Origin of the sequence: Hymenobacter sp. B1770 (genome assembly GCF_049896385.1) — a bacterium.
Taxonomy (GTDB): domain Bacteria; phylum Bacteroidota; class Bacteroidia; order Cytophagales; family Hymenobacteraceae; genus Hymenobacter.
Genome location: NZ_JAFCUF010000012.1, coordinates 1 through 57,671 on the forward strand (window position 1 = coordinate 1; position 57,671 = coordinate 57,671).

Consider the following 57,671-nt stretch of genomic DNA (forward strand, 5'->3'; position numbering starts at 1 on the left):
GAGAGTCGGTCGCCGCCAACCTTTTTTACAACCCCACGCCCCCCGCCCGCTCTCACCAGCCCGCGGGGGGCGTGCTGGTTTTAGAGGCGCGGCCAAAATCATGGTTGTGAATGAGCAGTAGAAAATTCTCTTCGTCTTTGGTATTGATTGATAATTATATTCCTAAAGTGGCAATTATTGTTTCGGGGCCTCTAGCTAGCCCCCGTCCCTTGATAGGAACGGGGTTTAATGTGGGCCCAACTGGAATTAAACCCTTTGTTATCTAAAGCTCTCTAAAACGGCCTTGAATGTGATTCAAGGCCGTTTTAGGTATGACATCGCCTCCGACATTCCTCTTTATTGTTTTAGAACCTGGTACTACAGCGGTATTAACCTGCAACTTGACTTCGTAACTAATTACTCTTGTGAAAGCTCAATAAGTTACCCAAAACCAGAACTGAAGAAGTAGTAGTCTTTGCCAGTACAGTCATTTAGAAAAATGCACTCGCCTGAGCTCAAAACAGCTTTGTCGTTTCTGAGTAAGAGAAGCACAGGTATAGTTGGCTGCAGGGCGAGCTCAGGCTATAGAGCACTGTGAGAATCCTATCGGTTTGAGCAAACAGGAGCAATTTAGTGACCAACGCGTAATGCAAGAGTTTTTCAACCTGATGTTAGCTCGACTGAAGTTGAAAATGGGGTAAGGGGCCTGCTGGCGATTCTGCTCTTCAATAGCAATAAATGGGGTAGGTTTCGTGAACTAGTGGGCCACTTTATGCAGCAGCGACACGGTCAAGAACGTTACTTGGAAGATGCACAGCGGCAGCACTAACCGGAGGTGGTAGTAACTCAGTCGGTGCAATCTAAATGAACGGGCTGGGCTCTATCGCGCGGATGTCGTTTCTTTTCCACATAGGAGGTGGGCACTTCGTTTTACCCGATACGAGCATATGGGTATATCGTCAAATCCATCCACTGGTCAGCTGATTCGAGAGACCAAGCCATTGACCAGACGTCTCATTGTTGCCTGCAATAATTGCAGGGCTCTCCTATTCAAATTTCTGAACAACACCCGTGCTAATATCCTACAACAAGATGTCAAAGGGCAGCACGGAGCCGATGCCGCGAAATTCTACATTTGTAGACAGCCCTATTTCTAAGGTTGTGTGAATGAGCCCCTGCCCTATCGGCCATTAATGCCCCTCTGGCGTGCATCGGAGAAAGAAGACGAACCTAACGGCACCACGAAGCAATTAATTAAGCCCTGCTGAACCTCAAGGCAATGAAAACAAGCTCTTTTCTTTCCTTGAATATTAAGTTATGTTGGGCCAGCCTGCTCATTGTTTCTGTACTGATTTATCATTCAGCCTCCGCGCAACAATTGCAGGCAGCAAACTTAAAATGTATATATCAAAATAGGCCCTTGGGCGTGCAGAGCCCCACTCCGGTTCTGAACTGGGAGCTAGATACCTACCGCCGCAACGTGGTGCAGACGGCCTATCGCATTCTGGTTGCCGACAGCCCGAAGCAGTTAAGCCAAAACAAGGGCAATGTCTGGGATTCGGGCAAGGTCATGGCTGGCGCTTCCATCCAAATAAGCTACGCCGGCCGGCCGCTGGAGCCGGCCAAAGCCTATTATTGGAAAGTAAAAATCTGGGACAACCAAGCCGCGGAATCGTCATGGTCGGCGCCGGCCGAGTGGCAAATGGGCCTGCTGGCACCACAGGACTGGCGTGGGGCCCAATGGATAGCCTACGAGCAACTCCCGACCGAGCGGGTGGCCGTATTACCCGTCGACGGCAAGAAAGATACCTATACTGAAAATAACGTGCTGCCGCTATTGCGGAAACAATTCACTGCGAAAAAGCGACTGGCCAAAGCATTTATCTTTATCAGCGGGCTCGGACACTTTGAGTTGCTGCTCAACGGGCAGAAGGTGGGCAGCCACTTCCTCGACCCGGGCTGGACCAAGTACGATAAGCAGGCCCAGTACGTCGCCTTTGACGTCACGCGCCTGCTCAAGCGTGGCCCGAACGCACTGGGCGTGCTGCTCGGCAACGGCTTCTACTACGTGCCACCGGTGAAGGAGCGCTACCGCAAACTCAAGGCAGCTTTCGGGTACCCAAAGCTGATTTGCCGCCTAGCACTTGAGTATGCCGACGGCTCGCGGGAGGACATCGTGAGCGACCCCACCTGGAAAACGGCGGCCGGGCCCATAGTCTTTTCCAGCATCTACGGCGGCGAGGACTACAATGCCACCCTCGAACAGGCCGGCTGGGCCACGGCAGGGTTCAACGACCAGCAATGGCGGCCCGTCATCGTGGTAGATGGTCCACCCGAACTGCTCTCCCAGCAGCAGGAGCCGCTCCAGACCTTTGATATTTTCAAGCCCCGAAGCATCAAGGTGGCCCAACCGGGAAAGTGGGTGTACGACTTCGGCCAGAACGCCTCGGGCATAGTGGAGCTGCAGGTGAAAGGGCGCCGGGGCGACACCGTGCGCATTGCGCCGGCTGAGCTGCTGGCAGCCGACCACACAATTACCCAGAAGAATATCGGGCGCGGGTACTACTTCACTTACGTGCTGAAAGGCAACGGAGTGGAAACCTGGTGCCCCCGCTTCAGTTACTACGGGTTCCGCTACGCGCAGGTAACCGGCGGAGTGCCCCAAGGTCAGCCTAATCCGACTGGACAGCCGGAAATCATCAGTCTCAAAGCGCTGCACACCCGCAACGCCGCAGCGCGTGTGGGCGCTTTCTCGTGCTCCAACGACTTGCTCAATCGTACCAATAAACTGATTGATTGGTCCATTAAGAGCAACCTGGCGAGTGTGTTTACCGACTGCCCGCACCGCGAGAAGCTGGGCTGGCTGGAAGAAACCCACCTGATGGGCAGCTCGATGCGTTACAACTACGACATTGCCACGCTGTGCCGCAAGACCCTGCTTGACATGCGCGCCTCGCAGCTCGCCGATGGGCTGGTGCCTGAAATCGCGCCAGAGTACGTGAAGTTTGAGTGGGGCGGCGACATGTTCCGCGACTCGCCTGAGTGGGGTAGCGCCAGCATTATTCTGCCCTGGTACCTCTACCAGTGGTACGGCGACCACCAGGCGCTGGTCGAGAACTACCCCATGATGCAGCGGTACGTGGCATACCTCGGCACCAAGGCCGAGGGCCACATCCTCAGCCAGGGGCTGGGCGACTGGTACGACCTCGGCCCCAAACCGCCGGGCGTGTCGCAGCTCACGCCCATGGGCGTGACGGGCACAGCTACCTACCACTACGACCTGGGCATCCTGGCGCAGGTGGCGCGCCTGCTGGGCAAGACCGACGAGGCCGTAGCCTACGAAAACCGGGCAATCGAAGTAAAAAAGGCTTTCAATGCCAAGTTCTTCAACACTACTACCAAGCAGTACGCCACCGGCAGTCAGGCCGCTAACGCCATGGCCGTGTACATGGACCTAGTGGCACCGGCCGACAAAGCAGCCGTGGTGGAAAACATTGTGCAGGACATTCGCAGCCGAAATAATAGCCTCACGGCTGGCGACATCGGCTACCGCTACCTGCTGCGGGTGCTCGAAGACGAAGGCCGCTCCGACGTCATTTTTGACATGAACAGCCGGGCCGACGTGCCAGGCTATGGCTACCAATTGGCCAAGGGCGCTACGGCGCTTACGGAATCGTGGGCGGCGCTGCCATCAGTGTCAAACAACCACCTGATGCTGGGACATCTAATGGAATGGCTTTACAGTGGGCTGGCGGGAATTCGGCCCGCTGAGGGGTCGGTGGCCTTCAACAAAATAGACATTCGGCCCGAGCCCGTGGGCGACGTGACCAGCGCCCAGGCCAGCTACCACTCGCCCTACGGGCTGATTGCCAGTGCCTGGAAAAAGACGGACAGCACCTTCGATTTGACGGTGACGATACCGGCCAATACCACTGCTACCATTTACCTGCCCGCCCCCGCGGACGCCCGCATCACCGAAGGCAACAAGCCGCTGGCGCAGCACCCAGAACTGCAGCTGCTGGGTAGCGAAGGTGATAATGCGCGCGTGAAGGCCGGCTCTGGCACCTACCATTTTGTGGTCAGCTTAAACTAGCTTTTTATGAAATTGAAACTCTCCTGCCTTTTATTACTCGCATGCTTGGGTTACGTGCCGGGGTGGGCACAAAAGGCCAAGCCGAAAGAAGTGCCGGCCGCCGTGATGCAAAAGGTGTACGAGGAAGTGAAAACTCCGCATAAGTACGGCCTGGTGCTTGTCACCGACGACAACAAGAAGAAGATGGACTGCCCGAGCGTGTTCCGCAAAAATGGGCAATGGTATATGACCTACATCATCTACGACGGGCGCGGCTACGAAACCTGGCTGGCCCAGAGCAAAGACCTGCTGAAGTGGGAAACCAAGGGCAAAATCATGGCTTTTACCGACACCACGGACTGGGACACCAACCAGAAAGCCGGCTACGTGGCCCTGCAGGACACCAAATGGGGCGGCAGCTACGAGTGGCAGCCCTACCAGGGCAAGTACTGGATGTCGTACTTCGGTGGCAACTCCCGGGGCTACGAGAAAGGCCTGCTGTCCATCGGCATGGCTTACACCGACAAGGACCCATCCTCCGTGCACCAGTGGCAGCGCCTGCCCCAGCCCCTGCTGAAAGCCACCGACCCGGACGTGCGCTGGTGGGAAAACCACACCATCTACAAAAGCTCCGTCATCTGGGACAAGACCAAGCTCACCGGCCACCCCTTCGTGATGTACTACAACGCCAACGGCGACAGCCTCAACGCCAAGCGTGGGGCCGAGCGCATCGGCATGGCCGTATCGGATGACATGACGCATTGGAAGCGCTACCTGCGCAATCCTGTGCTCAACCACCACACCGGCATCACGGGCGATGCCTATGTGCAGAAGATGGACAACGGCCTGTGGGTGATGTTCTACTTCGGCGCATTTTACCCCGGCGTGAAAGGTGCCGTGAACCGCTTCGCCTGCTCCTACGACCTCAAGAACTGGACCGACTGGACGGGCGCTAACCTCATTGAGCCCTCTGAGCCCTACGACGAGCTATTTGCCCACAAGTCCTTCGTGGTGAAGCACAAGGGCGTGGTATATCACTACTACTGCGCCGTTAACAAGCCCGACCAACGCGGCATCGCCGTGGCCACGTCCAAGGACTTAGGCAAGAGTGGCCTGACGTTCATCGCGCCACCGGTAAAAAAGCCCAAAACCAACACCCCTCCTGCTCCCAAAGCCTCATCCAACTAAGCACGCGCCGCCTGGCGAAGAAGCCAAGAAGGGCTAAGCCCCGCCGTAGAACTCTCCTTGATATGACCCGAATCTACTACCTCTGCCTGCTCATGCTGTTCGGCGCATCCGCGGTCGCGGAAGTGCCGCCCACGGGCCGGGTGGTTGCCGACTTCAACCCAGGCTGGAAGTTTTACCTCGGCGATAACGAGCAAGCCAAAGCGGCGCAGTTCAACGATGCCAGCTGGCGCAAGCTCTCGCTGCCGCACGACTGGAGCATCGAAGGCAAATTCGACGAGAAAAACCCGGCCAAACCCGAAGGTGGCGGCCTGCCCACCGGCATTGGTTGGTACCGCAAGACATTTACGCTGCCCGCTAGGAAGGGCCGGAGCGTGTTCATCGAGTTCGACGGCGTGTACCAGCACAGCGAAGTGTGGCTAAACGGCCACTCGCTGGGCAAGCGTCCCAACGGCTACATCTCCTTCCGCTACGAGTTGACGCGCTACCTGCAGCCGGCCGGCCAACCCAATGTGCTGGCGGTGCGTGTCGACAACTCGGCCCAGCCGAACTCTCGCTGGTACACAGGTTCGGGCATTTACCGCAACGTGCGGCTGGTGACCACGCTACCAGTGGCCGTAGACCACTGGGGCACGTTTGTAACCACCCCAAAAGTGAGTGCGCAAGCGGCCACCGTGAGCGTGCAAACTACCCTCCGCAACACCTCCGGCCAGCGCCAAACCGTGCGGCTGGTCACCAGCATTCTCGATGCCAGCGGCCGCAAGGTGGCCGAAACCACCGCGTCGGCGGTAGCGGTAACGGGCACCACAGCCAGCACTACGCAACAACTCAGCCTGCAGCACCCCGTTCTCTGGTCGCCGGCCAAGCCCTATCTCTACCGTGTGGTGACGGAGGTGCGGCGCGGCCCGACGCTGGAAGACCGCTACGAAACACCGCTGGGCGTGCGCAGCTTCCAGTTTGATGCCGCCAGCGGCTTCTCACTTAATGGTGCGCCACTGCGCATTCTGGGCGTGTGCCAGCACCACGATTTGGGCGCGTTGGGCGCGGCAGTGAACACCCGCGCCATGGAACGGCAGCTGGAACTGCTGAAGACCATGGGCTGCAACGCCATCCGGACGGCCCACAACCCACCAGCCACGGAGTTTCTGGATTTGTGCGATAAGATGGGCTTTCTGGTGATGGATGAGGCCTTTGACATGTGGCAGAAAAAGAAAAACGGCCAAGACTACCACCTCGATTTCAAACAGTGGCACCAGCGGGACTTAGAAGACCAGATTCGGCGCGACCGCAACCACCCGAGCGTGTTTATCTGGAGCATCGGCAACGAAATCCGGGAGCAGTTCGACAGTACCGGCGTGCGGCTCACGAAGGAACTGACTGCCACCGTGAAGCGCCTCGACCCGACCCGACCCGTAACGTCAGCTCTGACGGAGCAGGAGCCGGCCAAGAACTTCATCAGCCAAGCTGGTGTGCTCGATGTCTTAAGCTTCAATTACAAGCACGCGGATTACCCCGAACTACCCAAGCGCTTTCCCGGCCAGAAATTTCTGGCCACCGAAATCGCCGCGGCTTACGAAACGCGCGGGCACTACGACATGCCCTCCGACAGCCTACGCGTGTGGCCCAAGGACGGAAAAACCAAGCTGACTACCGGCAACTCCGACTTCACCGCTTCCAGCTACGACAACGCGGCCCCCTACTGGGGTACCACCCACGAAAAGGCCTGGCGCGCCGTCAAGAACAGCCCTTTTATCAGCGGAGCATTTGTCTGGTCAGGCTTTGACTATCTGGGTGAACCCCTGCCCTACCCCTGGCCCGCTCGCAGTTCCTACTTCGGCATTCTGGACCTAGCCGGCTTCCCCAAAGACATCTATTATATGTACCAGAGCGAGTGGACGGATAAGCCCGTGCTGCACCTGTTGCCGCACTGGAACTGGACTCCCGGCCAAACCGTGGACGTGTGGGCCTACTATAACAACGCCGACGAAGTGGAGCTGCTGCTCAATGGCAAGTCATTGGGTACGCGCAAGAAGCAGCCCGATGACCTGCATGTGATGTGGCGCGTGCCTTACACCCCCGGCACCCTGCAAGCGGTATCGCGCAAAGGCGGCCAAACCGTGCTGACGCGTACGATAAGAACCGCTGGCCCTGCCGCCAAAATCGAGCTTACAGCCGACCGTAACAAGCTGCGCGCCGACTCCAAAGACCTTTCCTTCGTCACCGTGCGCGTGCTGGACGCGGCCGGCAACCCGGTGCCCGACGCCGCCCACCTAGTACGCTTCTCAGTAAGCGGACCGGGCTTGATTGCCGGGGTAGACAACGGCTATCAAGCCAGCTTGGAGTCATTTAAAGCCGACTCGCGCAAGGCCTACAACGGGATGGCGCTAGCCATTATCCAGACCACCGCCAAGGCTGGCCAAATCACGCTTAACGCCACCGCCGACGGCCTCGCCCCAGCTACAGTGACGCTCACCAGCAACTAACTCCGCGCCATGCTTTTCCAACGTCCGCTTCATCATGTCAACAGTTTCTCACCAGCCGCTGCCGTGGCCCGGTGGCTGAAATCAGTGGCCGTAGCGGCATTGCTGGTAGTAGCTACCGGGGCTCACGCCCAGGAAGCCAGCGTGTATTTCTTCCCTGGTGTTTCAAACCTGCCCAAAGTCTACGCTGGCGAAGCCGATGGCTGGGAAATCCCGCAAATAACCGAGCTCAATCGGGAGCCGGCCCGCGCCACGGCCTATTCTTTTGCCAGTGAAAAAGACGCCCTGATTGGCAACCGCGACAAGACGCCGCGCCTGCTTTCACTTAATGGCTTGTGGGACTTCAGCTTTGCCTTGAAGCCAGCTGATGCGCCCAAGGATTTCTATAAAAGCCGGGTAAGGGGCTGGAAGCAGCTGGCTGTGCCGGCCAACTGGGAGATGAACGGCTACGACCAGCCCATCTACAAAAGCGCCAAGTACCCGTTTCGGCCCGTGAACCCGCCGTTTGTGCCGCAGGACTACAACGGCGTGGGCTCCTACCAGCGCACGTTCACGGTGCCCGCAGGCTGGCAGGCACAGAACGTGACTTTGCATTTCGGTGGCGTCAGCTCGGCGTTTAAGGTGTGGGTGAACGGTAAGTTCCTGGGCTACGGCGAGGACAGCTGCCTTCCGTCGGAGTTCAACGTGTCGCCGTATTTGCAGGCGGGCGAGAATATCGTATCGGTGCAGGTGATGCGCTGGTCCGATGGCTCCTACCTGGAAGACCAGGACCACTGGCGGCTGAGCGGCATCTTCCGCGAGGTGCTGCTGATGGCCGAGCCCAAGCTGCGCATTGCCGACTTTCACTGGCAGGCCAAGCTCGACAAGCAGTATAAAGACGCGGTGCTGAGCATCCGCCCGCGTTTGGAAAACCTGACGGGCAACAACGACATTTCCGGCTACCAGCTGCGCGCCCAGCTCTATGATAAGCAAGGGGCACCTGTACTGGCAAAACCGATGCAGCGTACGGCCGAATCCATCATCAACGAGCCCTACCCGCGGCTGGACAACGCCAAGTTCGGACTGTTGGAAACCACCATTCGCAACCCGGCCAAGTGGAGCGACGAAGCGCCTAACCTCTACACGCTGGTACTCACGCTCACCGACAAAGCCGGCACCGTGCTCGAAGCCAAGAGCTGCAAAGTGGGGTTTCGCACCATTGAGTTCTCCAAGGATAATGGCAAGCTGCTCATCAACGGCAAGCTCACCTACCTCTACGGCGTGAACCGGCACGACCACCATCCCACTAAGGGCATGGCCGTGTCGCGCGAGGACATCCGGGAAGATGTGCGTACACTCAAGCAGTTCAATTTCAACTGCATTCGCACCAGCCACTACCCCAACGACCCGTACTTCTACGACCTCTGCGACGAGTACGGTATCCTAGTTATCGACGAAGCCAACCTGGAGACTCACGGCTTGGGCTCCAAGCTCAGCAACGACCCCAGCTGGACGTCGGCCTACGTGGCGCGCAGCACGCGCATGGCCCTGCGCGACAAAAACCACCCCAGCATCATTTTCTGGAGCCTGGGCAATGAGTCGGGTCGCGGGCCTAACCACGCCGCTATGGCTGCCTGGCTGCACGATTTCGACATCACCCGGCCCATCCACTACGAGCCGGCCATGGGCGACCCGCACGTGGAAGGCTACATTGACCCTTCGGACCCGAACTACCCAAAAAATCACGCCTACCGAATCCAAACCACGCGGGACCAGGCTTATGTAGACATGGTGAGCCGCATGTACCCCGGCCTGTTCACGGCTGAGCTACTGGCGAATCAGCAGAACGGCGACAACCGGCCCATTTTCTTCTGCGAGTACGCCCACTCCATGGGCAACGCCACCGGCAACATGAAGGAGTTCTGGGACACTTGGCGGGCCACCAAGCGCATTATTGGCGGGTGCATTTGGGAATTCAAAGACCAAGGCCTGCTGAAAAAGGATTCCACCGGCACGGCCTTCTATGCCTACGGCGGCGACTTCGGCGAGAAGTATTACGACGACTTCACTATTAAGGGCATCGTGGCCTCGGATGGTCGGCCCCACGCCGCCCTCTACGAGTGCAAGCGGGTATACCAGCCGGCCGAATGCACCTTGGTAGACGCCACCAAAGGCCTGCTGAAAATCAGCAACCGACACGCTCTGAAATCTTTGCAGGACTACGCACTTACCCTCATCGTGCGGGCCGATGGCAAGGCAGTGACGACCAAGCAGCTGCCCCGCCTGGCCCTGGCGGCGGGCCGCGACACAGTTATCAGCCTTAAGTCGTTTCTCCCGAAAATGAAGCCGGGCACCGAGTACCTGGCCGATATTCACTTTACGCTGCCGCAAGCCAGCGCCTGGGCTGCAGCAGGCCACGAAGTAGCCACCAACCAGTTTGCCCTTACTGGGCTGGCGCAGCCGCAACGGGCGGCCGCCAAAGAGCCGGCCGTTGCAGTTCGTGACGAAGCAAAATTCTACGTACTCAGCGGCAAGGATTTTCAAGTCGCCATTGATAAAATCACCGGCGCGCTTACGTCCTACCGCTGGCGCGGCATCGAGCAGATGGCAGCCCCACTCCTGCCCCACTTCACCCGCCCGCTCACCGACAACGACCGCCGCGGCTGGAAAGCCGATAAGAAGCTGAAGGAATGGTTCGCAGCCGAGCCCAAGCTGCAAAGCCTGACCCTCAACCAGTCCAACCCCAGCCAACCCAGCCTCAACAGCGTCTACACCCTCATCGATGGCAAAACCACCGTGCGCGTAGTGTACACGCTCAACGGCGATGGCACGCTCAAGGTGGACTATGCTCTTACGCCGGGCGCCGGCCTGCCCAACATCCCAAAGGTGGGAATGCAAATGGGCATCCGGCGGGCCTACGACCGCATCAGCTACTACGGGCGCGGGCCGATGGAAAACTACATCGACCGCCGCTACGGGTTTGATGCAGGTATCTTCACGCAGCCACTGGCCGAATTTGCCGATTCCTACGTAGTGCCCATGGAGTACGCCAACCGCACCGATGTGCGCTGGATGCAGCTCACCGGCCCACAGAATACGGGCCTGCTGGTGGTAGCCGACAGCTTGCTTAGCATGAGCGCCTGGCCCCACACCGAGGCCAATATTCAGCAGGCCCGGCACACCAACAAGCTCAAGGACGCTGGATACCTGACCCTCAACATCGACCTAGTCCAGATGGGCGTGGGAGGCAATACCAGTTGGGACGCCCAAGCCGCCCCCATCGACCAGTACCAGCTGCCGGCTAAGCCCTACGCCTACAGCTTCTACCTGCGGCCTGTGGATGGCAAGAAAACCGACCCCAGCGCGCTGGCCCGTACTGTGAAGTTTGGTAAGAAAACCCCTTCCGTTACTCCGGCGGCGCCCGGCGGCAAAGTTGGCAAACTCTGATATGTTCACCTGTCCCACTCCTTCTCTTCTTTGGCGTCGCCTGCTCCTTAGCCTGGCGGGGATGGTAGCCATGACCGCGGCCCAGGCCCAGGCGCCGGTTCTTGACCTGCAAGCAGCCTTCCAGAACCCGCCCGAGGCGGCGAAGCCGTGGGTGTTCTGGTATTGGATGAACGCCGCCGTGACGGCCGAGGGCATCACCGCCGACCTTGAAGCCATGAAGGAGGCTGGCATTGGCGGGGCTTACCTAATGCCGATTAAGGGCGTGGAAAACCCGCCGGCCATCTCGCCACCTGCGGTTCAACTCTCGCCGCAATGGTGGAAGATGGTGCGCCACTCCATGCAGGAAGCCGACCGGCTGGGCCTTAAGCTAGCAATACACTTCAGCGACGGCTTTGCGCTGGGTGGCGGGCCGTGGATAACGCCGGAACTGTCGATGCAACACGTAGTATCAGCTCAAACCCAAGTGACGGGTAGCAAAAAGCTCCGCTTGGCGCTGCCCCAGCCACCCACGGTGCAGGGGTACTACCGCGACATTGCTGTGTACGCCTACCCCACGCCCAATGGCGGTGGAGTGACTACCTACAGCATTAAGCCCCAGATAAGCAGCAGCCTCAAAGGCGAAAACCTTGACCGACTGGCTACTGCAGGTAATAAGGCCGGTTTTAAGACTAGTGAGCCAGGATGGATTCAATACGCCTTCGACCAGCCCTTTACTTGCCGTTCCATCCGTATCAAATCCAGTGGCTATAACTACCAGGCCCACCGCCTGCGGGTAGAAGCGAGCAACGACGGCCGCACCTTCCGGGCCGTGGCGCGCTTGCAGCCGCCCCGCAGCGGCTGGCAGGACTCCAGTGCCGTAACGCACGCTCTGCCAGCCACCACGGCCCGGTTTTTCCGTTTTGCCTACGACCCCGCCGGCTCGGAACCCGGTGCCGAAGACCTGGACGCGGCCAAGTGGAAACAGTCATTGAAAGTGTCGGAAATTCAGCTTTCAAGCGAGGCCCGAATTCACCAGTTTGAGGGCAAAAACGGCGACGTATGGCGCGTGAGCGAGCGCACCACCGCGGCTCAGGTGCCCGATGTACAGTGCGTGCCGTTGGGGAAGGTTATTAACCTCAGCGACAAGCTAAACGCCAGCGGCCAGCTTAACTGGACGGCTCCGCCCGGCCGCTGGACCATCCTGCGCATGGGCCATACCTCCACCGGCCAGGTCAATACCACTGGCGGCGGGGGCCGCGGCCTGGAGTGCGATAAATTTAGCCCGGAAGCTGTCACACTGCAGTTTGACAAGTGGTTTGGCGAGGCCGTGCGGCAGGGCGGGCCAGAACTGGCCGCGCGCGTACTCAAGGTCTTTCACGTCGACAGCTGGGAGTGCGGCTCGCAGAACTGGTCGAAGAATTTTGCGGTTGAGTTTCAACAGCGGCGCGGCTACGACCTGCTGCCTTATCTGCCGGTGCTGGCCGGCGTGCCGCTGCAAAGTGCCGATGTTTCGGAGCGGGTGCTGTTCGATGTGCGCACAACCATCGCGGAGCTGGTCAACGACAAGTTTTACGGGACGCTGAAGGAGCTAGCACACGCCCAAGGCTGCTCGTTTTCGGCCGAAGCCATCGCGCCGACCATGGTGAGTGATGGCCTCCTGCACTACAAAAACGTGGACGTGCCCATGGGCGAGTTCTGGCTGCGCAGCCCCACCCACGACAAGCCCAACGACATGCTCGACGCCATTTCGGGCGCGCACATCTATGGCAAGAACATCATCCAAGCCGAAGCCTTTACCGAGCTGAAGCTGGCTTGGGACGAGCACCCCGGCATGCTCAAAGCCCTGCAGGACCGCAACTACGCGCTGGGCGTCAACCGCATGGTGTACCACGTGTTTGTGCACAATCCCTGGCTTGACCGGCGGCCGGGCATGACGCTAAGCGGCATCGGCCTTTTTTTTCAGCGCGACCAAACCTGGTGGAAGCCCGGCCGCGCCTGGGTCGACTACGCCCGCCGCTGCCAGGCCCTGCTGCAGCTTGGCCGCCCGGTAGTAGACGTGGCCGTGTTCACCGGTGAAGAAACTCCAAGCCGGGCCGTGCTGCCTGATAGGTTAGTGGCAGAGTTGCCCGGCATTTTCGGGCCGCAAATGGTCGCTAGCGAGCGCAAGCGCCTCGCCAATGTGGGCCTGCCCATGCGGGAGCTGCCCGAGAAAGTCTCGGCCTCAGCCAACATGGCCACGGCCGAAACGCTGGTCGACCCGCTTCACGGCTACGCCTACGACTCCTTCAATAAGGATGCGCTGCTGAACCTCGCCACTGTGCGCTACGGACGCATCCTACTGCCGGGAGGAGCTAGTTATGGTGTTCTTGTGGTGCCAGGCGCACAAAAAATGAACCTCGATAGCAGTTCCATGTCACCGGCAGTTGCCAAGCGTTTACACGAACTGGTGCAAGCGGGAGCCACCATTCTGTTTAATCGTCAGCCCAACCACTCGCCGGGATTGCAGGATTTCCCAAATGCTGATAATGTGGTGCAGCGAGAATCATATAAGATTTTGAGTCTCGCCGGCTTGCCAACTGATTCTAATGTGGCAAACCGCCCCGCGAAATTGGTGTATACTGGTCAGCATAAGATTGAGCCATTCGTTAATGAGAGTAAAGTTCGTGTAATGCACGGGCCTTTCACGGCCGATTCTTTTGCCGCTTTGGGCCTGGAGCGAGACGTAACGGCCAGCCTCGCCAACGGACAGCAAGCGCCGAGCATCGCCTGGAATCATCGCACGGACGCGCAGTTCGACATCTACTTTATCTCGAACCAGCTCGATTCGGCCCGCACCATCAACCTGTCGTTGCGCGTAGCCGGGCGCCGCCCGGAGCTGTGGGATGCCGTGACCGGCGAAACCTACCCCGCCCGCGAGTGGCAGACGGCTAATGGCCGGACCAGCCTGCCGGTTCACCTCGACCGCAACGGCTCGATATTCGTGGTGTTCCGGGAGTCAATCACCACGCAGGCCGAGCACACCGGCACTAACTGGCTGGAAACACGGACGGTGCAAACGCTCAGCGGCCCGTGGCAAGTCCGCTTCGATGCCAAAATGGGCGGACCGGCTCAGCCCGTCGCCTTCAGCCAACTCACCGATTGGAGCAAGCACACCGACACGGGCATTCGCAATTACTCGGGTACGGCAGAATACACCCAAACCTTCCGCTGGAAGCCTGCCAAGCGCGCGCGGCAACGCGTGTGGTTGGAGTTGGGCCAACTGGCCAACCTCGCGGAGGTGCAGTTGAACGGCAAAGCCTGTGGCATTTCTTGGACCGCCCCCTACCGCATCGACATCACGGAGGCCGTCAAAAAAGGTGACAACCAACTCCGCATTCTCGTGACCAACACCTGGGCCAACCGTCTCATTGGCGACCGAGCCTTGCCGGCGGAGCAGCGGCTGACAAACACCACCGCGCCTTCGCCGGCCGCCAACAAACCGCTGCTACCGGCAGGCTTGCTGGGTCCGGTAAGCATCAGCACCAGCGCTCAACCGCAGTATTCCCGCTCCAAATAACAGTCTTATGAACGTGTCAATCAGCAAATTTGGACTCGGCTTGCTGTGCCTGAGTTTTGCGGCTCCAAGCCTGCATGCCCAGCAAAAAGCCCTGGTAAACACCTCCAGCAGCACCCACGCCAAGTTGAGCAGCGTGGACATGGGCAGCGTGGCCTGGACCACCGGCTTCTGGGCCGACCGGTTCGATGTATGCCAAAAATCCATGATTCCGACCATGTGGGCGCTTTATCACAGCGACCGCAACCATGCTTATAAGAACTTTGAGATTGCCGCCGGGCTGGCCAAAGGTGAGCACAAGGGTCCTCCCTTTCACGATGGTGACTTCTTCAAGCTCCTGGAAGCCGTGGCTGCTTCCTACGCTGTGACCCACGACCCCAAGCTTGACCAGCAGCTTGATGAAGCCATTGCATTAATTGCCAAGGTGCAGCGGCCCGATGGCTACCTCAGCACCCATAGCACCATTGCCGAGCTGAATAATCCGGGTCAGAAGGCGGCGTTCAAGAACCGGCTGAATTTCGAGACCTATAACCTGGGCCATCTCATGACGGCGGCCTGCGTGCACTACCGCGCCACGGGCAAGACCACCATGCTCGACCTGGCTCGCAAGTCCACCGATTACCTCTATAATTTCTACAAAAAAGCCTCTCCCGAACTGGCGCGCAACGCTATTTGTCCCTCGCACTACATGGGCGTAGTGGAAATGTACCGCACCACCCGTGACCCGCGCTACCTGGAGCTAGCCAAGAGCCTTATTGACATTCGCGGGCTGGTGGCCGAAGTGGGCACCGACGACAACCAGGACCGCATTCCGTTCCGCCAGATGCAGCAGGCCGGCGGCCACGCCGTGCGCGCCAACTACCTCTTCGCCGGTGCCGCCGACGTGTACGCCGAAACCGGCGACGCCACTCTGCTCACCACCCTCAACCGCATGTGGGACGACGTGACGCAGCGCAAAATGTACGTCACGGGCGCCTGCGGGGCCCTGTACGACGGCGTCTCGCCCGACGGCACGGCCTACAAGCCCGACACGGTGCAGAAAATCCACCAGGCCTATGGGCGCGACTACCAGCTGCCCAACTTCACGGCCCACGGCGAAACCTGCGCCAACATTGGCAACGTGCTCTGGAACTGGCGCATGCTGCAAGTAAGCGGCAACGCCAAGTACGCCGACGTGCTCGAAACCGCCTTGTACAACAGCGTGCTGTCCGGTATCAGCCTCGACGGCCAACGGTTTTTGTATACCAACCCGCTGGCGTATTCCGATGCGCTGCCGTTTCAGCAGCGGTGGTCGAAGGACCGGGTCGATTACATCAGCCTATCCAACTGCTGCCCGCCTAACGTGGTGCGCACCATTGCCGAAGTCAACAACTACATGTACAGCACCTCCGACAAAGGCCTGTGGGTTAACCTGTACGGCGGCAACAAACTGAGCACCAAGCTCCGAAACGGCGCGGCACTAAGCTTGAACCAAGAAACCAACTATCCTTGGGATGGCAACGTGAAATTGACGCTGGATGAGGCCCCAAAGAAGCCATTCTCGATGTTTCTGCGCGTGCCGGCATGGTGCGATGGTGCCACGCTGCTTGTTAATGGCAAGCCAATCGTCGCTACGCTCACACCCGGGACCTATGCCGAAATAAACCGCTCGTGGAAGAAGGGCGACCGGGTAGAACTGCAACTGCCGATGCCCGCGCAACTGCTCGAAGCCAACCCGCTGGTGGAAGAAACCCGCAACCAAGTTGCTGTGAAGCGCGGCCCCATTGTGTACTGCCTTGAAACTAAAGACTTCCCAGCCAACCAAAAGATTTCGGCCCTCACTCTGCCCGCCACGGCCAGCCTGCAACCCAAACCGGTTACCATTGGCGGCAGCCAAATGATGAGCCTTACCGGCCATGGTACCCTAGCGCCGGAGGCGCAATGGGGCTCGCAGTTGTACCGCAAGCTCCCGGCCCAACAGCCCACGCCAGTGCCCGTGACACTCATCCCCTACTACGCCTGGGGCAACCGCGGGCATTCGGATATGGAAGTGTGGATACCGGTGAGCAGATAATTGAACAATGTAGAGACGCCACACTTGGCGTCTTGGCGTCCGCGTCGTTTGCACATCATCTTTCAACGCCGAGACGCCAAGTGTGGCGTCTCTACAGCCCACTTCCCTTTCCATCCTCGCAACCACTGCTTGATGAAATCAAAGTCTTTATTTCTGGCATGCATCACGCTACTGGTGCTCCTGCCGCTTCTCAGCCGTGCCCAGCCGCGCCTGCCTTCGCTGTTCACCGACAACATGGTATTTCAGCAGCAGGCCGAGTGCGCCGTGTGGGGCTGGGCCAAGGCTGGCAGCACAGTCACCGTGAGCCCGTCGTGGGACAAGCAGAAGTACCGTGCCCAGACCGATGCTGCCGGCAAGTGGCGGCTGAAGGTAAAAACACCAGCCGCTGGTGGGCCTTACGAGTTGACTATTAGCGACGGCACGCCAGTAAAGCTCAAGAACGTGCTGGTGGGCGAGGTCTGGCTGTGCGGCGGGCAATCAAACATGGAAATGCCCATGAAGGGCTTCAAGGGCCAGCCGGTGCTGGGCTCGAACGAAGCCATTGTAAAGTCGAAAAACGACCAACTGCGCTTGTACATAGTGCCCCGCTCTTCGGTCACCGAGCCCCAGGAAAACAGCAAGCCCTCGCCTTGGCGCGCCGCCTCGCCCGAAGCCGTGGCCAACTTCAGCGCCACGGGCTACTACTTCGGGCGCCTGCTGCAGGAGATGCTGCAGGTGCCCGTGGGATTGATTCACTGCAGCTACAGCGGCTCCTTCATTGAAGCGTGGATGGATGCGGAGAACCTGCGGCAGTTTGCCGGCGTGAAGATTCCGGCCCGGGGCGACACCATTAAGCAGGTCAGCCGCACAGCCACCACGCTCTACAATGGGATGCTGCACCCCATTGAGGGCTACGGCATCAAGGGCGCTATTTGGTACCAGGGCGAATCCAACTACGACCGGCCCGACCAGTACGAAAAGCTGTTTGCCGCCATGGTGAAGCAGTGGCGAAGCCGTTGGAGCATCGGTGACTTTCCCTTTTACTACGCCCAGATTGCGCCGTTCGACTACACCCGCACTTCCTCCAACAAAGGCGGCAAGTACAACTCGGCCTTCCTGCGCGATGCCCAGCGCAAGTTGCAGGACCAAGTGCCCAACACCGCCATGGCCGTGCTCCTGGATGTGGGCGAGGAAACGTCCATCCACCCCATGCGCAAGGAGCCGGCCGGTACCCGCCTGGCTTACCTGGCCCTGACTCAAACCTATGGACAGAAGGGGTTCGGCGCACTCAGCCCCACCTATGAATCCTTGACCGTGAAGGACAAAACGGCGACCGTGCGCTTCAAGAACTCGCCCATGGGCATGACGACGTTTGGGCAAGAACTAGCGGGCTTTGAAGTGGCTGGGGCCGACCAGAAGTGGTACCCCGCCAAAGCCAGTATTGCGGGCAGCGTGGTCAACGTCACAGCCGCCGAAGTGGCGGCGCCGGTGGCCGTACGCTACGCGTTTCGCGACTATACTCGCGCCACGCTGTTCAGCAACGAGGGCCTGCCCGTCTCTTCGTTCCGCACCGACGATTGGGCCCAGTAAGTATGAAGCGCGCCTGCCCTTTGCTTCTGTGGTGCTGCAGCTGGCTCGCCGGCCTGAGCGCGCAGGCACAAAAGCCCAGCCCCGAGCTGGCAGCCTGCAACATCACCTGGACCAGCGCGAGCCGCAACGCTGGTGAATCTATGCCCTGTGGAGGCGGCGACATTGGCCTGAATGTGTGGGTGGAAAAGGGCGACGTGCTGTTCTACATAGCGCGCAGTGGCACTTTCGACGAAAACAACAGCCTGCTCAAGCTGGGCCGGGTGCGCCTGCGGCTGACGCCCAACCCGTTTGAGCGCGGAACCTTTAAGCAGGAGCTAGCCCTGCAAACCGGCGACGTACGCCTGACCGGCGCAGTAGGTAACCAATCGGTCCAGGTGCACATCTGGGTCGACGTGTTTCGTCCGGTGGTGCACGTTGAAATCACTGGCAGCAGCAAGCTGAGCGCCGAAGCCAGCTACGAAAGCTGGCGCTACGCCGACCGCGCCACCAAGGGCAAGGAAAACAACCAGAATTCCTACAAGTGGGCGCCGCAGGGCAACGTGAAAACCCGGCGCGACAGCATCAGATTCCGCAACCAAGGCGTCGAGTTCTTCCACCAGAACGGCCCCCAAACTGTGTTTGATGTCACTGTGCAGCAGCAAGGACTGGCCGGGGCGAAATCACAGCTTTATAACCCGCTCCACGAATTGGTTTTTGGCGGCGCCCTGCTGGGCCGCAACATGGTGCCCGCCGGCACCTACGCCGGCCAGTATCTCAACACCCCTTACCAAGGCTGGAAGCTGAAAAGCCGCGCGCCAGCTCGGACACACTCCATGGTGGTGGCCCTGCAAACGGCTACGGTGCCGACTGCCATGCAATGGCAGCAGCAGTTGCAGCAGACCCTTTTGGCCACTGAGCAAAATCCCAAAGCTGCCCGCCAACGCACCTTGGATTGGTGGCGGGACTATTGGAACCGCAGCTTCATCTACATCCAGCCCGGTAAGCTCGCACCACAGGCGCCGGAGTGGCAGGCGGGGCGCAATTACCAGCTGTTCCGCTACATGCTGGGCTGCAATGCCTTCGGCACCTCCCCCACCAAGTTCAACGGCGGGCTCTTCACCTACGACCCCGTGCTCACCGACTCCACGCTGAAGTTCACGCCGGATTTTCGCAACTGGGGCGGCGGCACCCACACCGCCCAGAACCAGCGCCTGGTGTACTGGCCAATGCTCAAGAGCGGCGACGCAGCCTTCATGAAGCCGCAGTTCGATTTCTACCTGCGCCTGCTGCGCAACGCCGAGCTGCGCAGCCAGACCTACTGGCGCCACCCCGGCGCCTGCTTCACCGAGCAGCTCGAAAACTTTGGCCTGCCCAACCCAGCTGAGTACAACTGGAAGCGCCCGCCCGGCTTCGACCCCGGCATGGAATACAACGCTTGGTTGGAATACGAGTGGGACACCGTGCTGGAGTTCTGCCTGATGATGCTGGAAACCGAGCGCTACGCCGGCCAGGACGTGGCCAACTACCTGCCCTTCGTGCAGAGCTGCCTCACGTTCTTCGATGAGCATTACCAATACCTGGCGCGCCAACGCGGTGCCAAAGCACTGGACGGCGAAGGGCACCTCGTGCTCTACCCCGGCTCGGGCGCCGAGACCTACAAGATGGCTAATAACTCCACCGCCACCATCACGGGCCTGCGCACCGTGCTCACCCGCCTGCTGGCCCTGCCTCCGGCCTACGGCACGCCAGCGCAGCGCGAGCAGTGGGCGGCCATGCTGGCCCGCATTCCGGCCATCAGCCTGCGCGAAGTGCAGGGCCACGCCACCATCGCCCCGGCCAAGTCCTGGGAGCGCATCAACAACGTGGAGAGCCCGCAGCTCTACCCCGTTTTTCCCTGGGGAATCTATGGCGTGGGCCAGCCCGATTTAGCTACCGCCATCAACACCTATCGCTACGATGCGGACGTACAGAAATTTCGTAGCCACGTGGGTTGGAAGCAGCACAACATCTTTGCCGCCCGCCTCGGCCTGACCGACGAAGCGGCGGAGCTGACCGTAGGCAAGCTGAAAGATTCGGGCCGGCGCTTTCCCGCCTTCTGGGGCCCCGGCTACGACTGGGCCCCCGACCACAACTGGGGTGGCTCCGGCATGATAGGATTGCAGGAGATGCTGCTACAAACCGACGACCGGAAAATCTACTTGCTCCCCGCCTGGCCCAAAACCTGGGACGTGCATTTCAAGCTGCACGCGCCCTACCAAACCACCGTCGAAGCCACGTTCCGGAATGGCAAGGTGCAGGAGTTGAAAGTATTGCCGGAGTCGCGGCGCAAGGATGTAGTGGTGATGGAATAAGTGCCGCCGGAGGATGCTTCAGCTTACTTGGTCAGGGCCTGATAGGTCACCACGTATTCCCGGCCTTTTTCCAGTTGCATTTCATATTGCCCGTTGCCTTTGGCTCGAATCTTAGCGCCTTTGCAACTTGGCTTGGAGCGGCTGCGGAAACGCAGCGTACCGGTGCCCACGGCACCTTTCACTTTGAGCTGTTTGGGGCTGGCGGCCACTGCGATGTCGCCCTGTGGCGTGGGCACGGCGCCTTCCATCCACTGCAGGCCGCCTAGGTTGGGCTCAACCACGTAGGTCGCATAGCCGGGCGTGAGGGGCTTCACGCCGAGGTAGTACTTGCCCAGCAGGTATATGGGGCTAGCCCCCCAGGCGTGGCACAGGCTTTTGCCAAAGGGCCGGCCGTACATGGCGTAGTGCTCGGCGCCCTGTTTGGAGGGGTCGTATTCTTCCCAGAACGAAGTGGCGCCCAGCTGCAGCATGCCGCCCCAGTAGGACTTCATTTCCTTGAGCACGTAGGGCTGCTCGCCCAGGGCACATAGGGCCTCCAGCTCATAAAAACGCATGTAGGGCGTGGTGATTTTCGCCACTTCGGGGTTGAGCAGCACCGACTGTTTCACCTGTTGCTGCTGCTCGGGGCTGAGGTAGCCAAAGAAAATACTGAACATGTTGGCATAGCGCGTCACGTTGGCGGTGGGCTGCCCGTTCACGCGGCTGTGCACTAAAGCTTGCTTGCTAGCGTCCCAGTAGGTGGCGAAGATTTTGGCCTTCAGCTCGGTGGCCAGCTGTTGATACTGGGCGGCGCCGGCCTGGTCTTCCATGAGGTTGGCACAGAGAGCCATGGTTTCGAGGCTGCGGCAAAATAGCAGCTGCTCGAAGCTCACTTCGCCCTTCTTGCTGAGGCCGTCGGCCCAGTCGATGAAAATCCAGTCGCCGGCCAGGCCTTCGAGCAGGCCGTTGGCGTTGCGGCGGGCCAGGCAGTAGGCCATCAGGCTCTGCATGCGCGGGTAGAGCTGCTGAATGACTTTCTTGTCGCCGGTGTATTGGTAGGCGTCGTAAATGCCCATGAACCAGTAGAAGGTGTAGTCCATGATGGTATTGATGTGGCTCGTGACCGGGTCTTTGCCGCGCTGCGCGAAGAGCGTGCGGTTCACCGTGGGCGTGTCGAAGTAGAGGTAGTAGTTCATCAGGTAGCTCTGGTAAGCGTCACCCGACCAAATCCAGCGGTCGCGCTTGATGCCGTCGATGAAAAACTCCCGCGTGTTCAGGTGCATGGTATAAGCCGCCACGTCCCAAATCTGGTTGAGCTGGTCGTCGGAGCTACGGAACTTGCCCCGCTGCACCACCGGCGAAAACTCGTAGAGCATCGACACCGAATCGAAGCTCACGCCGGCTTCGGGACGGATATTGACGTAGCGAAACGCCTTCGACAAGGTGGTTAGTCGGTCGGCTTTCTGGGTTTGGTCCACGTCGAGGCGGTCCAGCGTTTCGCAGGTTTCGGTGGCCATCGCTTCCTCGCGCGACTCGCCGAAGTACAGCGCCACCTGGCCCTTGCCTCGCAGCCCGTGCAGGCGCACATAGCCAAAGGTTTCGCGCCCAAAATCCACCACCTGGCCCGTGGGCGTGCAGCTCACGCTGGCCGCGCGCTGCGGCTCGGTCTTGAGCTTAAACGCGGAAGGCAGCGCCTGCGGGTCGTTGAAGTTCCAGCTGCCAGCCGTGAGCCAAGTCGTGCCCGACTGGTCTGATGTTTTGCCGGAGGCGTCAATCCATTCCTTGTCCTCAAACGTCACAAGCCAGGCCCCGTCTGAGGCGATGGTTTTGCCGCGCACGAAGACGGCCGGCACCTGCGCCTGGTTGTAGACTTTGATGTTGAGCCGGTGCTTGCCAGCCGGCACGGTCAGGCGCTGCGGGGCACCGGTCAGCGGCTTGCCGTCTAGCTTGACGTTGTACTGGCCTTCGGCGCGCAGCTCCACCTCTTCGGCTTGCTTTAGGTCAAAGTCCTGGTGGAAGTCAATGAGGGCATAGTGGCTGTCCATCCTCCAGAAAACGGGGAAGAACGAGCCGCGCTCGGTGCGCCGGTTCTGCATCTGGTTGCCCAGCCAGATTTCGTAGTCGCCGGGGTACCAAATCCAGGTGGCCTGGCGCTGGGCGAAGGCGGGTGCCGGGCTCAACAGGGCGAGCAGCACGGCGGCTGTTGCGAGGGCTTGTTTCAGGTAGGGCTTTATCATCAGTGGATAATGTTTCCGTAATCAGCAGGCGCGCTGCATCACGCCGCTTCTTGTTTATTTCGTAGCCAGTCCGTTCCGCAAGTCCCGGTAGGCAGGCTCCAGGCCAGCAGCTTGCTTGATGGCGTCGCTCACCATCGGCCCGTTGTTTTTCCAAACGTTGCCGGGGCCGTTGGCATTGGCCAGGAATTTCTCGGTTGGGCACCAGTTGTCCTGCACCGTGATGTGGGAGGAGCCCTCGTCCAAATACAGGTAGAACCAATGTTCGGGGTCGTGCACGTAGGCCGCTCGGCCGATGTCCTCGATGCGGTTTTCGCTGATGACCGTACCCAGCTGAGCCGACAAGGTGTAGACGCCGGCTACGTCGTAGGTGTGCTGGGCGTAGTGATGGATGTAGTTGGCCTGCACGCGGTTGTCACGCATAACATTGGCTGTTTTGGTCCAGCCCCAGCCCAGGCTGATGCCGGTGTAGGGCATCTGGGCCACCTCGTTGTGCCGGATGGTGATGCCCCGCACGTACCCCGCCGCGATGCCCACGCAGCCCCAGTCCTCGTTGCCGCAGTCGGTGAGCAGGTTATTTTCGAGTTGCTCGTTGGTGCAGATTTCGCGCTCGTCGGTGGGCTGGTACGGAAGGTGAGTTTCAGTGCCCGGGTCCGAGAACCTGCCCACTTGGATGCCGTTGCCAGCAATATCGCGGAAGGTGCAACCCACGACCGCGTCGTCGTGGGTGCCGCTTTCGAAGTCGAGCCCGGCCGAGGCTAGGTGCAGAAATCGGCAGCGCTCGAAGCGCGTATGGCTGGCGCCCGCCACCACCACTGCGGCGGGCGGGCGTCCAATCCAGGCCTGGTTTTCGAGGTCTTTTTTATCCGGCGTGCCAGGGTTTTTCAGCGAGTACCCATCGAGCATAAACAGACCCGCTTGTATCGGCACATGACCTTTCTCGGATGGCCGCAGCCAGGTGGTGTAGGCGAAGCTCAGGCCCCTGAACTGCACGTGGGCCACGGGCTGGTCGAGGCTGCCCGATACCTGCACCAGCGTTTCCAGGGCCGGCGCCACCACCTTAGCGATGCCCATGGCTTCGCCGGGCCGGGGCCAGTAGATGATTTGACCGCGCGAGACGTCATAAAACCATTCGCCGGGCTGGTCGAGCAGCTCAATGGCATTGGTTAGGTAGAAGGCTGAGCTGCCGTTTTTGCCATTAAGAATGGGCCGCGGCCAGGGGTGCTCAAACTGCACCCGGCTTTCGGGCTGCTGGAAGGTGAAGCGGGCTTGGTTGCCTTGCACGGCTAACGTTTTCACACGCAGCACAGCCACCGCCCACATTTGGTGCAACACCATCTCGAGCTGGTTGACCTGACGCAGGGCCCCCACCGCGGCGGCCGGCACGCTGGCCTGTTGCTGGTCCACGTCCCAGGCAGTCAGACGCGGCAGGTTATCGTGGTTGGGCGAGCGGGCCCGCACGGCTTTGCGACCATTCACCCACAGCTGCCGGAAAGCCAGCGCACGGCCACCCAGCAGCGGCACCGGTGCCACCCACACCTGACCTTGCGCGGCGGCGGGCAAGCCAGGTCGTTTGCCGGTTTCTTTGCGCCAGCCCAGCACAGGCGCCCCGCCGCTGAATACCGGCTGCTCACCGGGCGTGGCCTCAATAATCGTGGGGCTGGTGGCGGTGCCCGAGTCTTCGGGCCGCAGAAACAGCGGTTCAACCAGCCGGTATTCGCCCCCACGCACCCAGATGTGTACGCCCCCTTGCACGGCCGGGTCGTGCAGGCGCCGCAGGTCACGGGCCTGCCGTAGGGCCGCGGCTACCGTTGCCAGCGGCTTTTCCGCCGTGCCGGCGTTGCGGTCCGAGCCCGTGGTGGCTACCCAGATATCGGCCGCCCCAGCGTGTTTAGTCGCTAGTAGGATGAGGGTAAAAAGTAAAAGGCGATGAACCATGCGAATGAGAAAGTAGCGTGGACTCTGCGAGTCCGCGAACGAGCGCAGCGAGTACCGTCGGCCGCACTTAAATTATTTTTATCCCCAGCCTGCGCACACGTCGTTACTCGCTGCGCTCGTTCGCGGACTCGCAGAGTCCACGCTACATCAGGGCGTCACCGACTTATTGAAAAGGGCCTGCAAGGCGTCGAAGCTTTTCAGCGCATTGGCTGGCAGCAGTTCGCCCAGCGGGCCGAAGACCCGCTGCGCTTCCTCCTTTTCGATAGTGACTTTGGACTCGTCCAGCTTGCCGGTTTTATCCTCAGCGGCGGCCAAGTTCAGCTTGAGGTGCTGCGCCATAAACTGGTACATGGCCTGGCGCTTCGAGGGGCCGTAGTCGTGACCTTCGGCGGGCAGGTGCACGTTCTTCACCAAGTCGGTTTGGCCGTAGTAGCCGTAGATGTTCCGCACAAAGGGAAAAGCCGTTTGGGGCGTTTCGGCGGTCCAGTCCTTGCCGTCGGTAATGGCTAGTTGGGGCCGCGGGGCAGCCATGGCAGCAATTTCGGCGTTGTTAGTGCCACCGCCGCATAGGTGCACGGGCATGCCGCTTTCGCAGGGGCAGCCACCGCTGTGGTAGCTGGAAAGCATCACCACGGGCACGCTGACTTTGATACGGTCGTCGAGGGCCGTGAGCAGCATAGTTTGGCTGCCACCACCCGAGCCGCCGGTGATGGCTACCCGTGTTTTGTCAGCTTCTTTCAGCCCCAGCAGGTAGTCGAGGCTGCGCAGGCCGTTGAGGGCCTGTACGGTCATGGCGAGGCTGCGGCGGTGGTCTTCTCCCTTGAACTGCAGCGTCGACTCACCCCAGGCGAACAGGTCGTAGCTAAACACCATGGCACCCATGCGAGCCAGGGCGGCGCAGCGGTACTGAGCGTCGGCCCGGTAGCGGCCGTTACCGAAGTGCCCGTCGGGACTGATAATTACAGGGACTTTGCCCCTGGCCTTGAGCGGCCGGTACAGCGAGCCCGCCACAAACAGGCCCGGCATGGTCTCCAGGGCCACATTCTCTACCGAGTAGCCGTCGAACTGCCGCTTGTTGGAGATGATGGGTTTGCTGGCGGGCCGGGGTGGCATGGGCGACAGCCGCAAGGCCTCCCACATGCAGCTGCGTAGCTCCGCTTTGCGCTTTTCCCAGCTGGCCGCGTCGGTGTAGTGCGAGGCAAGGTAAGCCAGTTGCGCCGCGCCTTCCTCGGGCGTTTTCAGGTGGTACTGGAAGGTCTTTAGCTTGTAGGCTTTCTCGCCGGTTTTGGTCACCTGCAGGTCGAAAGGCGCCAGTACGTTTTTCAACGTTTCCTCCACATCGGGACGGTAGCGCCACTCGGCGTAGGTCACGTATTTATCCTTCACCATGTTCGCATCGGGCCTGATTTTTACGCCATAGCGTTGCTGAATCTGGTCGAGCACGGTTTGCAGCGGCAGGCGGTATTGGTCGTCTGCAGTCTGGGCCTGAGCAGCTGTCGTCAGGAGCAGAAAAGCGAAAAGCAGGTGTAGAAGTCTGGACATGGGTGGGAATGTGTTTTGGACCGGCAGAAATCGGTCACGAACGTCATGCTGAGCTTGTTGAAGCATCTCTCCCGCTTCGTTGATTCAGATTAGATTACTCTCGCAGTAGAGATGCTTCGACAAGCTCAGCATGACGTTCTTTTTGGTTGACCCTCTGTTAGTGCCCTTAATCCTTGGTTATCTCTGCCGTGCCTACTGGCGCGGTATAGCCCTTCAGGGCCGGCCACACGCCGTTTTCTATCTTCACCAGCTTCATTTTCTTGGGGTCGAGCACGGCGTGCTTGATGCGCTGGCGGCGCCAGGTGTACACGAAATGCACCTTGCCGTCCTTCGTTTGAATTACCGAGGGGTAGGAATATTGGCTGATGGGCGAGTCTTCCAGAATGGCCGCCGCGTACCACTCTTTACCATCTTTCGACACGGCCACATTAAGTGGAGTGCGTGGGCCTTTGGCGAGAGTGCCGGGGGGCAGCACGTGGTTGTACACCAAGAGTTGGCGGCCATCGGCCAGGGTCACGGCGTCGGTGCCGGAGTTGTTGCCGGGCAGGTTGGTTTTGGCGAGCGGCGTCCAGGTTTTGCCCTGGTCCGAAGACCACGACTCTAGGATGGCGCGGTCGCGGCTGCGGCATAGCAGCTGCAGGCGGCCGTCTTTGTGCGTGAGGATGCTGGGCTGAATGGCGCCCTTCGTCTCGCCGTTGTCGATGGGCCCAATCATGCTCCAGGTTTTGCCGAAGTCAGGAGAGGCTTCCAAGTGCACGCGCCAGCCGCCGCTGCCCTCGGTGCTGGTGGGCGATAGCAACGTACCGTTTTTCAGCAGCACAGGTTTATTTTTCACTGGTCCAACGAAGTTTTCAGGCAGCGCCTGGGCGGTCGACCACGTCAGGCCATTGTCCTTGGAAGTGCGCATCCAGCCCTTCCAGTCCGAGGGCTTTGGGCCAATTTTATAGTACAGCTGCAGCTCACCGCCGGGCACTTGGTAGAGCACCGGGTTCCAGGTAGGGTAGCGCAGGGTTTCGCTTTGCACGCCGTTGGCTACTTCCACGGGAGGGGTCCAGCGGCCGTTTTCCAGCCGGCTCACCCAGATGCCCACGTCGGGGTTGCGCTCTTTGGTGCCGCCAAACCACGCTGCGATGATGCCCTTGGGCGTCTCGGCAATAGTGGCGGCGTGGCTTTCCGGAAAGGAGGCCTTTTCGAAGATGAATTCGTCGGTCACCAAGCCTTTTTGCCACAGCTTGGTTTGGGCCCAGGCGCCGTGGGCAGTCAGGCCGAGGGCAAGCAGAAGGAGCGTTTTTTTCATGTTAATAGGGGGCAGCGGCGTAGCCGTTATTTCTTGAGTTCCAGGCTGGCCAGGATGAAGGGGCCCGTGCCTTTGGGGTCGTTTATTTTGATGGGCTCCTTGACGTAGTATTCGTAGGAGCCATTGCGTTCGGTGCCTGGCCCCAGCCCGGCCACCTCGCATACCTGCAGCAGGTTGAGCTCGCCGTTGGGCTTTACTTCGATGAACTTGGTGGTGATGCCGGCGTACCCTTTTTCGGCAACCGGGCGGTACTTCTTGCTCAGATAGCCTTTGTTAACGCCCTTGGCCAGAGTGTACACGAACATGCACGAGGCCGATGCTTCCAGGTAGTTGCCCGGCTGTCCGGCTTTGTCCATCACCTGGTACCACAGGCCGGTGGCCGGGTCCTGATACTGCTGAATAGCTACGGCCAGGCGGTCAAGCACCTTTAGTAGTTTGGGGCGGTCGGGGTGCTTGGCGGGTAGGTAGTCGAGCACATCCACCAGCGCCATGCCGTACCAGCCAATGGCGCGGCCCCAGAAGTGGGGCGACTGCCCGGTTTGCGGGTTGGCCCAGGCCTGAACGTGCTTCTCGTCCCAGCCGTGGTAGAGCAGGCCGGTTTTTGGGTCGCGCAAGTGCTTTTCGAGCAGCAAGAGCTGCTTGGTGGCTTCATCGAAACCCGCCGGCTCGTTGAAAACGGCCGCGTACTGCGCCACAAATGGGCTGGCCATGTAGGCGCCGTCTAGCCACATCTGGCTGGGATATTTCAGCTTGTGCCAATAGCCGCCGTCAGAGGTTTTGGGCTGTTTTTGCAGCTGCTCGTGCAGCTTTTGCAGCGCCAGCTTATACTTCTCCTGCTTGGTATCGGCGTAGAGCTTGAACAGGATTTTGCCCGAGTTGATGTTGTCCAGGCTTAAGTCCTCGGGCTTGTATTTATAAATCTCACCTTGCGCGTTCACCATCTTGTTGCCGTAGAGCTGCAGGTAGGCTTGGTAGCGCGGCTCACGGGTTTGGCGGCTCAGCTCTTCCAGCGCGTGCATTATCAGGCCCTGGGTATAGCCCCAGTTGTCGGCCAGCGCGGGGTCGGCCATCCAGGGGCTGCGCTTGAGCACCGACAGCGCCATGCGCTCTGACCACTTGGCGGTGGCCGGAACCGTGGCCGGCAACGCCAAGGCTGTGGCGGGGCTCGTCTGGGCGCTGGCAGGAAGTGGCCCTGCCAACAGTACCGCCGCGCCCAGCGCCAACAGCAGCCCGCCCGCTTGGGCTCGTTTCAACATCGGTTTTGCAGTCATTAAATAGGTCAAGCCTTACAAGTCAGAAACAAATGCATAATCGCCGGAGCCCACCTCGAACACGGCTCGGTCGCCTTCCATGCGTACGAACTTCACGCCCTGGGCTTTGGCAACTTTCCTGCCGCTTTCCTCCACGTCTTTCGCCGACTTAGCCGGGATGTACACCATGGCTTTCGTGTTGCCCGGCACGGTAATGTTCCAAGTGAAGTGCTTGGCGTCTTTTTTCCAGTTGCTGCGAATGAGGCCGCGCACCGAGCGGTAGCTAGCCTGCGCGCTGGTGAGGTCGGCAATCAGGGCGGGCTTCATTTCCACGGTTTGGAAGCCCGGCGCGTCGGGGGCCGACTTAATGCCGCCTAGGCTTTCGTAGTACCAAATGAGCAGGTCGCCGAGCAGCATCACGTGGTTTTGGGAGTTCATGGCGGGGTCGGCGGTGTTGCCGTTCCACAACTCCCAGATGGTGGTGGCGCCATTGGCGGCCATGTAACCCCAGCTCGGGTAGTCGCGGTTAGTGGCCAGGCGGTAGGCAATGTCGGGCCGGCCATGCTCGGTGAGGCCGCGCATCAGCCACTGCGTCCCGATGACGCCGGTGCTGATGTGGCCCTTGTTTTCGACCAAAATTTTATCGGCTATGTTCTGAAACACCTTGGTGCGCTCGGCGTCAGGCGTCATGCCATAAGCCAGCGGCAGTAGGTTGGCCGTCACCGTGTTGTTAGAATACTGTTGGTTCTGGGCGTTCAGAAATTTCTGATTGAAAGAACCTTTGATTTTGGCGGCGAGGCCGGCGTACTCCTGCACATCAGCGGGCTTGCCCAGCACGGTGGCAAAGCGCTGCATCAGGGCCAGCATATGGTAGTAGGTGCTGGTGGCAATGACCTCACCGCTGGTGTTGCGGGCAGGGTCTTTGGAGTGAATCATCTTCTCCGATTCGGGCGGCACACACCAGTCGCCGTACTTGTCCCTGGTCACGATGTTGTCGCTGGTCATGTAGTTAGCCCGCATGTAAGTCAACCAGCGCTTCATCGAGTCGTAGTGCTTCGCAATGGGCTGGCTGTCGCCGTACTGCGAGTACAGCATATCGGCGATGGTCAGGTAGGTGCCGGGCCAGGTCACGTTGTCGCCGTAGTAGCGCCAAAAAGCGGGGGCTACGTCGGGGATGCTGCCGTCGGCTTTCTGCGCCTGCGCAATGTCGTCGAGCCACTTGGCGTAGAGGCGCGAATTGTCGAACACAAAGCTCTCGCCGTAGGCCCCGGTGGTGCGGTCGCCCAGCCAGGGCTGCCGCTCGTTGCGCTGCGGGCAGTCCACGGGCATGCCCTTGTAGTTGCTGCGAATGCCCCAGTAGGCATTCTTGTAAATCTGATTGATGGTGGCGTTCGAGGTCGTGAATTCGCCCGTGGTGGCCATGTCGTCATACACCACGCGGCCGTCGAAGTCGGCCACCGTGGGCGTGCCGGGGTAGCCGCTCACTTCCACGTAGCGGAAGCCGTGGTAAACGAAGGTGGGCTCCCAGGTTTCGCGCCCGCCGCCTTTCATGGTGTACACGTCGGTCACGCGGGCATCGCGCAGGTTGCGCACGTATAGCTCGCCGCTCGGTTGCAGGGTCTCGGCAAAGCGCAGGGTGATTTTGTCGCCACGCTTGCCGGTAGCGCGCAGCCGCAGCCAACCGGCCATGTTCTGGCCCATGTCTAGGATGTAAGCGCCGGATTTCAGCTTGGTGATGGCCACTGGCTTCAGCGTTTCCATCACCTTCATGTTCTCGTTCATCTGGGCCTCGTAGGCGCCGCCGGGCTCCTGTACCAGCTCGGTTTTCAGCCAGTTTTTGGCGTCGAAACCAGCCGTGCTCCAGCCCTTCATTTCCTTAGTGGCATCGTATTCTTCGCCGTCGTATTCGTTGTTGGTCCGGATGGGGCCATCGGCCGTGGCCTGCCAGGTATCGTCGGTTTTGATGACCTCGCGGGTGCCGTCGGCATACGTCACATCCAGCTGCATCAGCAGCTTGGGGTAGCCAAACGTCTTGATTTTGTAAGGCTTGTATTTCTGCCGCATGGCGTAGAAGCGGCCATTGCCCAGCACGGTGCCCACGGCGTTGGCGCCGGGCTTGAGCATCGCCGTCACGTCGAACGTGTTGTACTTCACGTTTTTGTTGTAGTCGGTGGGACCGGGTGCCAGCACCTGGTCGCCCACGCGCTGGCCGTTGAGATACAGTTCGTACAGCCCCAGCCCGATGATGGATGCCGTGGCCTGCTTTATCGGCTTTTCAGTCTTGAACTCCTTGCGGAAGTAACGGGCCGACAGCCGGGCGTGCGTCTCCTCCTTGTCCCAAGGGAAGGCGCGGTCCAGGCCAATCCAGCGGCCTTTCCAGTCGAGATAGTTGAGCAGGCCCATGCTCCAGTGGGCGGGCGTGCTCCAGTTGGTTTCGCCCTGGTCGGTCCAGGTTTTTACCTTCCAGTAGCAGCGGGTGCGGGTTTTCAGCGGCGCGCCGGCGTAGGCTATGTGCACCGATTGGGCCGAGCTGACCTTACCCGAATTCCAGAGGTCGCTTTCGTCGGCGGCCAGCTTTTCGGGGGTGGAAGCCACCAGTACTTGGTAGGCGGTTTGGGTCAGGCCGCGCTCAGAGCTGCTCAGCTCCCAACTAAGGCGAGGCGCAGGTGCATCAATGCCTTCGGGGTTGGTCAGCAGCTCGCAGCGCAGGCGCGTCAGCTGCACGGCGGCTGGCGCGGCGGGCCGCAGCGCCGTGAGCACCAAGAGTAGCAGCAGGAATGGAAGCAGGTGTTTTCGGTTCATAGTCGGGGCCTTCTCCCTCCTGCTTCCACTCAGTTATAAATTGAAAACCTGTCGTTTGACAAGTCTGGAAGGCGGGGGCTTCACAAGGCACTTTTCGTACCCCATAGTTCCGACTATTTTGGTTCAGTTTATTCTAGGATGTTAGCACGAACCTTCACGATTTGCGCATGGTAAGGAGATTTTGGTACAGTTTTCTGGCTTTACAGCCAATTTCAGCTCATAAATCTAGTGTTTTGAGATACTAGCTTAGGCCGCTATTTAGTGCCCTCACAAGGATGAGCTTCTTACCGTTTCCCAACTGTTGCGGCAGCAGCTTGCTTAGCCGTGAAATCGAAGTACAGCGTAATCTCCTTGGCGTAGGACGGGTCTTTGCTGTAGTCGTAGTACATGTTGGTTTTGCCCATGGGGCCCATGTTTTCAGCTTTTTGTGACTTCGTGCCGATGGGCGTGATGCCGTGCATGAACGAGATGCTGCCGCTGGGGAAGGCCGGGGCCGTGTTGTAGGGCGTAGCCGAAAAGCGCGGCGTGAACAGGCGCAAGAACACGTCTTCCTGGTCGCAAACGATGGTGAAGGGCTGGCCAGTGGTTTGCAGGGTCAGCCAATGGAAGTTGGAGTAATAGCCCTTGAATTCGGGGTACTCCGGGCCGCGGGTGCCCTCAGCCTCGCCGGTAGAGGTGTTGTTATAGGCCTTGTCCCATACGCCGAGGGTGGTGCCCTTCATCCGGTCTTTCCACACCCGATAGGGGCCGTCGCCGCGCCACTGGGCGCCTTTTACTTCTTTTTCGGGGTAGCTAAAGCTCAGGCCGGCCAGGGCAAAATCGTAGTCGCGGGGGAAGTATTTGGCGCTCATGCGCACCCAGCCTGAGGGGTACACCGTCCACTCCAGCGACTGGTAGCTGCTCTTCTTGCCAAACTTGGCTTCGATAACCACATTCTGGCCCTCCTGCCGCTGGCTGAGGCCTTCAAAAGCCGTTTCGCCTTCGGCCAGCGCCGGGCCGTTGGTGAGCGGAATGACGCCCTTGGCATTGCGCACCTGGCGCAGCACGCCCGCTTTGCGGCTGAAGGTCAGCTCCACGCCATTGGCAGCTACGGTGTAGAGCGAGTCGGTTTCAGTGAGGCGCGCGGGCGCCGGGCCCTCCGTGCGCACAAGCTGCTGGGCCACCACGGCCGGGCGGGCAATGGGCCAGCTCCAGGTATAGATTTCGCGGCCACTGGGGTCCTGGGCCGTGATGTATAGCACGTCGTGGCGCGGCCAGTCCGCGGGCAGGGCCAGCTGCAGGGTGCCGTAGGTGCCGCCCGGCGCTACACTGGGAGCCGTGATGCTGCCGGTTTTGGTGACAGCCGTCGCCTTGCCGCCGGGAGCGGGCAATTGGGCCAGCTTCCAGGTGAATTTGCACTCGCTCAAGTTGGTGTAATGGAAGCGGTTTTGCACGCGGAGGCTGCCGTCGAAGGCAGGCGTGATTTCACGGCGCTCGAAAAACACCGGCGACCATACCTCCTTAATGGTAAAGTAGCTGCCCTCCTTCTCGCGGTACGGCCCCAGGATGCCGTCGGCGCCGTGGTTGCCATCGGTGTCGAGTTGGCCTTTACGGTCGGTACGGACCACGCCGGCGTCGGAAAAGTCCCAGAGGAAGCCCCCGGCGGAAAGCGGGTGCGCCCACATCTGCTCCCAGTAGTCTTGCAGGCCCGCGCCGTGCCCGCCGTCGTAGAGGCCGTGCAGGAATTCGGTGGGGAACACCACATTGTGGCCCTGCAAGTGCGTGCCGTTGCCGTAGTCGTAGTTGATGTAGTGCTGGGTGTCAGTGCCGCGGAATACCTGCCAGGCATGAATGACGGGTCGCTTTTGCAGGTCCATGCGGTCGAGCACGGGGTCAAGGTCGAAATTGTGGCCGCCCTCGTTGCCGTTTATCCAGCCAATGATGCTGGGGTAGTTTTCGTCTTTCACCACCATCTCCTCGGTGAGCTTGGTGCCGGTGGGCGTGTTGTAGGCCGCGTGCCAGCCGGCTATTTCGTCGAACACGAAGAGGCCAAGCGAGTCGCAGGCTTCGAGAAAATGGTCGTCGGGCGGGTAGTGCGACATGCGTACAGCGTTCATGTTCATGTCCTTCATCAGGTTCACGTCGATGATACTCAGCGCTTTGCTAGTGGTGCGCCCCGAGCTAGGCCAGAACGCATGCCGGTTCACGCCCTTAAACTTGACTTTCACGCCGTTGACGTAGTAGCCCTCGCGCTCGCGCAGTTCCACGGTCCGGAAGCCGAAGCGCTGGTTGAGGGTGTGCACGGGCTGGCCACCCCGGCGCAGCGTGAGTGCCAGGCGGTAGCGGTTAGGTGTTTCGGGGGTCCAGAGCTTGGGCGTAGGCACAGTGGTTTGCAAGGGCGTGGGCGTGCTGCCCGTTGCTACCGGGGCTCGGAACTCCCCTCCTACTTTCTGCCCCTCCAGCGTGTAAAGCTGGCCCACGACCTCGTCGGCCGCGGTGCCGCCCGCGTACACGTCCGCTTTGAAGCTGCCGTCGGCCCGAGCATCAAGGGCCACCCGGCTAATGTGCGCGGCGGGCAGGGCCTCGAGAAACACGGGCCGGAAAATGCCGCCAAACAGCCAGAAATCGCCGCGCCGCTCCGCGTCGTTCACCGACTCGTTGGCCGAGTGCTTGGCCACGGTGGCTTCGAGCAGGTTGGTCTTACCGTACTTCAGCAGCTTCGAGATGTCGTACTTGAAGCGGTAGTAAGAACCCTGGTGAATGGGCCCGGCCGACTGGCCGTTGATTTTAACTTCGGTGTCCGTCATGGAGCCGTCGAAGACGATGTTCACGACCTTGCCCTGCCAGCTAGCCGGCACCTTAAACTGGTACTTGTACAAGCCCTTTTCCTTGCCGCGGGCTGTGTCTTTTTCGTGCCCGTAGTTGTACTTGCCAAAGCCCTGCAGCTCCCAGTTTGAGGGTACCGGAATGGTGGTCCACTTGCCGGAGTTGCGGCCGGCCGTGCAGTAAAACTGCCACTTCACGGTTTTGTCGTTGCCCGTGCCGGAGAGCATAAGCTTTTCCGTGCTCTGGGCCTGCCCGCGGGCGAAGGACAGCAGCACCAGCAGCGCAGCAAATTTAAACCCTGTAAAAACGTGGGGCATGGCAGTAGGTATCAGAAGGTTAAAGGTGGTATTGGCTGGTTATGCCGAGCCGATCGAAGCACCTCTCCGGCGCAATTAGTCTCACCATCCCTGCGCTGAGCCTTGGCTTAGCCAAAGGGAGAGGTGCTTCGGCCGGCTCGGCCTGACCAGTACTCGTTAGAGGCCACCCGGGCCTTTGGCAGCCGGACCGGGCGAGGACTCGGGAGTGGAAGTTTTCAGGGATTTCAGGTAGAACACTGCCAGCGGGTCCGACTCTCCGGCTTTCGGCAGGTCGTATTCCTGGTCGGCGGGCGTGTCCGGCGTGGGGAAGTGCCGGGCCTCGCCCGTCCGGAACATGATGCGCTCGAAGGAAGCCACCGGCGCGAAGAAGATGTAGGTGCCCGAGGGTTTGCCGTTCACCGCCACGGTGAACGAGCGGCTGTCGGCATCGAGCGCGACTTTCACGTCGTATTGCTGGCCGGCCTGATACTTCGTAATACCCTTAAAGCGCGAGCCTGCCTTGTGGCGGAAGTTGCCTTCGGCATCGAAGGTCAGTTGCACGGCCGCCGTGCCTTTGCCATCCTGAAACTCGATTTGCAGCAGGCCGTGGTTGTTTTGGGCCGGCACCACCGAGAACTCGGCCACTACCTTCTTGGCTTCCGGAATAATCCGCTCGGCCTTGGCGTAATCAAACTTGTCGGCATCTTTAAACACAAGGCCTTTTGTGCCGTCAGGCAACTTGCCGATTTCGACGGGCGCCTGCACCAAGCTGTAGGTGTTCCAGTTCAGGAGTTCCTGCCCTGCCGGTAGCTGCGCAAACACCTCGTTGGCCGGGCCTTCCGCCTTGGCGCGCACCGGCACCGGCACCGAGGCCACCCAAATATCCTCCTTGTTCACGCTGTAGGTCATCCACAGGTTTTTATCGGGCGGCACCCCATTGCCCTCCAGGATGCCGCGTACGTATTGCGGGCCGTAGGACTTGTAGGCCCCGCCGTAGCGCATGGGTGTTATTTCGCCGTGCACCAGCAACAAATCAATATAATCCAACCCGTTGTCGCTAGTGGAGATTGCTAATGGCCAACGAAATTCGGAGGGGTTGTACACCGTGGCGTAGCGCCCATCAGTGGTGCGCTGGCCCCAGATTTTGGCGTTGCTGTTCACGAAGCCGGGAGCGCGAATCACCGGGTTAGGCCAGGTTTTGCCGCCGTCGGGGCTGATGGTGGTGAGGGCGTGCTTCCAGAGGCCCACCACGCGGTTGTCGGGCAGGTGGTAGTAGCTGAAGGCTTTGTAGTCCTTCTTGAGCGGAATCAAGGGGTCGTTGCGGTCCTGCTCTTCCACCATCTGCTGCATCATTAGCGGGTTGGCCAATATTTCCTCGCAGGCGGCCACAAAGCCCTTGTCCTTGCTGGTTGTATAGAAGGGGTACGTGGACTTCGACTTGTCCCAGGTGGCGTTGTGGCGCAGGAAGTAGATGGGGCCGTACTTGCCGTTAGGCAGCAATTCGCGCACTACGCGGCCAATGCCGCGGCCGTCGTTCGGGTCGTCATGCGGCTCGAGCACGATGCCGTAGTAGCCCAGGGTGAGCAGGCGGTTTTTCTTCGACACGAAAAAGCCCACGCGCTGGTGCATCACGGCGTACAGGTCCTTGGAGACCTTCCCCGGGCGGTTCTCCTTGGTCACGCCGTCCGGGATTTTGTAGGGCGGGAAAATCACCGCGGGGCTGGCCCAGGTCTGCCCGTCTTTCGATGTCAAGAGCAGGGTACGGCCGGGGGCCTCGTGCTCGCCCACCGGGTTGCTGAGGTACTGCAGGTAGTACTGCTTGTTCCAGTAGGCCAGCATGGGAGCGTGGTTGTAGGTCCAACCCTCGCCGTTGGCGGCGTCGGGGTGCTCGCGGTTGGCGCGCACCACCTGCCGGGCGTGCACTCCCACGGCCGGCCGCAGCTGCCCGTGGTGATAGTCCACGTTGCTGAGGGTGGTGCCGGTGTAGCGAATGGTTTCGGGCGCTTGAGCGTGGGCCAGGGCAGGCAGCAGCAGGGCCAGCACCGTGGCGGAGACGCTACCTCCGGGCAGCAGTTGGTTGTTACTCATGGGTTCCCGTGGCTGAAGTTGCGCCCGCAGCCCCGGCCGGCACGGTTGGCAACAGTTTCTTAAGCGTCCGGCGCGGCACCGTGAAAATGGTGCCGTGCTTGTGCCCCGCTGGCACGCTGGTTTGGGCCGACACGTCGGTGAAGGTGATGAAATCGGTGGTTTTCATAGCGCCGTATTTCTTCTCCTTGTAAGCATCGTAGTAAATCAGCCACTGGTTGTTTGGCAGCCTGGCCACGCTCGGTCCTTCGGTAAAGTTGTCGGTAAAGGGTGCCGATACTTTCGCAAAAGGCCCTGTGGCCGTGGGCCCAAACGCTACTTTGATGTTGCGCATGGGCCGGGTGTTGTCTTTCACTATCAGCACGTAGTCCTTCGCCCCACGCCGCAGCACTTCAGAGTCGATGGCGCTGAAACCGGGGTCGAGGTAAAGGCGCGTGGGCGCGAAGGTTTGGAAATCTTTGGTCGTGGTGTAGTAGAGCCGGTGGTTGTTATCCTCGGCTTCCTCCCCTTTCGGGAAGCGCAGCGGGATGGTGCTGGCCCATACAATAAGGTACTGCCGGGTGCCGGCGTCGTAGGTAATCTCGGGGGCCCACACGTTCACGGTGGTGGGCTCGTGGCTCATCACATCGATGAACCGCTGCTCCGACCAGTGCACCAAATCCTGAGAACTGGCGTAGCCAAAGCCCTTGTCGCCTTTCCAGCCGCAGGTCCACACCAGGTGGTAGGTGCCGTCGGGCCCCCTGGCAATGCTGGGGTCGCGCATGAGCTTGCTCGGTCCTACCTGCGGCTTCAAAAACGACTTGCCCAGGTCCTGCCACTTATAACCATCGTAGCTGTAGAGCAGGCGCAACCCGTCGGTAGCCGGCTCGCGAAAGGACGTAAACATGTAGGCCTCTTTCGCGCAGGAACTCAGCAGCGCCGCGCTGCTTAACACCAGTAAGGATGTAGGGAGGGTGAGAGGCACGGCGCTTTAGCTGATGGAATCCAGAATCAGCACCCAGTCATTGCCGTCTTTCTGCTCGCCGGGCGGGTTGAACTCCCGAGTTCCTCGGTTGGGAAAGGTGCCGATGGCAGTGGTTTTGCCATCGCGCGGGCTGTACCAAGCGGCCTTCACCTTAGTGCCAGCAATTTTGCCCAGGTTCACTTTCATGTTGCGCCCGTTGTAGGCGTAGATGAAGGCGTAGTTTTTGCCGCGAGTGGCCAAGAGGCGGTTGTACTGCTGCCCCGCGTCGCCGGCAATCAACGACTGGTCAGGCACGCGCTCGAAGAAGGGTCGCGAGAGCATCAGGCTCTTGAGGTGCACCATCTGGGCCGAGCCTGGCGCGTTGATGGCCGACGACCACAGTTCCTTCGAGCCATAGGCGCTGCCCTTGTCAAAGGCGCTGTGCATCTGCATCACCGAATTTTGTCCGTAGGTGTAGCCAAAGGCGCCTGCAAACACCGACCAGTAGCCGTAGCGGCGCACATCGGCGTCGTTCCAGCGGGGCTGGGTCACGTCGTGCAAACCCTGCGGAATGCCTTCATAAGACGGTTCACCGTCGATGGAAGGCTTGGCGGGCTTCATTTGGTAATCGGCCTGCTGGTAGCGCCAGTTGTCTTCGCCGTAGTGCAGCTTTTCGTTCCGTGAGGTGTCCTGCTCGTAGCGGCGGTGGCCCGACTGGTACATGTTAAAGTCCAGCCACTTCTCCTGCTGAAACCAATCCGATGACTGCATGCGCCCGCGGGGGTGAAAGGTCACTAGGTGATTGGGGTCCACGGCTTTTAGCGTGGCGCCAATGGTCTTCCACACTTGCATCGAATCCGAACCCTTAATGTCGCCGCCGTTCAGCCAGATAATGTTCGGGCGGTTTTTGTAGCGTTCGGCCAGGAAGGTGGCGTAGGCTTTGGCCTGCTGCTGGTTGACCTTGCCGGCTTTCACGTTGTTGCCCCACACCGGCACCAGGCCCATATAAAGCCCCTTTTTGGCGGCTAGGTCCACGATGTAGTCGACGTGGTCCCAGAAGTCGTACTGCGTAGCGTCGGTGGCCTGCGCACCGGGCGTGAGCTTGGGCCGGGCCACGTCACCGCGCACCAAGGCCGAGTCGCCGTACACGTTGGTGGCCGGAACGGTGTGCAGCACCATCACCTGAATCACGTTGAAGCCTTTTTGGCGGCGGTCTTCGAGGTAGGTTTCGGCTTCTTCGCGCTTGAGCTTATTGAATAGCAGCCAGCCCGTGTCGCCCAGCCAGAAAAAGGGCTTGCCGCTGCCCGTCATCAGGTAGCGCCCATTGGGCGACACCTTGAGCTGGCCGGTGGGCTCGACAGCCGGAGCCCAGGCTCCCAGCGACAGCAGGAGCACCAGGAGTAAATGAGAAAAACGGGCTTTGAGAAACATGAGGGATTGAGGTAGCGCGGACTTTTAGTCCGCGAGTGGTATTGTTTACTCGCGGACTAAAAGTCCGCGCTACAGGCTATGATTTGCGCTTTTCTGTGGGGCGAACGGTTTGCAAATTCACCACGCTGTCGAGGAATTCCTCGATGTTGGTGTAGCCGTCTTTGTCGCGGTCCTGGCTGGCGTCGGCGGCGCTTTTGGGGTTGAGGCCGTGCTTTTTCTCCCAGGCGTCGGGCATGCCGTCGCGGTCCGAGTCCTGGTAGGGCGTGCCTTTGTAGGCGGGGTAGCCGCCCACCTGGGCGGGGTCGGTGATGATGCCCTGCTTGTAGGAATCGTCGGGCAGGCGGCGCTTGAGGTAGGGGCTTTTGGCCGATGGCTTGGCGTCTTTGGCGTAGGTGATTTTGCCGGTGCGCACCGTTTCCACAATGCGTGCGTCCACGGCGTCACGCCGGGGCAGGGTGGCGCCCACGTTGGCTAGCACAAACTGGTAGGCCTCCTGGGCCGAAATCACGGTCACGTGCGGGAAGGGCAGCGGCTCGTTCAGGCGAATGCTGGCCAGGACTTTCTCCGGCTCGGCCACGTCTTCCAGCTGCACGCCGCCGGCCCAGTTGTCTTTGGTAATCTTTTCGTTGCCTTCGATGATATTACCAGCCACGTAGGCCTTGCCGTACACCTGGCCCAAGGTCTTATCGCGGCTAGACTCGGGCTTGAGGATGCGGAAGCTGATGGGCTTGTCGAGCGGCGTGATGGGGCCGGGCTTGTAGTAGTTGTTCACGAAGTTGTACATCGAGCGGTTGTCGCCGCCGTCGGCCGAGCGGTTCCACCAGTTGAACACCACGTTGTTGGCAAAACCGAAGTCGCCGTACATGCCCACCGAGGGGTTGCGGCTGATGTTGTTGGCCCACAGGTTGCGCACAAAGGCGCTGTTCAAGCCACCCAGGGTACTGCCGAAGGCGTGGTTGTACGTATCAAGCGCCTCCGAGAAGATGGAGTTTTGAATGGTCACATTTACCGTGGGCAGCTTATCGGCCTTGCCGGTCTGGGGGTTGTCGTACACGTGCCGATACATCGACATGTTCTCATCCAGGCCCCAGCTAGCCGAGACGTGGTCTATGATGATGTTGCCCACGGGGTTGCCGCCCAGGGCATCGTCGCGCCTCCCCACGTCCATGGCTCCGCGCCGGAAGCGCAGGTAGCGCACCACCACGTCGTGGGTGTTAATCCACACCGATTCGCCGGCTACGCAGATGCCGTCGCCGGGCGCCGTCTGGCCCGCCAGTGTGATGTAAGGAGCCCGGATTATCACCGGGCTTTTGAGTTGAATGATGCCGGCAACGTTGAACACCACAATGCGGGCGCCGCCCTGCTCGCAGGCCTCGCGTAGCGTGCCGGGGCCGCTGTCGGCCAGGCTCGTCACCACGTACACCTTGCCGCCGCGCCCGCCGAAAGAGAAAGCTCCCCCACCCTCCGCGCCGTGAAACGCGGGAATAGTAGCCTGCGGCAAATCCGACGGCTTGGCCGCCCACGGCACATAGGGCTTGCCAGCTTTGGCTTCGGCCTCCACTATGGGCAAGGCTTTCTGCCATGCCACATCGGAGCGCTTTTTGGCTTCATTCAGCGCCGCTTCGGCCTTGGCTTCTATCTCGGGCGGAATGGTGGGATACTGCGCCCACACCGGCGCGGCGCTGGCCGAGGCAATGAGAGCAGAAAGCAGGGTGAGGCGCTTGTTCATAGTGGTTATTTGCTCAGGAAAAGTGGCTGTTATGCTGAGCGCGGCCGAAGCATCTCGCTTGCATTGTTTAACGATTGAATTGCTACCACCCGCGAGATACTTCGGCTGCGCGGACGCCAGATGAGCATGACGGTTCTTTCTGGCAGGGGCTTTCTGGATATTCTAGTAGCCCGGATTCTGGCGGAAGTCGCCCTTGTTCGTCACGGCGTCGATGTCGGTCTGCGGAATGGGGCGCAGCAGGTGGTAGTCTTGGATGTTGTTTTTTGCGTCGGGGTTGCGGAGGCGCACGCGCTCCAGCAGCTTGCCGGTGCGCTTGAGGTCGAACCAACGCATTTGCTCGCCGGCCAGCTCGCGGGCGCGCTCGTCCAGAATGAAGTCGAGTGTCACGGCCGATGGTGTGATTTGCATGGCGGCGGTGCGGCCGGGCAGGGCAGCGCGGGTGCGCACCTGATTGAGGTAGAAGGCCGCCGAGTCAAGCTTGTTGAGTCGGAATTGAGCTTCGGCGGCAATGAGAACGATGTCGCCGAGGCGGAGCAGGTTCACGTCGCGCGAGCTTTCCTGCACGGTGGCGGTGGCCCGGGTGGGGTCGTCGAACTTCCGCAGCGACAAGTAGTGAAACCGGTCTTTGGGCGTGCCGTCGGCGTTGTACACGTCGTCGATGTCGTAGGTCCGAAAGCGGTAGCGGCGGGTGTACTGCTGCTGGAAATTGTCAATTGACCGCTTGGTGACGAGCACCGCCGTGTCGCCCAGGGCAAACTTGTTCTGGTTGAGCAGGCCGGCTAGGCCCGTGGGGTTTTGGGCAATTTCGGCCGCGCTCCATTTCGGAATGCTAGCCGCGTTGTTGGCCAACCAAGCCTGCTTGAAGGTGGCGTTGTAGCGCGCGTCGTTCTGCTCGTTGAACAACTCGACCAAGAAGCGCGTGGGCATGTAGCGCACGTTGGCAAAACCGTTGGCTACGTCGCGCTGCATGCCGGGCAGCGTGTTGTATTCCATCAAAAAATGGGTGTGGCCGAGGTTACTGCCTGCGTTCAAGGCCAGATTGGTGGAGTAGTTCACTGCCCACAGCACTTCGGTGTTGCGCTGGTTGGCAATGTCCCAGAGGCTGGCGTAGTTGGTAAGCAGGCGCACGTTCTGGGCGGTGTAGGCCGTCAGCACGCGCTTGGCCAAGTTGCCGGCGCGTTGGTACTGGCCGCGGGTGAGGTAAATCTTGGCGGCGAAGGCTTCGGCGGCGGGCTTGGTCACGCGGCCGTAGTCGGGGGTGGTCACCGGTAGGTTGGCCACGGCAAAGTCAAGGTCTTGGAAAATTTGATTGTAGACCTCAGCCACCGGAGCGCGGGTGGCGGTGGTCTGGAGACCCTCAGTGGGTGCCAGGCGCAGGGGCACGTCGCCGAAAGATTCCACCAAATGGTAGTAGTACCAAGCCCGCATAAAGCGCAGCTCGCCTTCGAGCACGGCGCGCCGGGCGGGCAGCAAGCCGGCCGTGTTTACGTATTTAAGGGCCTGATTGCTAAGGTTAATGGCGGCGTAGCATTGCTGCCAGAGCGGCGACCGCACCCAAATGTTGTCGGAAATCAGACTTTGGTAGGTGGTAAGGGGCGGCTGCGGGGAAGCTCCGCTCACCACGGTGCCACCGTTGTTGGCGGCGTTGGTCCAGATGTCGGTGCCCATTTCCAACAACGCATAGCCGGCTTCCTTGCCATAAAGGGCGCGGTTATAGGTATACACGCCGTTCACGGCGGTTTCGAAACCCTCTGGCGTGGTAAACACGGCTTCGGCGGTCGAGCCGCTGGGGTTGAATTCTTCGAGTTCCTTTTCGCAGGCGGTGGCGGTCAGGGCCAGCAGCGCGAAAGTTAGGGGACGGATGAAAGACTTTTTCATGACGACTGATTGCTTAGAAGCCTACGTTTAGACCCACCACGTACACGCGGTTGAGTGGCCGGTCGATAACGCCTTCGCCCTCGGGGTCGAAGTCCTTCAGGTCGCTGAAGGTGTACAGGTTTTTGCCTGATAAGTAGAGGCGGATGTTGTCAATGTGCAGGAAGCTGGTGGCGGCCTTGGGCAGGGTGTAGCCCAAGGTTATGTTGCGCACTTTGGCGAAGGACGCCTGCCGCTCGGTGAGGGTGGTGACGTAGCTGAGGCTGCGCGTGGCATTGGGCCGGGGGTACTCGTTGGTGGGGTTTTCGGGGGTCCAGTAGTCCACCACGGCGCCGTTGTTGTTGCCGCTGCGGGTATACTTGGCGTAGTAGTCGGAACTAATCCACTGGCCCACGCGGGCCACCAGCAGCACGTTGAGGTCGAAGCCGTGGTAGCGGAAGTCGTTGCTGAGGCCGCCGGTCCACTTGGGCACGCGCGAGCCGATGATGGTGCGGTCGGCGGAGGTGATGCGGCCATCGGGCACGCCGTCGGGGCCTGAGAGGTCGGCTACCTTGATGTCGCCGGGAATGGCGCCGTACTTGGCAGCTTCGGTTTCCTCGCCCAGCTGCCAGATGCCGATTTTCTTGTAGTCGTAGTAAATCTGGGCAGGCTGGCCCTGAATGAGCGAGTTGCGGTAGTCGTCGGCCACCACGTTACCATTTGGCAGCGACACGATGGTTTCCCGGTTGGCAGCGAAGGTGGCCGTGGTCGACCAGGTAAAGCTTTTGCCACGCAGGTTTTGCGAGGTCAACGCCACTTCGATGCCGCGGTTGCGGGTTTTACCGATGTTGCGGTTTACGGTGGTTACGCCCGTGAGCAAAGGCAGTGTGTAGGGGAAAATCAGGTCGTTGGTGCGGGCATCGTAGTAGTCCACCGTGCCCGTGAGGCGGTTGTCGAGCAAACCGAAATCCACGCCGAAGTCGGCGGTGGTGGTCAGCTCCCACTTAAGGTCGGGGTTGCCAATGGTGGGCGCGATACCGTAGGCTGGCGTGGCTCCAGCATCGTTGTAACCGAATTGGATGAGCTGCAGCGCGCCCTGGGTGGCGTAGGCATTGATGACGTCGTTGCCCGAGATACCGTAGCTGCCGCGCAGTTTCAATTCAGTCAGCGCTTTTTGGGTTTTCATGAAGGGCTCGTCAATCAGGCGCCAGCCCAGGCCGGCCGACGGGAAAAAGGCCCACTTATTGCCCGGCCCCAGCTTCGACGAGCCGTCGCTGCGGCCAGTCAACGTGAGCAGGTACTTGCCTTTGAAACCGTAGTTCACACGGCCGGTAAAGGAGATGAGTTTGTTCTGGGCGAAGCCGCTGCCGAAGAAGGGATTTTGGTTGGCGCCGGCCAGGTTGTAGAACGACTGCGAGGGCAGCACTTGGTTGGCTCCGCCCACAAAGCTGTTGGTGTTGGTAAAGGTCAGGATGCTGCCCACGCCGGTGGCCGTCAGCGAATGCTCGCCGATGTCCTTGCGGTAGGTCAGCACGTTTTCCCAGCTCAGGTTGCGGTTCTGGTTGTTGGCAATGGACGCTTGCGAGTTGGCGCCGCGCCCGTCGATGGTGTTGCGGCCGTAGAAGTTGCCAGCCTCGGAAGTGGCAAAGTTGGCTGCAAATGTGGAGCGTAAGTTCAGGCCATCCATCGGCGTGAGCTCCAGGTATGCGCCGGCCGTGATACGGTTGGTTTTGGTGTTGCGCTGGTAGGCACCGGGCTGCTGGTCGGCCAGGGGGTTTACCTGGTTGCCGCCCAGCGGAAACAGGGCAAACGTGCCGTCGGCGTTGTAGGGCGAGCCCAGCGGAGGCAATTGGGAAGCGAGGTTGAAGGGGTCGCGCCGGATGTCGTTGTTGATGTGAGCCAGCTGCGACTGGATGCCCACCTTCATCCATTTGTTCACCGTTTGGTCGATGTTGAGGCGGGCCGTATAGCGCTTGAAGCGGTCGAGCTCCAACAGCCCCTGCTCGTCGAAATAGCCCGCCGAGAAGTACACTTTGGTGTCTTCGGAGCCACCGGCCACACCCAACTGGTAATTCTGCTGCCGGCCGTTGTTCAACAGCAAATCGGGCCAGTTCACGAATTGCCCCTTGTTGATGGCGTCAAGTTGGGCAGGGTTAAACACTTTGCTGTCGTCGGCCGGGCTGTTCCAGGTGCCCACGGCCCGGAAGGCTTCGCGCCGGAAGGCGATGTACTGCGGGCCGTCCATAAACTGGCCGTAGCCAGCCACCTGCGTAATGCCATTGTAGGCGTTGAGCGAGAGTTTGGGCTTGTTGTTGGAACCACGCTTGGTGGTGATAATAATAACGCCGTTGGCGCCGCGCGACCCGTAGATGGCCGTGGAGGAAGCGTCCTTCAGCACCTCAATCGACTCCACGTCGTTGGGGTCGATGTCGGAGGCGTTCACGCCCTGCACGCCGTCTACGATGTAGAGCACGTTGTTGGAGCTGCCCGGGTTGGCAATGGAGCGGTTGCCGCGGATGCGCACCGAGGCGCCCTGGCCCGCGTAGCCGCTGTTCCGCGTGATGTCGGCGCCCGGAATCTTGCCCTGCAGGGCTTCCACCACGGTTGTTACTGGCAGTTTGGTGACCTCCTCCCCTTTCACCGATACCACCGAGCCAGTCAAATCGCGCTTGCGAACCGTGCCGTAGCCGATAACCACTACGTCGTCTAGGGCAGCAGCTTCGGGCGAGAGCCGTACTTGCAGACGGGATTGGTCAGGCTTCACCACTAGTTCCTGCACCTTATAGCTGAGGTAGGAAACTACCAAGGTTACTTCCTGCTTGTCGGGAGCGGGCAGCGTGAAGCGGCCATCGTTGTCGGTGGCTGTGCCCGTGGTAGTGCCCTTCAGCACCACCGTCACGCCCGGCAGCGCTTCTGATTTATCGGCACTGAAAACCTGACCTGTAATGGTGCGGGTTTGCGCATAGACCCTTGTGGTGAGGAGCAGGGCCACCAGAAGTAAAAAATAAGGTTTCATAGAGTGGGAATTTTGAAGATTAGTAAAGCTAAGCGAACCCTCGGCGGGCCCCGGCCCCGTTACGCCGACTGCGTGGCTGGCTCGGGCACGGGCGCGTTCCGGATGCCGACGACGTCGCCGCAAAAGTGGACTTCCACGCCTAGCTCGGCCAACGCCGCGGCTTTGATGCGGCAGGCCTGGTGGGCCTTGGCCTCATAGGGCGCATACACTACCTGAATGTGGTTGGCCTTGTGGCGGGCCATCATCTGGTCGCGGCTCACCCCACGCAGCACCGCGTGCATGATGGGCCATTCGGGGGTGGTGAGCTGCCAGCGGCGCTGCGTTTCGGCCGCGGGCAGGGCCACGGCTTCGCCCACACCCAGGTCGCAGTGCAGCTTGCCGTTCATCACGTACACGCGGCTCCAGACGATGGAACCCGGCCGGCTCACGCCCTTCACACTGCCGCCGCCCAGCCGGAAATACATGGGGGGCTGCCGCTCGCTGCTGGTGCCCGCGTAGCCGTCGACGAAGTGCGAGGGTGGAGCTGCTCCCGAAATCAGAAACACCCACACAAACTCCTCGCCGTCGCCGGTGTCGAAGGTCTCGCCCCAGCGCAGGTCGTGGAGGGTGGTGTCGCCGGACATGCTCAGCTCCTGCCAGAGGCGGTAAGTGAGCAGAGCGTCGAGGCCGGCGCACTCGTCCACCTCGTTGAAGTGGGGCAGCGCTTGCCCGGCGTACAGTTCTTCACCGCTGGCGGAAAATACCGGCGGTCGGTCGGTGTTGTTGAGCAGGCCCTCGGCCAGGTCGCTGGCAACAGTCAGGTCCTTGAGGCCTTGCTGGTACTGAATTCCGATGGTATCGCAGCCGAAATCGGCGGCGAGGCGCACCGCGGCGATGTACATCTTGCACTGCTCCAAGGTCTGGGCCGGGGTAAGCTGCGTGGCTTCCTGGGTGCCCCAGTTGAACTTCATGCCCTTGGCCAGCAGCCAGTCGAGCACGCCCTGGGCATCGGCACGCGTCACCTCGCGCATGGCGGCGTAGAGGGTAGCTTGGCTGAGGCGCTCCTTGAAGACACCGGTGGCGTGCAGTAGCTCGTCGGGCACAATGGCATTGTACATGCCCATGCAGCCCTCGTCGAACACGCCCATGATGGCCTTCTGCTGGCGGAAGCGCCGGGCAAACTCGCGACCAGTCTCCTCTTCCGCTGCTGGCAGTGAGGCTTGACCAAAGCTGGTTACGTGGCGCAGGTCCTGCGCAATGCGGCCCTGGGTGAGCCACTGCTGCAGGCCGTTCTCAAAAAAGGAGTCGGTAAAGTCTTCGCTCCAGAGCGTGCTGTAGGGCACGCCGGCCTTGGTTAGGCAGCCGTTCAGGTTGAGCAGGCCCACCAGGCCGGGCCAGGTGCCGCTCCAGTTGGCCACCGTCAGGATGGGGCCCTGGTGGGTGGTGAGGCCCGAGAGCACGTGGTGCGAATACTGCCACACGCTCTCAGCCACGATGATGGGCTGCTGTGGGTTCAGGGAGCGGAATACCTGCATGCCCATGCGCTGCGAGTCGATGAAACCGTGCTGCTTGTCAGGGTCATAGGCATGGGCCCGCTTCACCGACCAGCCCTGCCGGGCCAGGGCGGCCGCGAGTTCTTTTTCCATGGCTTGCTGGGCGGCCCAGCAGTTCTTGTTGGCAGCCAGGCGCAGGTCGCCGCTGGCAAGGAGCAATACTTCTTTGGTAGACACAGTAACCACGGCGTGCAACTGAAAAATTGTGAATCAAGACCAGGCGGCGGACCGCGTCCGGCACCGGTTGCCGGCCACAAGCGGCGCAGGGCAAGCCTGGCAGCACCGGGTAGACAAATTTGCCGGGATAAAGCCCGCTAGCCCTCCAAGTCATTGCCTACTTAGTGTAGGATATTACCATGCCCCAGCGCGCAGAACAGAGTTTGCCCCGGCGTTCGGCTGCTACCGGGCCGGGCCGCGGGTTCGCCATAAAAGCATGAACCCGCAAATTTTCTGTCGCCGAAAAGCGCGGAGCAGGCAGGTACAGGAGAGTACCGCTTGCTGGGGTTAATAAATTGGTAACCTTTTCCAGCAGCAACTGACGGCTGGGGACCAACTAAAGGCCTGCACCCCGCAGGATAACATCCTAGACCAACCCGGCAGCCGGCCGGATTGCTTACGCCAGCTGCCACTCTCCTATTCTACCCCAATCGATTTCATGACCAAGTAGCTCTTCCTTCCCCGCCTCTTTTGCTTGCCGGCGTGGCCTTTTACAGTTCCCTTTCCACATCAAATCCCACCACTTCTGTAATCCTATGAAAGCCCATTTTCACAAAGTTCCGGTTACCACGCAAAGCTCGTTTAGTGTCCGCCACGACCAGAAGCCCAACTTCGGCACCGTGTGGCACTATCATCCGGAACTGGAGTTGCATTATGTTATCAAAGGGGAGGGCGTGCGCCTGATGGGCGACAACATCAGCAATTTTTCGGCGGGCGAGATTGTGCTGCTTGGCGCCAACCTGCCCCACACCTGGCGCTGCAACGAGGAGTACTTCCAGGGCAACCCCGAAAAGCAGGTCGAAGCCATCGTCATTCAGTTTCTGCCCGAGTGCCTGGGCCGCTACCTCTTTGGCCTGCCCGAGGCCTACCTTATCCCCAAACTGTTTGAGAAGGCAAAGAGCGGCCTGCTCATCAGCGGCAAGGCCAAGGCCAAGCTTGCCCCTCTAATGCGCCAGGCCGTGCACGCGACGGACCTGGACCGCATCATTATCTTCCTGTCCATTCTCAAAATCCTGTCCGAGACGTCCGAAGTGAAAACCATTGCCTCGGAGCACCACGCCTTCAAGCAGTCCAACGAGTCTGACGTGCAGCGCATCAACAAGGTGTGCAACTACACGCTCTCCAACTACAAGAAAGAGATTACCCTCGACGAAATCGCTTCCATCAGCAATCTGAGCGTGACCTCGTTCTGTCGTTACTTCAAGCTAATAACCAAGAAAACCTACTACGATTTTCTGATTGAAATCCGCATCAGCCAAGCCTGCCGCCAACTCATCGAGGACAAGCTGCCCACGGAAGTAATCTGCTTTGAGTGCGGCTTCAACAATGTCTCCAACTTCTACCGGCACTTCAAGAAAATCACCCGAATGACGCCCCTGGAGTACAAGAAAAAGTACCTACACAGCCACAAGGAGCTGGCGATGGCCGCGTAGTATAGGCGAAATGCCTCCCCGGCCCCCTATCTGATTGCGGGGGAGCCTGACGGCATGCTTTTCTTTATTCGATCTAAAAAGGCCCTCTGCATGTCAGAGAGGGCCTTTTTTATTTTAGTTGCACAAGCTTGTGCTGGGTCCTGAACCCCGGGGCGCCGCCTTAAGCCACCAGTTCCAGATGGCGGCTCAGGGTGTGGTAGTCGCCGTACAACGTTTCTACTCCCTCGCGGATGGTGCTGTTAAAGTCGCCCACTTTGCGGCGGGTGAACGTGGAAATGTCCACGCCCCGCTGCATGAGCGAATACTTGGCCACGGTGGGGTACACGTTGTGCATCACGCCCATATTGCGGATGAAGAACTCCTGTACCTCGTCCACCTCGGCGCTAAGGCTTGGGTTGTCGTAGTTCTTGCACAGCCACACAATTAGCTCGGGGAAGAAGTTGCCTTGAATGCACGACAGGCCCGCTGCCCCGGCCCGCAGCGAAGCCACGGCGTGGCCCATGTACGCATCGTAAAGGCCGAACTGGTGCCCTTTGGTTGCGGCCAGCTTGGCCCGAACCTGCTCGATATCTAGGCAGGTGTCTTTGTGATAGGTAACGCGGCCGGTGCGTACGAAGCGCTCGAGCTCGTCGGCCGACAGCAAGCGCTTGTAAGGCTCGGGGCATTCGTAGAAGCCCAGCGGCACGCCCGCCGTCCACTCCATAAGCCGGAAGATGCGCTCATTAAACACCGCACTCGACTCCTCCTGGGTGGCCAGCAAGCCGGTGGTGACGATGACGGCCTCGGTGCCGGCCCCATATACCTGCTTCACAAAATCGGCTTGTTCGACAAGCGAACCGGCGAAAGTACCGGTGGCCACCACGGGCACGGCACCGCCAACAACGTCCACCACATGGCGGATGCTTTGCAGGCGTTCGTCAGCGCTCAGCTCAAACATCTCACTGGAAAGGCAGTTGGCAAACAAGCCGGCTGCACCAGCCTCTAAGTACATCTCCGTGAGGCGGGTAAGGGCACGGTAGTCAATTTGCCCGTCGTTTTGAAAGGGCGTGAGCATAACGGGGATAAATCCCTTGGGTGAATTTTTCATACGGAATAGGGCTGAGGTGCGAGGGGCGGGGCCGGCTGTTTGGGATAGAAAACGTGAGGACAGCTAGTGGGCCGGTTGCTTAACTTCTTCGGGTAGGTCCGCTAGGGTGCGGCTCTGGCGGAGGCGGGTGAGGACCAGGCCGACCAGAAAAATGGTGAGCGTGCCAACAACAATCACCATGCTTTTGTGCAGAGGATTGCGCAGGCCCGCCAGGGTTTCGGGCAGGTTGGGCGAGAGCGTGAGCCAGACAATGACGAGCACGCCGATGATGGTGGCCGTGAGGGCCTCGGCGTTGCGGGTTTGGCGGCTGATGATGCCAAGTAAAAACAAGCCCAGCATGCCCGCGGCGAAGATGCCGGACAGCTCCCACCACACGTCGAGCACGCTTTTCACGCCTATCATGGCAATGCCTACGCCCATGCCCAGCAGGCCCACTACCACCGTGCCCAGGTGCAGGGTGCGTAGCGTGTGCTTCACGCCCATGTTGGGCCGGAAATGCCGCTCGTAGATGTCGACCGTGAACACGGTGGCGGAGGCGTTCATGCCCGAGCTGATGGTGCTCATGGCCGCCGACAGGATGGCCGACACGATGAGGCCAACAAAGCCAGGCGGAATTTTCGTTACCATGAAGTGCGGCATCACTTTGTCGCCGTAGTCGGCGGGCTGAAGCTGGGCCGCAGCCTGCGTAATCTGAGCGGCTGTTGCGGCCAGCGGCAGCCGTTCGGCGGCTACTTTCATCTTCACGGCTTCGATGAGCTCGGGGTGCACTTGGTAGTAGGCAAACAAGGCCGAGCCAATGACGAAGAACAGCAGCGAGGCCGGCACGTAAATCAGCACGCACAGCCAGATGGACTTGGCCGCCTGCTTGGCCGAGGTGGCCGTATGGTAGCGCTGCACGTAGTTCTGGTCGACCCCGAAGTTGTTGAGGTTGATGAAGAAGCCATAAAGCAGCACCACCCAGAAGGTGGACTGAGTTAAATCGGGCGCGAAGCCCCCCAGGCTGAACTTGCCCTGCTCCTGCCCAATAGTCATGATGTGCGAAAAGCCGCCCGGCATGTTGGTTACTATCAGGTAGAGGATGAGCAGGGCGCCAAAGGTTTTCACCACGCCTTGCACCACCTCGGTCCAGATGACGGCTTCGATGCCGCCCAGCACCGTGTACACGATGATGCAGCTGCCAGTGACGAGCATAATTATCTCCATGGAAAAGCCCGTGAGCGCCTGCAGCGTGAGGGCAATACCGAAGAAGATGGAGCCGATGCGGGCCAGTTGCGTGAGCAGGAAACACGCCACGGCGTAGGTGCGGGCCCAGCTGCCAAAGCGGTGCTCAAGGTGGGTATAGGCTGAAATTTCGCCCGTGCTGCGGTAGAACGGCACGAAGTAGCGGGTGGCCACCCAGGCCGCCAGGGGCATAGAAATGCTGAAAACAAAGGCGTTCCAGTTCGTGCCAAAGGCCTTGCCCGGCACACCCAGAAAGGTGTTGCTGCTCAGGAAGGTCGCGTAGATTGACATGCCAATGGCCCAGCCCGGAATCAGCCCGGAGGCACTGGAATACTGCTCGGCGCTGTCGTTTTTCCGGGCAAACCAAGCGCCCACGGCAATCATGGCGGCCAAATACAGCGCGATGATAATTAGGTCAAGAACTCGCAAATTGCTCATGATGCCATATTACCAAATTGCCGCGACATGTTGCCCAAAACCAGGCTTGTCGTCCCATCAGCAAATTTACCGACGGCCCCCACGGGCCGCCTGTATGATTTTCCCCTACTGTTGTACCATCTTAACTATCCTGCACCCGGCGCCCTCCTACTGCACATCCAGGCCCGAAACGCTGAGCCCGGCCGCATCGGTGCCGCTAAGCTTCACCTTGTAGCTGCCCGCGTTAATCATGCTGCCAGTGGAGCTGGCCAGGTAATTCCACTTGCCGGGTTTGGAGGGCACCAGGGTCACTTCTTCCTCCCGCAGCAGCGTGCCATCGGCCAGCGATACCGACAGCTTGCCTGTGAGCGGCTTGGTTAGCTGGTTGGCATAGCGCAAGGTGAGCGAATACGTGTCGGCTACGCCCACGCTGATGGTCCACTCCACGGCCCCGCCGCGGGGCTCTTTGAAGGTGATACTTTCCTTGGTATTGACGGTTTCCTTCGTCATGCCGGGGCCACTTACGCGGGCGGTAGCGGGCTTGTAGCCGGTCACCGATTTTAGGTCGTAAGCCGGCTCAATGGTGCTGGCCCGGTTCACAGCCACGAGGTAGGGCCGCGCCTGGGCCATACCAGCGTTTGGGCCGAGGCTCACCAGGGCCCCAGCCGGAAAGCGCTGGCGGTACACGCGGTACTGGTGGCCACCATTCTCATTGGTTTCAAGGCTAGTTTTGGTGTCCTCGTAGGCCTGCAGCCACGCGGGGCGAGTGCCTTGCACGGCATCGAGGGCGACGTAAACATCAGCGGCTGCTGTGACGGTGAACGCAACGGGATTAACCAATTCCCGCGGGTTGGAGGCGGTACCTGGTTTTATTTCCTGCCCCGATTTGCTTGCTTTTTTGGGCGCTGAAGAGGCTACCGCCAGCGGCCCCCGCAGCCATTCAGCGCCATACAATGCCGAAGGCAACGCACTGAAGGCAACCGGGGAACTGGCGTAGGCCGGGCTGCCCGTGTCCAGCCACGTCTGCGTCGACCATTGCGCGGCCAGGGCGGGGTCGGCCACCCGCAGGCTGCTGATGAGGGACCGGGGAGCGGGCGCCGGCCGGGTCGAAGCATCCGGGCTGGCAATGGCAATGCCGGCGATAATGGCCTGCCCGGAAGCCACATTTGGAAAGGAAATGGTGAGCTGGCCGTCGGTAACCCGCGCCTTCACGGTTTTCTTCAACGCGTGGTCGTGGCCCGCCTCTTGCCAAATGTCGAGGTTCTTAATAACCGTCTGCCCATTCAGGGCCACGTCAAACAGGCGCCAGCCGGTGCAGTTCAGGCCCCCGCCGGTGCCCAGCCAGGGTTCTACAAAGTACAGCTCCACCATGTACTCGCCGTTGGGCACGGGGAAATGGTAGCGCAGCTTCTCCCGGCCGTACCGGAAGCTCTGAAACAGTGGCCAATCGGTGGTGCCCGCAATAGGGTCATGGGTGCGACGCTGGCTGGCGAAGAATGGCGAGAGCCCCGGGAACTCCTGGGTCCACGACTCCGAGCCCCAGGTTTGCGGGGTAAGACGGGGCTGGTCGGCCTGCCAGGCACTGCCGTGGCGGTCCACGTACTCCGGCCCGCCGCAGTTCACGCGGTAGAGGTAGTTGTAAGTCAGCTGGGGCTGAGTGAGCGGCTGGGCATTGGTCAAAAAGGCGTCAAAGCCGGGCGCTTTGGGCAGGTGGTGCAGCACGATGTAGTCCTTGGCCACTGCTTTACCACCCACGTAGCCCACGGCGTAGAGCACGTTATACTTAATATCGACACCATCCCACTGAAAATGAGTACCGATGCCAGCGCGCGTTTTCCGACCCAACGAAGCCGCGTTCACGTCGTTGAACAGCTCCACTTCGTCGCAGTTCGAGTACACGCTCAGGCTGTCTTTTCGGCCGGGCGTCAGCCAGCGGTCCGGCCAGGTGTGGGAGGCGATGTACACCATCGGCTCCTTGTCCTTAGGCGCATAGTTGGCCCGGAACATGTAAAAGGCGTCGGTAGGCTCCTCCCAGGGTGTGAGCAGGCCCTTGTAATTTACGGGGCCAATGCGGTCGAGTTCGCGCTGCCCTTCGCCGCCCTGCACCCGGCCGGGGTTGTCGTGCGAGGTCAGCAGCCAGAAAAAGTGGCCGGCCGTCTGGTCTTTGGCTGATTCGGCCAGGCGCACTTTCTGCTCCATGAGCTGGGTAAACCGGTCCTCGCTGAAAGGGCCGCCATTGAGCACGGGCGGCCCCTCGGTGTGCAGGTCGAGGGTGCGCCAGGCGCCGTACTCGCCGATGAGCACCTGTCGGGCCACGTCGGCGGCGTAGGTGGCGGGGTCACCGCCGTAGGTGCCGGTCCAGTTCTGGGGGACGTCCCAGTCAGTGCCCTGCCCGCCGTTGCAGGTCGTCACCTTGCGCTCGCGCGAGGCCGTGGGGTCGAGCTGGCGGATGAGGGCGGTGCACTCGCGGGCGAAGTCGGCCGGCAAGGTGCTTTCATTTTCCAGGCCCCAGAGCACCACCGAGGGGCTGTTGCGGCGCTCCTTCACCCAGTCGGTGAGCAAGGCCTTGAAGTTGGCGCGAAACGCCGGCGTGTCGTACCACACGTGGGCCGCCAGCTGTGGCCACCAGAGCACGCCCAGCGAATCCCAGTTGGCCTGGTAGCGCAGGTTGTGCGGCTGGTGGGCATCGCGGAAGGCATTAAAGCCGGCAGCTTTGACCTGCTGCACCCGCGTGCGGATTTGGGCGTCGCTAAATGCATGGCTCTGGCCTAGCAGGTGCTCGTACTCGGCAATGCCGTTGATGAGAACGGGCTGGCCGTTGAGTAGAAACTGCTTTTGCGTGGTCGCAGCTCTGCCAATCGGCCAACTCACCCAACGAATACCATAGGGGGTTTCCTGCTCGTCAATCAGTTTGCCTTTGGCGAAGACGCGCGTCACCAAGCGGTACAGGTAGGGGTCGGCCAACGACCACAGGTGGGGCTGCTTCAACTCAGGCAGTTGCTGACGAAGCTGCGCGGCCGCGCCCGCCTTTAGCTTCTGCCGGGTCCTATTTTCCGCAACGGTCCTCCCCTGCCGGTCCAGCAGCTGGCTAATCACAGTCAAACTCTGAGCCGCGGCCCCGTAGTTCTTTACCTCCGTTTCCACGCTTAAGCGGGCAGCTTGAGCCGACAAGCTCGAATCGGCCCACACGTGCACGCCGAAGGGCTCGATGCGCACTGGGCTGGTGATGATGAGCTGCACGGGCCGGAAAATGCCCATGGGCTGCGAACCCTCCGAGAAGCCCCGCTCCTCGGAACAGCCGCCGCACACCCACGGCAGGTCCTGAATCCCGGCCGGGTGGTCGGCTCGCACGGCCAGCACGTTGGTTTTGCCCGCCGCGAGCAAGGCCTCAGTCACATCCAGGGTGAAGGTGGTGCGCCCCCCGGCGTGCGTGCCCACCGGCCGGCCGTTCAGCCATACCGTGGCATAGGAACCCACGCCTTCGAAGAACAGGAAGTAGCGGGCGTCCTTGGGGCCCCGCGCTGTAGTGAAGGTTTTGCGGTACCAGGCGTAGCCGTGGCGGTTGCCGTGGCGCTGGCGCCGGTAGCCCTCGTAGGCATCCCAGTTGTGGGGCACGGCCACGGTTTGCCAGTTTTGGTCGTTGAAATCGGGCCGCTCGAAGCCGGCAAAGGCTTGCTGGTTTTTGTCGTCGGCCGCGGTTTGCCAGTTGTCGAGCAAGGGAATAGTCGTACGCGGCGGGGCCTGAGCACGGGCCCCACCGGTCCAGGCCAGCAGGACAACGAGCAACAGCGGAAGTAAATGAATTAATCGAAATTTCTTGAATCCCGACAAAACAAGAACGTCATGCTGAGCTTGTCGAAGCATCTCTACTGCTTCGTTGTGACAGCATGAATTACTGCTGCGGTAGAGATGCTTCGACAAGCTCAGCATGACGTTCTGTTATTTGATGTGTAATTCACTCGTCAACTTATAAACTTTGCCAGGTTTGGTAGCCAAGCGCCGCTGTTTTTCGCCGTACCGCACCACGCACTCGCGTCCAGCGGCCGACTCAATTTCTACCTCTTGCAGTTGGCCCTGGGCCCACTTCATGTTCACCACGAAGCCGCCCCGGGCGCGCAGGCCGCGCACGGAGCCCGTGGGCCACGCGTCGGGTAGAGCGGGCAGCAGGTCGAGAGTGCCAGCCTGGCTTTGCAGCAGCATCTCTGCCATGCCGGCGGCCCCGCCGAAGTTGCCGTCAATTTGAAAGGGCGGGTGGGCGTCGAACAGGTTATTGTAGACGCCGCCCTGCTCGCTGCCGGTGCCATTGTCGGCCGGGGAGAGCAGCTTTTCCAGCACCCGCAGGGCGTGGTTGCCGTCACGGAAACGCGCCCACAGGTTAACCTTCCAGGCCAAGCTCCAGCCGGTGCCCTCGTCGCCGCGCTGTGTGAGCGACTTTCGGGCTGCCCGCATCAGGGCCGGGTTGGCTTCCCAGTTGATGTCGGTGCCGGGAAATACGCCCCAGAGGTGCGACACGTGCCGGTGCGTATCGGCCGGGTCGTCCTTGTCTTCCAGCCACTCCTGCAGCTGGCCGTGCCGGCCAATTTGGTTAGGAGCCAACTGGCGGGCTTTTTCAACCAACACTTTCTGAAAATCCGCGTCGACCCCAAGGATTTGGGCGGCGGTGCGGGTGGTGTTGAACAACTCGCGGATGAGTTGGTGGTCCATGGTGGGCCCGGCCACCAAGCCGCCGTGCTCGGGCGAGTTGGATGGCGTACTGATTAGCCAGCCGGTGCGCGCGTCCTTCACCAGAAAGTCCATGTAAAACTCGGCTGCTCTCTTTAGCACGGGGTACTGCTGATGCAGAAACGCTTTATCCTGAGTGAACTGATAATGCTCCCAAAGGGGCTGGCACAGCCATGCTGCGCCCGCCACCCAGATGCCGTGGTTAGCAGCGTTGATGGGGGCCGTGCCGCGCCAGATGTCGGTGTTGTGGTGCAGCACCCAGCCGCGGGCGTTGTAATTGTTTTGGGCGGTGGCCTGGCCGGCCTGGGCCGCCTCGCTGACAAAGCTGACGAGTGGCGCGGTGCAGGCCGCGAGGTTGAGCACCTCGGCCGGCCAGTAGTTCATTTCCAGGTTAATGTTGGTGGTGTACTTGCTGCCCCAGGAGGGTGTCAAGGACTCGTTCCAGATGCCTTGCAGGTTGGCTGGCAGCCCACCCGCCCGCGACGAAGCAATGAGCAGATAGCGGCCGTACTGCAGGTACAGGGCCAGCAGCGCGGGGTCGGTGGCCGGCGTAAAGTGCCTGATGCGCTCGTCGGTCAGGAGTCGTTTCTCCCCGGGGCCATGCCCCAGTTCAACGGAGAAGGTGCCGAACAGCTTGCGGTAGTCCCGGATGTGCTCCGCTTTCAGGACCTCGTATTTCTTGGTCGAGACCTTGTCCAGCTGCTGTTTCGCCTGCAATTCGGGCTGGGCCGAGGCGTCCTGGTAGTTCTTGAAATTGGTGGCGGCCGTTAAGTAAATCGTGGCTTCGTCGGCATTTTCAAGTTGAATCTGGTTGTCCGTCACTCGTAGCCGACCACCTTTTGCGATGATGCGCAGGTAGCTCACACCGCGCAGCACCCCGTCGCGCACCTGCACGGCCAGCGCCAGGGTGTGGTCGTCGACGCGGTACACCTTGCGGTTTTCGTGCGGGCTATCGAAACGGGCAGTAAAGCTGAGCTTCCCCTTGATGCCAGCATCCAGATGGGAAATAATGGCTTGCCGGGGGGCGCTGGCAAAATACTCCCGCACGTAGGGTATCCCGCCCTGCCGGTAGGCCACCTGGGTCACGGCCTGGCTCAGGTCCAGATTCCGGAGATAGGCGCTGGCGCTGTCGGCCTTGGGGAAGCTTAGCCGCACGTCCCCGAAAGGCTGGTAAGAGGCCTGGAAGCTGGGCGCGAGCGGGGGGCTGGCGTCCTGC

At 60.5% G+C, this 57,671-nt stretch carries 27 protein-coding genes (1 of these 27 running past the window's edge); 9 read left to right on the forward strand and 18 right to left on the reverse strand.

Annotated elements, in window-relative coordinates:
* The first annotated feature begins 1,405 nt into the window (after positions 1-1,405).
* The 8 genes from ACP7AJ_RS18935 to ACP7AJ_RS18970 all read left to right on the forward strand — a co-directional run bounded on the left by ACP7AJ_RS18935 (position 1,406) and on the right by ACP7AJ_RS18970 (position 20,626).
* A complete protein-coding gene (locus ACP7AJ_RS18935; RefSeq protein ID WP_426061767.1) occupies positions 1,406-4,072 on the forward strand; it encodes a family 78 glycoside hydrolase catalytic domain in 2,667 nt (888 codons plus the stop codon).
* Positions 4,073-4,078: 6 nt separating this feature from the next.
* The gene (locus tag ACP7AJ_RS18940; RefSeq protein WP_426061768.1) at positions 4,079-5,239 is read left to right on the forward strand and encodes a glycosylase; all 1,161 of its coding nucleotides are present in this window, start codon (positions 4,079-4,081) and stop codon (positions 5,237-5,239) included.
* A gap of 62 nt (positions 5,240-5,301) precedes the next feature.
* On the forward strand, positions 5,302-7,719 hold the full coding sequence (galB, locus tag ACP7AJ_RS18945) for a beta-galactosidase GalB (RefSeq protein ID WP_426061769.1): 2,418 nt from the start codon (positions 5,302-5,304) through the stop codon (positions 7,717-7,719).
* A gap of 9 nt (positions 7,720-7,728) precedes the next feature.
* Positions 7,729-11,142, forward strand: coding sequence for a glycoside hydrolase family 2 TIM barrel-domain containing protein (locus ACP7AJ_RS18950; protein WP_426061770.1), 3,414 nt, complete (start codon positions 7,729-7,731; stop codon positions 11,140-11,142).
* Between the two features lies 1 nt (position 11,143).
* Entirely contained in the window at positions 11,144-14,677 is a 3,534-nt protein-coding gene (locus ACP7AJ_RS18955) for a glycosyl hydrolase (protein WP_426061771.1), read from the forward strand.
* A 7-nt stretch (positions 14,678-14,684) separates the two neighbouring features.
* Positions 14,685-16,727, forward strand: a complete 2,043-nt coding sequence (locus ACP7AJ_RS18960) for an aceric acid hydrolase (RefSeq protein WP_426061772.1) — start codon at positions 14,685-14,687, stop codon at positions 16,725-16,727.
* Positions 16,728-16,859: 132 nt separating this feature from the next.
* Positions 16,860-18,296, forward strand: coding sequence for a sialate O-acetylesterase (locus ACP7AJ_RS18965; protein WP_426061773.1), 1,437 nt, complete (start codon positions 16,860-16,862; stop codon positions 18,294-18,296).
* A 2-nt stretch (positions 18,297-18,298) separates the two neighbouring features.
* Positions 18,299-20,626 carry a DUF5703 domain-containing protein gene (locus ACP7AJ_RS18970; RefSeq protein WP_426061774.1) on the forward strand — a complete coding sequence of 776 codons (2,328 nt, stop codon included), beginning with the start codon at positions 18,299-18,301 and terminating at the stop codon, positions 20,624-20,626.
* Between the two features lie 23 nt (positions 20,627-20,649).
* Here the strand turns inward: ACP7AJ_RS18970 and ACP7AJ_RS18975 are convergent, their stop codons facing one another.
* The 14 genes from ACP7AJ_RS18975 to ACP7AJ_RS19040 all read right to left on the reverse strand — a co-directional run bounded on the left by ACP7AJ_RS18975 (position 20,650) and on the right by ACP7AJ_RS19040 (position 47,536).
* Positions 20,650-22,842, reverse strand: coding sequence for an alpha-L-rhamnosidase C-terminal domain-containing protein (locus ACP7AJ_RS18975; protein ID WP_426061775.1), 2,193 nt, complete (start codon positions 22,840-22,842; stop codon positions 20,650-20,652).
* Between the two features lie 54 nt (positions 22,843-22,896).
* The gene (locus tag ACP7AJ_RS18980; protein ID WP_426061776.1) at positions 22,897-24,777 is read right to left on the reverse strand and encodes a right-handed parallel beta-helix repeat-containing protein; all 1,881 of its coding nucleotides are present in this window, start codon (positions 24,775-24,777) and stop codon (positions 22,897-22,899) included.
* A gap of 147 nt (positions 24,778-24,924) precedes the next feature.
* Positions 24,925-26,319 carry an alpha/beta hydrolase family protein gene (locus ACP7AJ_RS18985; RefSeq protein WP_426061777.1) on the reverse strand — a complete coding sequence of 465 codons (1,395 nt, stop codon included), beginning with the start codon at positions 26,317-26,319 and terminating at the stop codon, positions 24,925-24,927.
* A gap of 166 nt (positions 26,320-26,485) precedes the next feature.
* A complete protein-coding gene (locus ACP7AJ_RS18990; protein ID WP_426061778.1) occupies positions 26,486-27,616 on the reverse strand; it encodes a sialidase family protein in 1,131 nt (376 codons plus the stop codon).
* Between the two features lie 26 nt (positions 27,617-27,642).
* A complete protein-coding gene (locus ACP7AJ_RS18995) occupies positions 27,643-28,872 on the reverse strand; it encodes a glycoside hydrolase family 88/105 protein (RefSeq protein WP_426061779.1) in 1,230 nt (409 codons plus the stop codon).
* A 30-nt stretch (positions 28,873-28,902) separates the two neighbouring features.
* The gene (locus tag ACP7AJ_RS19000; RefSeq protein ID WP_426061780.1) at positions 28,903-31,668 is read right to left on the reverse strand and encodes a family 78 glycoside hydrolase catalytic domain; all 2,766 of its coding nucleotides are present in this window, start codon (positions 31,666-31,668) and stop codon (positions 28,903-28,905) included.
* Positions 31,669-31,952: 284 nt separating this feature from the next.
* Complete coding sequence (locus ACP7AJ_RS19005; RefSeq protein ID WP_426061781.1) at positions 31,953-34,790, reverse strand: glycoside hydrolase family 2 TIM barrel-domain containing protein; 2,838 nt, start codon at positions 34,788-34,790, stop codon at positions 31,953-31,955.
* A 156-nt stretch (positions 34,791-34,946) separates the two neighbouring features.
* Positions 34,947-36,857, reverse strand: coding sequence for a six-hairpin glycosidase (locus tag ACP7AJ_RS19010; RefSeq protein WP_426061782.1), 1,911 nt, complete (start codon positions 36,855-36,857; stop codon positions 34,947-34,949).
* Positions 36,850-37,818: a glycoside hydrolase family 43 protein gene (locus tag ACP7AJ_RS19015; RefSeq protein WP_426061783.1), complete on the reverse strand. Its 969-nt coding sequence runs from the start codon at positions 37,816-37,818 to the stop codon at positions 36,850-36,852. Before ACP7AJ_RS19015 ends, ACP7AJ_RS19010 begins: the two co-directional genes overlap by 8 nt.
* Positions 37,819-37,824: 6 nt before the next feature.
* On the reverse strand, positions 37,825-39,228 hold the full coding sequence (locus ACP7AJ_RS19020) for a glycoside hydrolase family 140 protein (RefSeq protein ID WP_426061784.1): 1,404 nt from the start codon (positions 39,226-39,228) through the stop codon (positions 37,825-37,827).
* 76 nt (positions 39,229-39,304) lie between these two features.
* Positions 39,305-40,957: a pectate lyase family protein gene (locus ACP7AJ_RS19025; protein WP_426061785.1), complete on the reverse strand. Its 1,653-nt coding sequence runs from the start codon at positions 40,955-40,957 to the stop codon at positions 39,305-39,307.
* Positions 40,958-41,119: 162 nt separating this feature from the next.
* A complete protein-coding gene (locus ACP7AJ_RS19030) occupies positions 41,120-42,835 on the reverse strand; it encodes a RagB/SusD family nutrient uptake outer membrane protein (protein ID WP_426061786.1) in 1,716 nt (571 codons plus the stop codon).
* A gap of 13 nt (positions 42,836-42,848) precedes the next feature.
* Complete coding sequence (locus tag ACP7AJ_RS19035) at positions 42,849-45,827, reverse strand: SusC/RagA family TonB-linked outer membrane protein (RefSeq protein ID WP_426061788.1); 2,979 nt, start codon at positions 45,825-45,827, stop codon at positions 42,849-42,851.
* Between the two features lie 59 nt (positions 45,828-45,886).
* Positions 45,887-47,536 (reverse strand): fucose isomerase, encoded by a 1,650-nt coding sequence (locus ACP7AJ_RS19040; RefSeq protein WP_426061789.1) that lies wholly within the window; start codon positions 47,534-47,536, stop codon positions 45,887-45,889.
* Between the two features lie 575 nt (positions 47,537-48,111).
* Between ACP7AJ_RS19040 and ACP7AJ_RS19045 the strand changes: the two genes are divergently transcribed.
* Positions 48,112-49,008 carry an AraC family transcriptional regulator gene (locus tag ACP7AJ_RS19045; RefSeq protein ID WP_426061790.1) on the forward strand — a complete coding sequence of 299 codons (897 nt, stop codon included), beginning with the start codon at positions 48,112-48,114 and terminating at the stop codon, positions 49,006-49,008.
* A 160-nt stretch (positions 49,009-49,168) separates the two neighbouring features.
* Here ACP7AJ_RS19045 and ACP7AJ_RS19050 read toward each other — a convergent pair whose 3' ends face one another.
* The 4 genes from ACP7AJ_RS19050 to ACP7AJ_RS19065 form a co-directional block, all read right to left on the reverse strand.
* Positions 49,169-50,095 (reverse strand): dihydrodipicolinate synthase family protein, encoded by a 927-nt coding sequence (locus ACP7AJ_RS19050; RefSeq protein WP_426061791.1) that lies wholly within the window; start codon positions 50,093-50,095, stop codon positions 49,169-49,171.
* A gap of 63 nt (positions 50,096-50,158) precedes the next feature.
* Positions 50,159-51,754 carry a sodium:solute symporter gene (locus ACP7AJ_RS19055; protein ID WP_426061792.1) on the reverse strand — a complete coding sequence of 532 codons (1,596 nt, stop codon included), beginning with the start codon at positions 51,752-51,754 and terminating at the stop codon, positions 50,159-50,161.
* Between the two features lie 147 nt (positions 51,755-51,901).
* The gene (locus ACP7AJ_RS19060) at positions 51,902-55,519 is read right to left on the reverse strand and encodes a malectin domain-containing carbohydrate-binding protein (RefSeq protein WP_426061793.1); all 3,618 of its coding nucleotides are present in this window, start codon (positions 55,517-55,519) and stop codon (positions 51,902-51,904) included.
* Positions 55,520-55,672: 153 nt separating this feature from the next.
* Positions 55,673-57,671, reverse strand: partial view of a glycosyl hydrolase family 95 catalytic domain-containing protein gene (locus ACP7AJ_RS19065; protein WP_426061794.1) — the 3' portion only. The gene runs 830 nt beyond the window's last position; the window shows 1,999 of its 2,829 coding nt (coding positions 831-2,829); the start codon falls outside the window, past its right edge — the gene reads right to left on this strand; the stop codon is at positions 55,673-55,675.

What these genes read in the sequence shown, in the direction of transcription:
- ACP7AJ_RS18940 (WP_426061768.1), top strand. Translation starts at nt 4,079, where the DNA reads ATGAAATTGAAACTCTCCTGCCTTTTATTACTCGCATGCTTGGGTTAC.
- galB (WP_426061769.1), top strand. Translation starts at nt 5,302, where the DNA reads ATGACCCGAATCTACTACCTCTGCCTGCTCATGCTGTTCGGCGCATCC.
- ACP7AJ_RS18950 (WP_426061770.1), top strand. Translation starts at nt 7,729, where the DNA reads ATGCTTTTCCAACGTCCGCTTCATCATGTCAACAGTTTCTCACCAGCC.
- ACP7AJ_RS18955 (WP_426061771.1), top strand. Translation starts at nt 11,144, where the DNA reads ATGTTCACCTGTCCCACTCCTTCTCTTCTTTGGCGTCGCCTGCTCCTT.
- ACP7AJ_RS18960 (WP_426061772.1), top strand. Translation starts at nt 14,685, where the DNA reads ATGAACGTGTCAATCAGCAAATTTGGACTCGGCTTGCTGTGCCTGAGT.
- ACP7AJ_RS18965 (WP_426061773.1), top strand. Translation starts at nt 16,860, where the DNA reads ATGAAATCAAAGTCTTTATTTCTGGCATGCATCACGCTACTGGTGCTC.
- ACP7AJ_RS18970 (WP_426061774.1), top strand. Translation starts at nt 18,299, where the DNA reads ATGAAGCGCGCCTGCCCTTTGCTTCTGTGGTGCTGCAGCTGGCTCGCC.
- ACP7AJ_RS18975 (WP_426061775.1), bottom strand. Translation starts at nt 22,842, where the DNA reads ATGATAAAGCCCTACCTGAAACAAGCCCTCGCAACAGCCGCCGTGCTG.
- ACP7AJ_RS18980 (WP_426061776.1), bottom strand. Translation starts at nt 24,777, where the DNA reads ATGGTTCATCGCCTTTTACTTTTTACCCTCATCCTACTAGCGACTAAA.
- ACP7AJ_RS18985 (WP_426061777.1), bottom strand. Translation starts at nt 26,319, where the DNA reads ATGTCCAGACTTCTACACCTGCTTTTCGCTTTTCTGCTCCTGACGACA.
- ACP7AJ_RS18990 (WP_426061778.1), bottom strand. Translation starts at nt 27,616, where the DNA reads ATGAAAAAAACGCTCCTTCTGCTTGCCCTCGGCCTGACTGCCCACGGC.
- ACP7AJ_RS18995 (WP_426061779.1), bottom strand. Translation starts at nt 28,872, where the DNA reads ATGTTGAAACGAGCCCAAGCGGGCGGGCTGCTGTTGGCGCTGGGCGCG.
- ACP7AJ_RS19000 (WP_426061780.1), bottom strand. Translation starts at nt 31,668, where the DNA reads ATGAACCGAAAACACCTGCTTCCATTCCTGCTGCTACTCTTGGTGCTC.
- ACP7AJ_RS19005 (WP_426061781.1), bottom strand. Translation starts at nt 34,790, where the DNA reads ATGCCCCACGTTTTTACAGGGTTTAAATTTGCTGCGCTGCTGGTGCTG.
- ACP7AJ_RS19010 (WP_426061782.1), bottom strand. Translation starts at nt 36,857, where the DNA reads ATGAGTAACAACCAACTGCTGCCCGGAGGTAGCGTCTCCGCCACGGTG.
- ACP7AJ_RS19020 (WP_426061784.1), bottom strand. Translation starts at nt 39,228, where the DNA reads ATGTTTCTCAAAGCCCGTTTTTCTCATTTACTCCTGGTGCTCCTGCTG.
- ACP7AJ_RS19025 (WP_426061785.1), bottom strand. Translation starts at nt 40,957, where the DNA reads ATGAACAAGCGCCTCACCCTGCTTTCTGCTCTCATTGCCTCGGCCAGC.
- ACP7AJ_RS19030 (WP_426061786.1), bottom strand. Translation starts at nt 42,835, where the DNA reads ATGAAAAAGTCTTTCATCCGTCCCCTAACTTTCGCGCTGCTGGCCCTG.
- ACP7AJ_RS19035 (WP_426061788.1), bottom strand. Translation starts at nt 45,827, where the DNA reads ATGAAACCTTATTTTTTACTTCTGGTGGCCCTGCTCCTCACCACAAGG.
- ACP7AJ_RS19045 (WP_426061790.1), top strand. Translation starts at nt 48,112, where the DNA reads ATGAAAGCCCATTTTCACAAAGTTCCGGTTACCACGCAAAGCTCGTTT.
- ACP7AJ_RS19050 (WP_426061791.1), bottom strand. Translation starts at nt 50,095, where the DNA reads ATGAAAAATTCACCCAAGGGATTTATCCCCGTTATGCTCACGCCCTTT.
- ACP7AJ_RS19055 (WP_426061792.1), bottom strand. Translation starts at nt 51,754, where the DNA reads ATGAGCAATTTGCGAGTTCTTGACCTAATTATCATCGCGCTGTATTTG.